This window comes from Phycicoccus mangrovi (assembly GCF_018729305.1).
Taxonomy (GTDB): Bacteria; Actinomycetota; Actinomycetes; order Actinomycetales; family Dermatophilaceae; genus Phycicoccus; species Phycicoccus jejuensis.
On sequence record NZ_JAHHWP010000008.1, the window covers coordinates 337,893 to 394,720 of the forward strand.

At 73.0% G+C, this 56,828-nt stretch carries 52 protein-coding genes (1 of these 52 only partly in view); 36 read left to right on the forward strand and 16 right to left on the reverse strand.

Annotated features, from left to right (window positions below):
• Positions 1-42: 42 nt before the first annotated feature.
• Entirely contained in the window at positions 43-417 is a 375-nt protein-coding gene (locus KMZ30_RS06370) for a DUF4307 domain-containing protein (protein WP_215512489.1), read from the reverse strand.
• Between the two features lie 92 nt (positions 418-509).
• Between KMZ30_RS06370 and mca the strand changes: the two genes are divergently transcribed.
• On the forward strand, positions 510-1,448 hold the full coding sequence (gene mca, locus KMZ30_RS06375; RefSeq protein ID WP_215512490.1) for a mycothiol conjugate amidase Mca: 939 nt from the start codon (positions 510-512) through the stop codon (positions 1,446-1,448).
• The gene (locus KMZ30_RS06380) at positions 1,445-1,702 is read left to right on the forward strand and encodes a hypothetical protein (RefSeq protein ID WP_215512491.1); all 258 of its coding nucleotides are present in this window, start codon (positions 1,445-1,447) and stop codon (positions 1,700-1,702) included. The genes mca and KMZ30_RS06380 overlap by 4 nt, the downstream gene beginning before the upstream one ends.
• Before the next feature lie 55 nt (positions 1,703-1,757).
• Here KMZ30_RS06380 and trhA read toward each other — a convergent pair whose 3' ends face one another.
• Positions 1,758-2,474, reverse strand: coding sequence for a PAQR family membrane homeostasis protein TrhA (gene trhA / locus KMZ30_RS06385; RefSeq protein ID WP_215512492.1), 717 nt, complete (start codon positions 2,472-2,474; stop codon positions 1,758-1,760).
• Between the two features lie 146 nt (positions 2,475-2,620).
• Between trhA and KMZ30_RS06390 the strand changes: the two genes are divergently transcribed.
• The 3 genes from KMZ30_RS06390 to KMZ30_RS06400 all read left to right on the forward strand — a co-directional run bounded on the left by KMZ30_RS06390 (position 2,621) and on the right by KMZ30_RS06400 (position 5,827).
• Positions 2,621-3,385 carry an isoprenyl transferase gene (locus KMZ30_RS06390; RefSeq protein ID WP_215512493.1) on the forward strand — a complete coding sequence of 255 codons (765 nt, stop codon included), beginning with the start codon at positions 2,621-2,623 and terminating at the stop codon, positions 3,383-3,385.
• A gap of 218 nt (positions 3,386-3,603) precedes the next feature.
• Complete coding sequence (phoH2, locus tag KMZ30_RS06395) at positions 3,604-4,941, forward strand: RNA 5'-3' helicase PhoH2 (protein ID WP_036830209.1); 1,338 nt, start codon at positions 3,604-3,606, stop codon at positions 4,939-4,941.
• A gap of 235 nt (positions 4,942-5,176) precedes the next feature.
• A complete protein-coding gene (locus tag KMZ30_RS06400; RefSeq protein WP_215512494.1) occupies positions 5,177-5,827 on the forward strand; it encodes an aggregation-promoting factor C-terminal-like domain-containing protein in 651 nt (216 codons plus the stop codon).
• A gap of 81 nt (positions 5,828-5,908) precedes the next feature.
• Here KMZ30_RS06400 and coaA read toward each other — a convergent pair whose 3' ends face one another.
• Positions 5,909-6,910: a type I pantothenate kinase gene (coaA, locus tag KMZ30_RS06405; protein WP_215512495.1), complete on the reverse strand. Its 1,002-nt coding sequence runs from the start codon at positions 6,908-6,910 to the stop codon at positions 5,909-5,911.
• Between the two features lie 129 nt (positions 6,911-7,039).
• Here coaA and glmS point away from each other — a divergent pair, with 129 nt between their 5' ends.
• The 9 genes from glmS (at position 7,040) to tsaD (ending at position 16,167) form a co-directional block, all read left to right on the forward strand.
• Complete coding sequence (gene glmS / locus KMZ30_RS06410) at positions 7,040-8,899, forward strand: glutamine--fructose-6-phosphate transaminase (isomerizing) (protein ID WP_215512496.1); 1,860 nt, start codon at positions 7,040-7,042, stop codon at positions 8,897-8,899.
• A 33-nt stretch (positions 8,900-8,932) separates the two neighbouring features.
• Positions 8,933-9,295 carry a holo-ACP synthase gene (locus KMZ30_RS06415; RefSeq protein ID WP_215512497.1) on the forward strand — a complete coding sequence of 121 codons (363 nt, stop codon included), beginning with the start codon at positions 8,933-8,935 and terminating at the stop codon, positions 9,293-9,295.
• Complete coding sequence (locus KMZ30_RS06420) at positions 9,292-10,746, forward strand: bifunctional ADP-dependent NAD(P)H-hydrate dehydratase/NAD(P)H-hydrate epimerase (protein WP_215512498.1); 1,455 nt, start codon at positions 9,292-9,294, stop codon at positions 10,744-10,746. The genes KMZ30_RS06415 and KMZ30_RS06420 overlap by 4 nt, the downstream gene beginning before the upstream one ends.
• A 408-nt stretch (positions 10,747-11,154) precedes the next feature.
• The gene (alr, locus tag KMZ30_RS06425; protein WP_215512499.1) at positions 11,155-12,336 is read left to right on the forward strand and encodes an alanine racemase; all 1,182 of its coding nucleotides are present in this window, start codon (positions 11,155-11,157) and stop codon (positions 12,334-12,336) included.
• A complete protein-coding gene (locus KMZ30_RS06430) occupies positions 12,336-13,487 on the forward strand; it encodes an alpha/beta fold hydrolase (RefSeq protein ID WP_215512500.1) in 1,152 nt (383 codons plus the stop codon). The genes alr and KMZ30_RS06430 overlap by 1 nt, the downstream gene beginning before the upstream one ends.
• Complete coding sequence (gene tsaE / locus KMZ30_RS06435) at positions 13,484-14,002, forward strand: tRNA (adenosine(37)-N6)-threonylcarbamoyltransferase complex ATPase subunit type 1 TsaE (protein ID WP_215512501.1); 519 nt, start codon at positions 13,484-13,486, stop codon at positions 14,000-14,002. The genes KMZ30_RS06430 and tsaE overlap by 4 nt, the downstream gene beginning before the upstream one ends.
• Positions 13,996-14,661, forward strand: coding sequence for a tRNA (adenosine(37)-N6)-threonylcarbamoyltransferase complex dimerization subunit type 1 TsaB (gene tsaB, locus KMZ30_RS06440; protein ID WP_215512502.1), 666 nt, complete (start codon positions 13,996-13,998; stop codon positions 14,659-14,661). The genes tsaE and tsaB overlap by 7 nt, the downstream gene beginning before the upstream one ends.
• A complete protein-coding gene (gene rimI / locus KMZ30_RS06445) occupies positions 14,658-15,131 on the forward strand; it encodes a ribosomal protein S18-alanine N-acetyltransferase (protein ID WP_215512503.1) in 474 nt (157 codons plus the stop codon). The genes tsaB and rimI overlap by 4 nt, the downstream gene beginning before the upstream one ends.
• Positions 15,124-16,167: a tRNA (adenosine(37)-N6)-threonylcarbamoyltransferase complex transferase subunit TsaD gene (gene tsaD / locus KMZ30_RS06450; protein ID WP_207024732.1), complete on the forward strand. Its 1,044-nt coding sequence runs from the start codon at positions 15,124-15,126 to the stop codon at positions 16,165-16,167. Before rimI ends, tsaD begins: the two co-directional genes overlap by 8 nt.
• A gap of 40 nt (positions 16,168-16,207) precedes the next feature.
• On the opposite strand, the gene KMZ30_RS06455 is transcribed toward tsaD, so the two are convergent.
• The 5 genes from KMZ30_RS06455 to KMZ30_RS06475 all read right to left on the reverse strand — a co-directional run bounded on the left by KMZ30_RS06455 (position 16,208) and on the right by KMZ30_RS06475 (position 22,499).
• Positions 16,208-17,908: an NAD(P)/FAD-dependent oxidoreductase gene (locus KMZ30_RS06455; RefSeq protein ID WP_308279674.1), complete on the reverse strand. Its 1,701-nt coding sequence runs from the start codon at positions 17,906-17,908 to the stop codon at positions 16,208-16,210.
• Between the two features lie 49 nt (positions 17,909-17,957).
• On the reverse strand, positions 17,958-19,205 hold the full coding sequence (locus tag KMZ30_RS06460) for a glycoside hydrolase family 3 N-terminal domain-containing protein (protein ID WP_308279675.1): 1,248 nt from the start codon (positions 19,203-19,205) through the stop codon (positions 17,958-17,960).
• Positions 19,206-19,296: 91 nt separating this feature from the next.
• Positions 19,297-20,664 (reverse strand): NAD(+)--rifampin ADP-ribosyltransferase, encoded by a 1,368-nt coding sequence (gene arr / locus KMZ30_RS22620; protein ID WP_372447508.1) that lies wholly within the window; start codon positions 20,662-20,664, stop codon positions 19,297-19,299.
• Between the two features lie 495 nt (positions 20,665-21,159).
• On the reverse strand, positions 21,160-21,597 hold the full coding sequence (locus KMZ30_RS06470; RefSeq protein ID WP_215512505.1) for a VOC family protein: 438 nt from the start codon (positions 21,595-21,597) through the stop codon (positions 21,160-21,162).
• Positions 21,598-21,821: 224 nt separating this feature from the next.
• Positions 21,822-22,499: a hypothetical protein gene (locus tag KMZ30_RS06475; protein ID WP_215512506.1), complete on the reverse strand. Its 678-nt coding sequence runs from the start codon at positions 22,497-22,499 to the stop codon at positions 21,822-21,824.
• Positions 22,500-23,701: 1,202 nt separating this feature from the next.
• Between KMZ30_RS06475 and KMZ30_RS06480 the strand changes: the two genes are divergently transcribed.
• From KMZ30_RS06480 to KMZ30_RS06505, 6 genes are all read left to right on the forward strand, one after another.
• Positions 23,702-24,220 carry a type I restriction enzyme endonuclease domain-containing protein gene (locus tag KMZ30_RS06480; protein ID WP_215512507.1) on the forward strand — a complete coding sequence of 173 codons (519 nt, stop codon included), beginning with the start codon at positions 23,702-23,704 and terminating at the stop codon, positions 24,218-24,220.
• Positions 24,217-25,434 (forward strand): SIR2 family protein, encoded by a 1,218-nt coding sequence (locus tag KMZ30_RS06485; RefSeq protein ID WP_215512508.1) that lies wholly within the window; start codon positions 24,217-24,219, stop codon positions 25,432-25,434. Before KMZ30_RS06480 ends, KMZ30_RS06485 begins: the two co-directional genes overlap by 4 nt.
• On the forward strand, positions 25,427-27,448 hold the full coding sequence (locus tag KMZ30_RS06490; protein ID WP_215512509.1) for an ATP-binding protein: 2,022 nt from the start codon (positions 25,427-25,429) through the stop codon (positions 27,446-27,448). The genes KMZ30_RS06485 and KMZ30_RS06490 overlap by 8 nt, the downstream gene beginning before the upstream one ends.
• A gap of 327 nt (positions 27,449-27,775) precedes the next feature.
• Positions 27,776-28,750: a nucleoside hydrolase gene (locus tag KMZ30_RS06495; protein WP_308279676.1), complete on the forward strand. Its 975-nt coding sequence runs from the start codon at positions 27,776-27,778 to the stop codon at positions 28,748-28,750.
• Positions 28,747-29,577, forward strand: coding sequence for a PfkB family carbohydrate kinase (locus KMZ30_RS06500; protein ID WP_215512511.1), 831 nt, complete (start codon positions 28,747-28,749; stop codon positions 29,575-29,577). Before KMZ30_RS06495 ends, KMZ30_RS06500 begins: the two co-directional genes overlap by 4 nt.
• A gap of 58 nt (positions 29,578-29,635) precedes the next feature.
• A complete protein-coding gene (locus tag KMZ30_RS06505) occupies positions 29,636-31,621 on the forward strand; it encodes an acyl-CoA dehydrogenase family protein (protein ID WP_215512512.1) in 1,986 nt (661 codons plus the stop codon).
• A gap of 6 nt (positions 31,622-31,627) precedes the next feature.
• On the opposite strand, the gene KMZ30_RS06510 is transcribed toward KMZ30_RS06505, so the two are convergent.
• Positions 31,628-32,890: a class I SAM-dependent methyltransferase gene (locus tag KMZ30_RS06510; protein ID WP_215512513.1), complete on the reverse strand. Its 1,263-nt coding sequence runs from the start codon at positions 32,888-32,890 to the stop codon at positions 31,628-31,630.
• Positions 32,891-33,135: 245 nt separating this feature from the next.
• Here KMZ30_RS06510 and groES point away from each other — a divergent pair, with 245 nt between their 5' ends.
• From groES to KMZ30_RS06525, 3 genes are all read left to right on the forward strand, one after another.
• On the forward strand, positions 33,136-33,429 hold the full coding sequence (gene groES, locus KMZ30_RS06515) for a co-chaperone GroES (protein WP_030528819.1): 294 nt from the start codon (positions 33,136-33,138) through the stop codon (positions 33,427-33,429).
• 126 nt (positions 33,430-33,555) lie between these two features.
• Positions 33,556-35,172: a chaperonin GroEL gene (gene groL / locus KMZ30_RS06520; protein WP_030528818.1), complete on the forward strand. Its 1,617-nt coding sequence runs from the start codon at positions 33,556-33,558 to the stop codon at positions 35,170-35,172.
• Between the two features lie 102 nt (positions 35,173-35,274).
• On the forward strand, positions 35,275-35,970 hold the full coding sequence (locus KMZ30_RS06525; RefSeq protein WP_215512514.1) for an aspartate/glutamate racemase family protein: 696 nt from the start codon (positions 35,275-35,277) through the stop codon (positions 35,968-35,970).
• 104 nt (positions 35,971-36,074) lie between these two features.
• On the opposite strand, the gene KMZ30_RS06530 is transcribed toward KMZ30_RS06525, so the two are convergent.
• Complete coding sequence (locus KMZ30_RS06530) at positions 36,075-36,302, reverse strand: RNA-binding S4 domain-containing protein (protein WP_215512515.1); 228 nt, start codon at positions 36,300-36,302, stop codon at positions 36,075-36,077.
• A 233-nt stretch (positions 36,303-36,535) separates the two neighbouring features.
• The gene (locus KMZ30_RS06535; protein ID WP_030528815.1) at positions 36,536-36,826 is read right to left on the reverse strand and encodes a WhiB family transcriptional regulator; all 291 of its coding nucleotides are present in this window, start codon (positions 36,824-36,826) and stop codon (positions 36,536-36,538) included.
• Between the two features lie 216 nt (positions 36,827-37,042).
• On the opposite strand from KMZ30_RS06535, the gene guaB reads away from it, so the two are divergent.
• Together guaB and KMZ30_RS06545 are read left to right on the forward strand one after the other, a co-directional pair.
• Positions 37,043-38,632, forward strand: a complete 1,590-nt coding sequence (gene guaB / locus KMZ30_RS06540) for an IMP dehydrogenase (RefSeq protein WP_226902063.1) — start codon at positions 37,043-37,045, stop codon at positions 38,630-38,632.
• A 48-nt stretch (positions 38,633-38,680) separates the two neighbouring features.
• A complete protein-coding gene (locus KMZ30_RS06545) occupies positions 38,681-39,604 on the forward strand; it encodes a serine hydrolase (protein ID WP_215512516.1) in 924 nt (307 codons plus the stop codon).
• A gap of 231 nt (positions 39,605-39,835) precedes the next feature.
• Here the strand turns inward: KMZ30_RS06545 and KMZ30_RS06550 are convergent, their stop codons facing one another.
• Together KMZ30_RS06550 and KMZ30_RS06555 are read right to left on the reverse strand one after the other, a co-directional pair.
• Positions 39,836-40,894 carry a P1 family peptidase gene (locus KMZ30_RS06550; RefSeq protein ID WP_215512517.1) on the reverse strand — a complete coding sequence of 353 codons (1,059 nt, stop codon included), beginning with the start codon at positions 40,892-40,894 and terminating at the stop codon, positions 39,836-39,838.
• Positions 40,895-40,964: 70 nt separating this feature from the next.
• Positions 40,965-42,614 (reverse strand): DHA2 family efflux MFS transporter permease subunit, encoded by a 1,650-nt coding sequence (locus tag KMZ30_RS06555; protein WP_308279677.1) that lies wholly within the window; start codon positions 42,612-42,614, stop codon positions 40,965-40,967.
• A gap of 203 nt (positions 42,615-42,817) precedes the next feature.
• On the opposite strand from KMZ30_RS06555, the gene KMZ30_RS06560 reads away from it, so the two are divergent.
• The 8 genes from KMZ30_RS06560 (at position 42,818) to KMZ30_RS06595 (ending at position 50,175) form a co-directional block, all read left to right on the forward strand.
• On the forward strand, positions 42,818-43,939 hold the full coding sequence (locus KMZ30_RS06560) for a GuaB3 family IMP dehydrogenase-related protein (protein WP_215512519.1): 1,122 nt from the start codon (positions 42,818-42,820) through the stop codon (positions 43,937-43,939).
• Between the two features lie 188 nt (positions 43,940-44,127).
• Entirely contained in the window at positions 44,128-44,604 is a 477-nt protein-coding gene (locus KMZ30_RS06565; protein ID WP_215512520.1) for a hypothetical protein, read from the forward strand.
• A 52-nt stretch (positions 44,605-44,656) separates the two neighbouring features.
• Positions 44,657-45,277: a DUF305 domain-containing protein gene (locus KMZ30_RS06570; protein WP_215512521.1), complete on the forward strand. Its 621-nt coding sequence runs from the start codon at positions 44,657-44,659 to the stop codon at positions 45,275-45,277.
• 120 nt (positions 45,278-45,397) lie between these two features.
• Positions 45,398-46,978: a succinic semialdehyde dehydrogenase gene (locus KMZ30_RS06575; protein ID WP_215512522.1), complete on the forward strand. Its 1,581-nt coding sequence runs from the start codon at positions 45,398-45,400 to the stop codon at positions 46,976-46,978.
• Positions 46,975-48,714, forward strand: coding sequence for a GMC family oxidoreductase (locus KMZ30_RS06580; RefSeq protein ID WP_215512523.1), 1,740 nt, complete (start codon positions 46,975-46,977; stop codon positions 48,712-48,714). Before KMZ30_RS06575 ends, KMZ30_RS06580 begins: the two co-directional genes overlap by 4 nt.
• 114 nt (positions 48,715-48,828) lie before the next feature.
• The gene (locus tag KMZ30_RS06585; protein WP_215512524.1) at positions 48,829-49,026 is read left to right on the forward strand and encodes a hypothetical protein; all 198 of its coding nucleotides are present in this window, start codon (positions 48,829-48,831) and stop codon (positions 49,024-49,026) included.
• 63 nt (positions 49,027-49,089) lie between these two features.
• Complete coding sequence (locus KMZ30_RS06590) at positions 49,090-49,392, forward strand: DUF1905 domain-containing protein (RefSeq protein ID WP_308279678.1); 303 nt, start codon at positions 49,090-49,092, stop codon at positions 49,390-49,392.
• Between the two features lie 78 nt (positions 49,393-49,470).
• Positions 49,471-50,175 carry a DedA family protein gene (locus KMZ30_RS06595; protein WP_215512525.1) on the forward strand — a complete coding sequence of 235 codons (705 nt, stop codon included), beginning with the start codon at positions 49,471-49,473 and terminating at the stop codon, positions 50,173-50,175.
• 10 nt (positions 50,176-50,185) lie between these two features.
• Here the strand turns inward: KMZ30_RS06595 and KMZ30_RS06600 are convergent, their stop codons facing one another.
• From KMZ30_RS06600 to KMZ30_RS06610, 3 genes are read right to left on the reverse strand one after another with little or no spacing between them, the layout of a single operon-like run.
• On the reverse strand, positions 50,186-51,961 hold the full coding sequence (locus KMZ30_RS06600; protein WP_215512526.1) for an ABC transporter ATP-binding protein: 1,776 nt from the start codon (positions 51,959-51,961) through the stop codon (positions 50,186-50,188).
• Positions 51,961-53,685 (reverse strand): ABC transporter transmembrane domain-containing protein, encoded by a 1,725-nt coding sequence (locus KMZ30_RS06605; RefSeq protein ID WP_215512527.1) that lies wholly within the window; start codon positions 53,683-53,685, stop codon positions 51,961-51,963. The genes KMZ30_RS06600 and KMZ30_RS06605 overlap by 1 nt, the downstream gene beginning before the upstream one ends.
• Positions 53,686-53,736: 51 nt before the next feature.
• On the reverse strand, positions 53,737-54,267 hold the full coding sequence (locus KMZ30_RS06610) for an MOSC domain-containing protein (protein WP_308279680.1): 531 nt from the start codon (positions 54,265-54,267) through the stop codon (positions 53,737-53,739).
• A 264-nt stretch (positions 54,268-54,531) separates the two neighbouring features.
• On the opposite strand from KMZ30_RS06610, the gene KMZ30_RS06615 reads away from it, so the two are divergent.
• The 3 genes from KMZ30_RS06615 to guaA form a co-directional block, all read left to right on the forward strand.
• Positions 54,532-55,293, forward strand: coding sequence for an SURF1 family protein (locus tag KMZ30_RS06615; protein WP_215512528.1), 762 nt, complete (start codon positions 54,532-54,534; stop codon positions 55,291-55,293).
• Positions 55,280-55,660 (forward strand): DUF3817 domain-containing protein, encoded by a 381-nt coding sequence (locus KMZ30_RS06620; protein WP_372449519.1) that lies wholly within the window; start codon positions 55,280-55,282, stop codon positions 55,658-55,660. Before KMZ30_RS06615 ends, KMZ30_RS06620 begins: the two co-directional genes overlap by 14 nt.
• Positions 55,661-55,727: 67 nt before the next feature.
• Positions 55,728-56,828: the 5' portion of a glutamine-hydrolyzing GMP synthase gene (guaA, locus tag KMZ30_RS06625; RefSeq protein ID WP_308279689.1), read on the forward strand. 489 nt of this gene lie beyond the right edge of the window; 1,101 of the gene's 1,590 nt are visible here — the first part of the coding sequence; it begins with the start codon at positions 55,728-55,730; its stop codon lies beyond the right edge, outside the window.

Consider the following 56,828-nt stretch of genomic DNA (forward strand, 5'->3'; position numbering starts at 1 on the left):
TGCGGTGCTCGCGCCACAATCGTCGCGCGCCGTCGTGCGAGGTCAGCCCGCCGCGACGCGCACGCAGGACTCGACGACACCGGTCACCGCACGGGCGCTCGTGCGCACCTCGACGACCCGGTGGACGATCGCCGGGCCGTCCGCGGGGATGGCGTCCTCGACCGTCCCGACCCGGCCCTTCGAGCCGTCGAGGCCGCTGACCCGGCACGTGACGGCCGTGCCCTCGGGCCGGACGAGGTCGTAGCCGACGCGCACGAGGGCGTCGGACTCCACGCGGTACCCGGTCACCGTGGGGCGCACCTGGCCGGCCGTCGCGGTCCACCCGTACCAGGCGATGCCGGCGACGGCGAGCACGACCGCGGCGAGCGCGATCAGCGTGCGACGGCCGGCGGGGTCGCGCGGGTCGGGCAGGCGCACGGCTGCTCCCTCGGTGGTCGGCGGGCAGTGAGAGGATGGTCCTCGGTCCATTCTCGGGTACCGCCCGAGCCCACCTGCACGAAGGGTCTCTCATGTCCGAACGGCTCCGGCTCATGTGCGTCCACGCGCACCCTGACGACGAGTCGAGCAAGGGCGCGGCGACGATGGCGAAGTACGTCGACGCCGGCCACGAGGTGCTCGTCGTCTCCTGCACCGGCGGCGAGCGCGGCGACATCCTCAACCCCCGGCTCAAGGACGACGTCCACATCCTGCGCGACCTCGCCCAGGTCCGCCGCGACGAGATGGCGCGCGCCCAGCAGATCCTCGGCGTGCAGCACACGTGGCTCGGCTTCGTCGACTCCGGCCTGCCGGAGGGCGACCCGCTGCCCCCGCTGCCCGAAGGCTGCTTCGCGCTCGAGCCGCTCGAGGTGACGACGGAGGCGCTCGTCCGCGAGATCCGCCGCTTCCGGCCGCACGTCGTCACGACGTACGACGAGAACGGCGGCTACCCCCACCCCGACCACATCATGACCCACGACGTCTCGGTCAACGCCTTCGCGGCGGCCGGCGACCCCGACGCCTTCCCCGAGGCCGGGCCGGCGTGGCAGCCGCTCAAGCTCTACTACAACCAGACCTTCAGCCGCGCCCGCATCGAGGCCTTCCACGAGGCGCTGACCGGCCTCGGCCAGGAGAGCCCGTACGCCGAGTGGCTCGAGAACTGGACGCGCACCGAGCGCGTCGTCACCACCCGCGTGCAGTGCGCCGACTGGTACGACCGCCGCGACGCCGCGCTGCTCGCCCACGCCACCCAGGTCGACCCCGACGGCACGTGGTTCCAGGTGCCGCGCGACCTCCAGGCGCAGGTGTGGCCGGTCGAGGAGTACGAGCTCGCGCTCTCCTTCGTCCCGTTCGTCGACGGCGAGGACGACCTGTTCGCCGGCCTGCCGACCGACGTCGCGCAGGCCGACGCCCTCGCGACGAGCCCCGACCTCACCCTCGTCCACGACACCGTCACGGAGCGCGCCGCATGAACGACTCCCCGCCCGACGTCTCGACCGGCTTCCTCGCGTTCATCGCGTTCACGGTCCTCGCGCTCGCGCTCTGGTTCCTCATGCGCAACATGAACGCGAGGATGCGTCGGATGTCCTACCGCCAGCAGCGGGCCCACCGCGGCCGCGACGAGCAGCAGGCCGGCCCGGACGACGTCGATCACGACGTGGACGGCGCCCTCGACGCGGACCAGCGCGACCCGCGGCGCGACGACGGGTCGCCGGGCGCGGTCTGACCCCGGGCCCCGGGCGCCGCACGACGGATGTCGGGCGTCGCGCGCCCGTGGCGGCTCAGGCCTGCGGGCCGGTGAGCGCGAGCGACGCGGCGACGAAGTGCGCCGTGAAGGCGAGCACGGTCAGGGCGTGGAAGACCTCGTGGAAGCCGAACCAGCGCGGCGAGATGTTCGGCCGCTTGGTGCCGTAGACGAGCGCGCCGAGGCTGTAGAGCACCCCGCCGACGACGACCCACGCCATGACGCCGCCGCCCGCGTGCTGGACGAGCGGGCCGAAGTAGAAGACGGCGACCCAGCCGAGCATGACGTAGGCCGGCACGTAGAGCCAGCGCGGGGCGCCGGTCCAGAAGACGCGGAAGGCGACCCCGAGCAGGGCCCCGCTCCAGACGATGACGAGCATCCGACGGGCCTGGTCGCTCGGCAGCATCAGAGCGAAGGGCGTGTAGCTGCCGGCGATGATGAGGAAGATGTTCGAGTGGTCCCAGCGGCGCAGGAACGCGCCGACGCGGGGGGACCACGTGCCCCGGTGGTAGACCGCCGACGTGCCGAAGAGGAGCACGGCGGTGCCGGCGAACACGGCGGCCGACACCTTGCCCTCGGTGGTCGTCGCGAGGAGCACGAGGACGATGCCGGCGACGAGCGCGACGGGGGTCATCCCGGCGTGCAGCCAGCCGCGCAGCTTGGGCTTGACGGTGGTGAGGGCGGCCTCGACGCGCTGCTCGAGCGCCTCGAGACGACCGGTCTCGGTGGCGGGGTCGGGCTGCTGACGGGTCATGCGTCCACGGTAACCTACGCGAGCGTAGGTTAGGAACCGGACGAACGGCCCGCTCCGTGAGGTCGGGCACGGGGTCCCGGAGTACCGTGGGCCGCGGCCACCCCGCCGGGCGGCCGGATCCGGAGCGCACGGGAAGGGCGGCTGGCATGCGGCGGCTCAGCGACGTCCTCTACGCCGCGTACGCCAAGCGGGTGGCTCGTCAGCTCGGGGGAGCGCCGGTGCCGCGCCACGTCGGCGTCCTCGTCGACGGCAACCGCCGCTGGGCCAAGCAGCGGGGCGCCGGGACCGAGGAGGGGCACCGCGCCGGCGCCGACAACATCCTCAACCTGCTCGCGTGGTGCGACGAGGTGGGCGTCGAGCTCGTCACCCTGTGGCTGCTCTCGACCGACAACCTCAACCGCCCGGAGCGCGAGCTGCGCCCGCTGCTCGGCATCATCGAGGACTCCGTCGACTCCATCGCGGCGACGATGCAGTGGCGCGTCAACCCCGTCGGTGCCCTCGACCTGCTGCCCGCCGCGACGGCCGAGCGCCTCAAGGCGGCCGCCGAGCGCACCCACGGGGTCGACGGGATGCTCGTCAACGTGGCGGTCGGCTACGGCGGGCGGCGGGAGATCGCCGACGCGGTCCGCAGCCTCCTCCAGGAGCACGCGACGCGCGGGACGAGCATCGAGGAGCTCGCCGAGGTCATCGACGTCGAGCACATCGCGGAGCACCTCTACACGAAGGGGCAGCCGGACCCCGACCTCGTCATCCGCACCTCCGGCGAGCAGCGGCTCTCGGGGTTCCTCCTGTGGCAGAGCGCCCACAGCGAGTTCTACTTCTGCGAGGCCTACTGGCCCGACTTCCGCAAGGTCGACTTCCTGCGGGCGCTGCGGGCCTACGGGGAGCGCCACCGCCGCTTCGGCTCCTGAGCGGACGCGGCCGGCCCCGGACCTCGCCGCCGTCGGTCGTCGGCCTCGGGTGAACGGCCGGTGACGGCCGGGGACGAACGGATGACATCTCGTCCCAGACGTCACACCGGTCACTGGCGTCACGCCGGTACCGACACGCCGGTCCCCGCCTCCCGCCGGCGCCCCGGGCCGGTCGTAGCGTCGAGCCACGATCCTCCTCCGACCACCGGGAGCGGCACATGACCTCGACCACGCCGACGGCAGCCAGCACGCGAGCGGGAGAGGAGCCGCGCCGGACCTTCGTCCTCGACACCTCGGTCCTCCTGTCCGACCCCCGGGCGATCCTCCGGTTCGCCGAGCACGAGGTCGTCCTCCCCGTCGTCGTCGTCACCGAGCTCGAGGCCAAGCGTCACCACCCCGAGCTCGGCTACTTCGCGCGCCAGGCGCTGCGGATGCTCGACGACCTGCGCATCAAGGCCGGGCGCCTCGACGCCCCCGTCGAGGTCGGCGAGGTCGGCGGCACGCTGCGCGTCGAGCTCAACCACACCGACCCGATGTCCCTGCCCGCCGGCTTCCGGCTCGGCGACAACGACACGCGCATCCTCGCGGTCGCCCGCAACCTCGCGAACGAGGGGCACCTGGTCACGGTCGTCAGCAAGGACCTGCCGATGCGGGTCAAGGCGTCGGCCTGCGGCCTCGACGCGGAGGAGTACCGCGCCGAGCTCGCCGTCGAGTCCGGCTGGACCGGGATGGCCGAGCTCGACGTCAGCGTCGAGGAGATGGACCACCTCTACGAGTACGGGCGCCTCGAGCACGCCGGCGCCGCCGAGATGCCGTGCCACACCGGTCTCAAGCTCATCTCGCCGCGGGGTTCCGGCCTCGGGCGCGTCGGCCCGGACAAGCAGGTGCGGATGGTGCGCGGCGACCGCGACGCCTTCGGCCTGCACGGCCGGAGCGCGGAGCAGCGGATCGCGCTCGACCTGCTGCTCGACCCCGACGTGGGGATCGTCAGCCTCGGCGGCCGCGCCGGCACCGGCAAGTCGGCGCTCGCGCTGTGCGCCGGCCTCGAGGCCGTCATGGAGCGGCGCCAGCAGCGCAAGGTCGTCGTCTTCCGGCCCCTGTACGCCGTCGGCGGGCAGGAGCTCGGCTACCTGCCCGGATCCGAGGCCGAGAAGATGAACCCGTGGGGCCAGGCGGTCTTCGACACCCTCTCCGCGCTCGTGTCGCGCGAGGTCGTCGAGGAGATCCTCGACCGGGGGATGCTCGAGGTCCTGCCGCTGACGCACATCCGGGGGCGCAGCCTCCACGACGCGTACGTCATCGTCGACGAGGCGCAGAGCCTCGAGCGCAACGTCCTCCTCACCGTCCTGTCGCGGATCGGCCAGAACTCCAAGGTCGTCCTCACCCACGACGTCGCCCAGCGCGACAACCTGCGGGTCGGGCGGCACGACGGGGTCGTGGCGGTCGTCGAGGCGCTCAAGGGGCACCCGCTGTTCGCCCACGTGACGCTGACCCGCTCCGAGCGCAGCCCGATCGCGGCCCTCGTGACCGACCTGCTCGAGGGGCTCGAGGTCTGACCGAACGGCCCCCTGACCTGCTCGTCTGAGCGGATGCTCAGGGGGCGATTTCGGCCGTCGACGTCCTTACACCTAGGCTAAGGTCTCGATTCCGTAACGCCGCTCGTGGCTGCACCACGCCCCGGAGCGCCCCCACCCCTGGAAGGTCCACCGGTCCCCCATGGCCCGATACACCCCGCGTCACGCCCCGCGTCACGCCGCTCCCAAGCGGTCGCTCGGGCGGACCGCCGTGTCCGTGGTCGGTCGGCCCCTGGTCTCGACCAGCCTCGTCGCCGCCGTCGTCACGAGCGGCGTCGCCCTGAGCAGCGCCTTCGAGGACTCGGCCAACGCCGACGCCGTCGGCCTCGCGTTCGACGACTCGGCCACCGCCAGCTCGACGCAGGAGAGCCAGGTCGCGCTCGCCGACGCCGCGCGCGTCGCATCCGACCGGTCGGCCACGAACGTCCAGAAGGCCGTCGTCGCCGCCAAGGCCGACGCGAAGCAGAAGGCCGAGGCCGCGGCGCTGGCCAAGAAGCGCCAGGTCGCTCAGGAGCGCGCCGCCCGCGCCGCCGAGCGCAAGAAGGTCCTCGAGAACGCCCAGGAGGACCCCAAGTCCGTCGCGAAGCTGCTCCTGCCCGAGCACGGCTTCGGCTCCGACCAGTGGGGCTGCCTCGAGCAGCTGTGGATCGGCGAGAGCGACTGGCGCTGGTGGGCCGAGAACTCCTCCTCGGGCGCCTACGGCATCCCGCAGTCGCTGCCCGCCAACAAGATGGCGAGCGTCGCGAGCGACTGGCGCACCAACCCGGTCACCCAGATCACGTGGGGCCTGGACTACATCAAGCGCTCGTACGGCACGCCGTGCAACGCCCTGTCGCAGTGGCAGGCGCGCTCGCCGCACTGGTACTGAGCGACACCCCGCACCTCGACGAAGGGCCCCGGCACCGCCGGGGCCCTTCGTGCGTCCGGGCCGACCGGATGCCGCTCCCGGTCAGATCTTGCGCAGCCGGATCTTCGTGACGGCGTGGTCGGGGCCCTTGCTGAGGACGAGGGTCGCGCGCTCGCGGGTGGGCTGGACGTTCTCGACGAGGTTGGGCTCGTTGATCGCCGACCAGATGCCGGCCGCCGTCTCCCGGGCCTGGGCGTCGCTGAGGTCGGCGTACCGGTGGAAGTAGGACTGCGGGTCCGCGAACGCCGTCTGACGCAGGCGCAGGAAGCGCTCGACGTACCAGCGCCGCACCTCGTCGACCGGGGCGTCGACGTAGACGGAGAAGTCGAAAAAGTCGGAGACGGCGATGGTGCTCTCGCCGTCGGGGCGCACACCCGGGGGCTGGAGCACGTTGAGCCCCTCGACGATGAGGACGTCCGGCTTGCGCACCTCGAGCGGCTCGGGCAGCACGTCGTAGGTGAGGTGCGAGTACTGCGGCGCCTCGACGACCGGCATGCCGGACTTGACGTCGGCGACGAAGCGCAGCAGCGCGCGGCGGTCGTAGGACTCGGGGAAACCCTTGCGCTGCAGCAGCCCTCGCCGCTCGAGCTCGGCGTTGGGGTAGAGGAAGCCATCGGTCGTCACGAGCTCGACGCGCGGGGTGTGGGGCCAGCGCGACATCAGCTCACGCAGGATGCGGGCCGTCGTCGACTTGCCGACGGCGACCGACCCGGCGACGCCGACGACGAACGGGACGCGGCTCGGGCGCTCGCCGAGGAACTCGCTCGTCGCGAGCCGGAGCCCGTGGACGGCCTCGACGTAGAAGTGGAGGAGGCGCGAGAGGGGCAGGTAGACGTCCTCGACCTCGCGCAGGTCGAGGCGGTCGCCGAGGCCGCGCAGGCGCGAGATGTCGTCCTGCGTGAGGCTCATGGGGTGCTCCTCGCGCAGCCGCGACCAGGTCCCCCGGTCCAGCTCCACGTACGGGGTCGGCACCCCGGCGGCCCCGGTCACGCCGAGGCGCGCCAGTGCCTGCTCCGTTGCGGTCACCCCTGCATCATTCCGCATCGGCCCCGTGGGGCATCGGAAGGCCCGTCCCCACGGGCCGTCCGGGCCCTTGCGCGAGGGCCCCGGGCGGGCTCGGGCGGGCCCGCGCCGGTGCGGGGGAGGGGGCCGTCAGCGGCTAGGCTGCCCGCCATGTGTGGAATCGTCGGCTACGTCGGCCGGAGCATGGACGGGACGGCGCTCGACGTCGTGATGGAGGGCCTGAGCCGCCTCGAGTACCGCGGGTACGACTCGGCGGGCGTCGCCCTCGTCACCGACGACGGCGTGAGCACCGAGAAGCGCGCCGGCAAGCTCGAGAACCTCCGTTCCGCCCTCGAGGCGCACCCCCTGGCCCCCTCGCGCACCGGCATCGGGCACACCCGCTGGGCGACGCACGGCGGCCCGACCGACGGCAACGCGCACCCCCACCGTGGGGGCGACGGCGACCGGCTGGCCCTCATCCACAACGGCATCATCGAGAACTTCCACGCGCTGAAGAAGGAGCTCCTCGCCGAGGGCGTCGAGTTCCTCTCCGAGACCGACACCGAGGTCGCCGCCAAGCTCGTCGGGCGCGAGTACGACCGCCTCGGCGACCTCACCGAGGCGATGCGGGCCGTCGTCGGCCGGCTCGAGGGTGCGTTCACGCTCCTCGCGGTCCACGCCGACAGTCCCGGCGTCGTCGTCGGTGCGCGCCGCAACAGCCCGCTCGTCGTCGGCCTCGGCGACGGCGAGAACTTCCTCGGCAGCGACGTCGCCGCGTTCATCGGCTACACCCGCCACGCGCTCGAGCTCGGCCAGGACCAGATCGTCACGATCACCCCGGACGGCCACTCGGTCATCGGCTTCGACGGCGCGCCGGCCGAGGGCAAGTCCTACGAGGTCACCTGGGACGCCGCCGCCGCCGAGAAGGGCGGCTACGCGACGTTCATGGAGAAGGAGATCCACGAGCAGCCGCACGCCGTCGCCGACACGCTGCTCGGGCGCACCGACGAGTCGGGTGCGCTCGTGCTCGACGAGGTCCGCATCCCGGAGGAGCGGCTGCGCCAGGTCCGCCGCATCACGATCGTCGCGTGCGGCACCGCGTCGTACGCCGGCATGGTCGCCAAGTACGCGATCGAGCACTGGACGCGCATCCCGGTCGAGGTCGCCCTCGCCCACGAGTTCCGCTACTGCGACCCGATCGTCGACGAGGACACGCTCGTCGTCTCGATCAGCCAGTCCGGCGAGACGATGGACACGCTGATGGCGGTCAAGCACGCCACCGAGCTCGGCGCGATGACCCTCTCGATCTGCAACACGCACGGCTCGACGATCCCGCGCGAGTCCGACGCGGTGCTCTACACGCACGCCGGCCCCGAGATCGCCGTCGCCTCGACCAAGGCCTTCCTCGCGCAGATCACCGCCTGCTACGTCCTCGGCCTCTACCTCGCGCAGCTCCGCGGCGAGACCTACGCCGACGACGCGAAGGCCGTCATGGCCGAGCTCGCGGAGATCCCCGCGAAGATCGAGGACCTGCTCGGCCGGATGGGCCGCGTGCAGGAGATGGCCGAGTTCATGGCCGACACCCGCACGGTGCTCTTCCTCGGTCGCAACGTCGGCTACCCGGTGGCGATGGAGGGCGCGCTCAAGCTCAAGGAGCTTGCCTACATCCACGCCGAGGGCTTCGCGGCCGGCGAGCTCAAGCACGGCCCGATCGCGCTCATCGAGCCCGGCCAGCCGGTGTTCGTCGTGGTGCCCGGTCCGGACACCCCGCACGAGCTGCACAAGAAGGTCGTCTCCAACATCCAGGAGATCCGCGCCCGGGGCGCGCGCACCCTCGTCATCGCCCACGACGGCGACGAGGACGTCGAGCCGTTCGCGAGCGAGGTCGTGCGCATCCCGCAGTGCTCGCCGATGCTGGCAGCGCTGCTCGCGGTCGTGCCGCTGCAGGTCTTCGCACTGCACCTGGCGACGGCCAAGGGCCTCGACGTCGACCAGCCGCGCAACCTCGCGAAGTCGGTCACGGTCGAGTGACGTCGGGGGCGGCCGCGTGACGCCGGTGGCGCGATGATCGTCGGGGTCGGCATCGACGTCGTCGACGTCGAGCGCTTCGGCGCGACGCTGGAGCGCACGCCGCGCCTCGGGGAGCGCTTGTTCACCGAGGGGGAGCGGGGGCTGCCCCTGAACTCGCGGGCGGCGCGGTTCGCCGCCAAGGAGGCCCTGGCCAAGGCGCTCGGGGCGCCGGTCGGCCTGCAGTGGCACGACGCCGAGGTCGTCCGGGGCGCCGACCGCCGGCCGGCCTTCCGGCTGCGCGGCACCGTCGAGGCGGCCGTCGCCGAGCTCGGCATCACGTCCATCCACGTGTCGCTCTCGCACGACGCCGGGATCGCCTCGGCGGTCGTCGTCGCGGAGCGGGAGGAGCAGCGATGATCGAGGGTCACGGGACCGCCGCGGTGTACGCCGCCGAGGAGGCGCTCATGGCGTCGCTCGCCGACGGCGAGCTGATGGCGCGGGCCGTCGAGGGGCTGGCGGCGGTGGCCGCGGCGCGGCTCGAGGAGCGCGGGGGCCGCTCGGTCGTGGCACTCGTCGGGCCGGGCAACAACGGCGCCGACGCGCTGTACGCGGCGGCCTCCCTGGCCGAGGCCGGGTACGCGGCCGTCGCGCTCGTCGGCGAGACGGTGCACGAGGGGGCGCGTTCAGCGGCGGAGGCCGCCGGGGTCGTGCTGACGGGCGACGTGGCGCTGGTCGCCGAGGCCGACCTCGTCCTCGACGGCATCCTCGGCATCGGGGCGCGGCCGGGGCTGCCGGAGTGGGCGACTGCGTGGGTGTCGGCGGTACCGGAGTCGGCGTACGTGCTGGCTGTCGACCTGCCGTCGGGGCAGGATCCCGCCGGCGAGGTCTTCGACGCGGACGGGGTGCTCGCCGACGAGACCGTGACGTTCTCGGTCGCGAAGCCGGTGCACCTGCTGGCGCCGACCGAGCAGGCGTGCGGCGCGCTGACCGTCGTCGACATCGGGCTGGAGGTCGAGGCCGTCCCGGTGGTGCGCCGCATCGACCACGACGACGTTGCCGGGATGTGGCCGGTGCCGGGCCCGCGGGACGACAAGTACTCGCGCGGGGTGCTGGGGGTCGTGGCCGGCGGGGAGTCGTACACCGGTGCCGCGCTGCTGTGCACGACGGCGGCAGTCGAGGCGGGGGCGGGGATGGTCCGTTACGTCGGGACCCCCACGCCCGAGGGACTGGTGCGCGCCCACGTACCCGAGGTGACGCACGGTGTCGGGCGGGTGCAGGCGTGGGTCGTCGGGCCCGGGCTCGACACGACGTCCCGGGCGGCGGGGTCGAAGGCTCAGCTCGACGCCGCGCGGGACGCGCTCGCGGGGGACGAGCCGGTGCTCGTGGACGCCGGCGGGCTGGACCTGCTCAACGCGGCGGTCCTGCGCAAGCGGGCCGAGCGGGTGACGCTGCTGACGCCGCACGCGGGGGAGTGCGCGCGGCTGCTGTCGCGGCTGACCGGCGAGGACGTGGAGCGCGCGGCGGTGGAAGCCGCGCCGCTGCGGCACGCCCGGCGGCTGGCGGAGGTGACCGGGGCGACGGTGCTGCTCAAGGGGTCGACGACGCTCGTCGTGCCGCCGGGTGAGGGCGCGCCGGTGTGGTCGCAGGCGGACGCGCCGGCGTGGCTCGGGACGGCCGGGGCGGGAGACGTGCTGGCCGGGGTGGTCGGGACGCTGCTGGCGTCGGGCCTGCGGGCGGACGTCGCGGGAGCCCTCGGCGCGCTGGTGCACGGCGTCGCCGCCGACCGGGCCAACCCCGGTGGACCGGTGCGCGCCCTCGACGTGGCACGGGCCGTCCCGGCGACCGTGGCGGCACTCCTCCGCCGCTGAGCCCGCGGGAAGGGGCGGGCCCGCCCGCTTTCCTGAGAGCGGGGGGCGAATATGTACCCTCCCAGCCTCCATGCGGAGCGGAAGGTTTACGTTCCACCCGCAACCACCGCCACTACGCCGCAAGGTTTCCCTTCCGCCCGCAACCACTTCCTTGCGCCGTGAAAGGGAAACGTTGCCGGGTGAAAGCGAAACCTTGCCGGGCGAAAGGGACTCCTTCCGCGGTGGCAGGGATTCCTTGCGGGATGGAAGGGATTCCTTCCGCGGTGGCAGGAGGCTGGGAGAGCACCCTTTGTCTCCTCGCTCTCAGGAACCGGTCGGTCGCGGGTCGGCCGATCGGACCGCATCGGGCTCGCGTCTGGTGACCTCCGCGGACCCGGCCCGACCTGCGGTCCTAGACTGGACAGGCTCATGACCGACCACCCCGCCCCCACCGCACCCGCCCGAGCGACCGCGCCGACGGGTGCGTCCGCGCGGGTGACGGTGGATGCCGCAGCCATCCGCGACAACGTCGCCGCGCTCGTGCGTCGCTGCGCCCCGGCCCAGGTCATGGCCGTCGTCAAGGCCGACGCCTACGGCCACGGCCTCGTCACCGCCGCGCGCGCCGCCCTCGCGGGCGGCGCGGCCTGGCTCGGCGTCGCCCAGCTCGACGAGGCGCTGGCACTCCGTGCCGCCGGCGTCGACGCACCCCTCCTCACGTGGATCTACCCGCCGCAGGCCGACCTCGGCGCGGCGATCGACGCGGACATCGACCTCACCGTCGGCAGCCGCTGGAACCTCGACGCCGTCGTCGCCGCCGCCCGGCAGCGCGGCACCACCGCCCGCGTCCAGGCCAAGGTCGACACCGGTCTCGGCCGCGGCGGCGTCCTCATCGACTGGAGCGAGTTCACGCACGCGCTCGCGGCCGCCGTCGCCGAGGGCGCCGTCCGCGTCACGGGCACGTGGTCGCACTTCGCGTGGGCCGACGCCCCGCAGCACCCGACGGTCCGCGCCCAGCAGGAGCGCTTCGTCGAGGCCGTCGCCGAGCTCGAGGCCGCCGGCGTCGACCCCGGCCTGCGCCACCTCGCCAACTCCGCCGCGACGCTCACCAACCCGTCCGCGCACTTCGACCTCGTCCGCCCCGGCCTCGCGGTCTACGGGCTCTCGCCCGTGCCCGACCTCGGCAGCCCGGCCGACTTCGGCCTGCGCGAGGCGATGCGCGTCACGGCACGCCTCACCCAGGTCAAGCGGGCCCGGGCCGGCCAGGGCGTCAGCTACGGCCATGAGTACACGACCGACCGCGACACCGTGCTCGGCCTGGTCCCGATGGGGTACGCCGACGGCATCCCGCGGCACGCCGGCAACGCCGGTCCGGTGCAGGTCGGGGGCCGCCGGTACGCCATCGCGGGGCGGGTCTGCATGGACCAGTTCGTCCTCGACCTCGGCGCGGACTTCGACGGCGCCCCGGGCGACGAGGTGACGGTCCTCGGCCGCGGCGCCGACGGCGAGCCCACGGCCCAGGACTGGGCGGAGGCCGCCGGCACCATCAACTACGAGGTCGTCACCCGGATGGCCCCCCGCCTGCCGCGCGTCGTGGTCGGGGAGGACGCCTGATGCCCACCCGCCCCACCGGAGGGCCGCTCGGGCTGCTCGGAGCCGTCGGCGACCGCGTCCGCCGCGGGCCGGCGATGCGCCCCGACCTCGGGGACCCCGTCGAGGGCTGGGGTCACGTCCCGAGCGAGTCGCTGACGGTGCGCACCGACGACGGCGTCGACCTCCACGTCGAGATCGACGCCCCGCGCACCGCGAGCCGTGGCCGCCGCCACCTCGCCGGGCGCACCCCGACGGTCGTCATGGCCCACGGCTTCGCCCTGACCATGCAGTCGTGGGTGCTCCAGCGGCGCGCGCTGCTCGACGAGGGGCTGCGCGTCGTCACCTACGACCAGCGCGGCCACGGCCGCTCCTCCACCCCGGACCTCTCCACGTGCACCGTCGCCCGGCTCGGCCTCGACCTCGCCGCCGTCATCGAGGCCACGTGCCCGTCCGGCCCGGTCGTGCTCATCGGCCACTCGATGGGCGGGATGAGCGTCATGTCCTTCGCCGGCCAGCATCCCGGCGTGGTGCGCGACCGCGTCCTCGCCGTCGCGCTCGTCTCGACCTCGCCGGGCGGCCACGAGGTGACCGAGTTCGGCCTCGGACCGCTCGTCGGTCGCGTCGTCGGCTCCCTCGGGCCGGGCGTGCTGACCCGCCTGTCCCGCCACGCCGGCCCGATCGGCGTCCTGCGCAAGATGGGCAAGGGCGTCCAGGACCTCGCCGTCGCCCGCTGGGCCTTCGACTCCCCGGTCAGCCCGGCCCTCGTCGACCTCGTCGCCGAGATGATCTTCGAGACCTCGTTCGACGTGATGGCGGCCTTCCTGCCCGACATCGACGGCCTCGACCTCGTGCCGTCGCTCCAGGCGCTGACCGGTGTCGAGCTCCTCGTCATCAACGGCGCGGGCGACCTCATCACGCCGCCCTCGCACTCGGAGGACATCGTCCGCCACGTCCCCGGCGCCGAGCACGTCGTCGTGGAGGACGCCGGGCACATCCTCATGCTCGAGCACCCCGACCTCGTCACGGAGCAGCTGCTCGCGCTCATCCAGCGCGCCCGGCGAGCAGTGGCCGAGGGCGTGCCGGTCAGCAGCAAGCCGCGCGTGCGGCGCACCGTCCAGGACATCTCGAAGAAGCGGCGGGCCGGCCGGGCCCGCAGGGAGGCGGCCTCGTGAGCGCCCGTCGATTCGTGCTGCCCGAGGTCGACGACACCCGGGCCCTCGGCACCGCCCTCGGCGGCGTGCTGCGGGCGGGCGACCTCGTCGTCCTCACCGGCGGCCTCGGCGCCGGGAAGACCACCCTCACCCAGGGCCTCGGCGAGGCCCTCGGGGTGCGGGGTGCGGTGACCTCCCCGACGTTCGTCATCGCGCGCGTGCACCCCTCGACCGTCGGCGGGCCGGCGCTCGTCCACGTCGACGCCTACCGCCTCGGCGGCGCCCTCGAGCTCGACGACCTCGACCTCGACGCCAGCGTCGAGGAGTCGGTCACCGTCGTCGAGTGGGGCCACGGCCTCGCCGAGGGCCTCGCCGATGACCGCCTCGAGGTCGTCCTCGACGTCGACCCCGAGACCGAGCGCCGCACCGCCACGGTCACCGGCGTCGGCGGCCGCTGGGCCGTCGACGCCACCGCCGACGCGGCCGATGCCGACGCACCCGACCCCCTCGCACCCCTCGGAGGAGAGCCGTGCTGACCCTCGCCCTCGACACCTCCACCTCGGCCATCGGCGTCGCCGTCCTGCGCGACGGCGAGGAGCCGGTCGTCGGCGTCGAGGTCAACGCCCGCGCCCACACCGAGCTGCTCGCCCCGCTCGTCGAGCGCACCCTCGCGAAGGCCGGCGCGGGCGTCCGCGACGTCACCGACCTCGCCGTCGGCACCGGCCCGGGGCCGTTCACCGGCCTGCGCGTCGGGATGGTCACGGCCGTGACGATGGGTTACGCGCTCGACGTGCCGGTGCACGGCGTCTGCTCGCTCGACGTCCTCGCCGAACAGGCGCTGGCCGCCACCGACGCCGACGAGGTCCTCGTCGCGATTGACGCCCGCCGGCGCGAGGTCTACTGGGCCCGCTACCGCCGCGGATCCGACGGCGCCGCCGAGGCCGTCACCGAGCCGGCCGTCGAGGCGCCGGCCGGCCTGCCCGCGGACGTCCGCGCCCTGCCCACCGCCGGCCGCGGCCCGCTGCTCTACGCCGATTTGTTCGAGGCACCGCTGGCCGACGTCCTCGACGTCGACCCCGGGGTGCTCGCGCAGGTCGCCGCGCGTCGCCTCGCCGCGGGCACGCCGATGCCCGTCGAGCCCCTCTACCTGCGTCGCCCGGACGCCCTGACCACCGCGGAGCGCGCCGCGCGATGAGCGCCGCGACCCTCCGCGACGCGCGCTGGCCGGACGTCACCGGCCTCGCGGCGCTCGAGGCGTCGCTGTTCCCCGACGACGCCTGGAGCGAGGCGTCGTGGTGGTCCGAGCTCGCGGCCCGACCCCGGCGCGACTACGTCGTCGCGGCCGACGACGTGGGCACGCTCCTCGGCTACGGCGGCCTCGACCACGGTGGCGACGTCTCGGACGTCATGACCGTCGCGGTCTCGCCGGAGGCGCGCGGGCAGGGCCTCGGCCGCGTGCTGCTGGCGGACCTCGAGCGACGGGCGCTCGCCCGCGGCGCCGCGCACGTCCTCCTCGAGGTGCGGGCCGACAACGCGCCGGCCATCGGCCTCTACGAGTCCTCCGGCTACGCGGTCATCAGCCGCCGGCGTGCGTACTACCCCGGGGGCGTCGACGCCCTCGTCATGCGAAAGTCCCTCCAGCAGAACGGAGCCGCAGATGGCTGACGAGCCCCTCGTCCTCGGCATCGAGACCTCCTGCGACGAGACCGGTGTCGGCCTCGTCCGCGGCGAGACCCTCCTGTTCGACGCCATCGCGAGCAGCGTCGACGAGCACGCGCGCTTCGGCGGGGTCGTGCCCGAGGTCGCCAGCCGCGCCCACCTCGAGGCGATGGTCCCGACGATCGAGCGGGCCTGCGCGGAAGCCGGCGTCACGCTCCGCGACGTCGACGCCGTGGCGGTCACCTCCGGCCCGGGTCTCGCCGGCGCCCTGATGGTGGGGGTCGCGTCGGCCAAGGCGCTGGCCCTCTCGCTCGGCGTGCCCCTGCACGGCGTCAACCACCTCGCGAGCCACGTCGCCGTCGACATCGTCGAGCACGGCCCGTTGCCCGAGCCGACCCTCGCGATGCTCGTCAGCGGCGGGCACTCCTCGTTGTTGCTCGTCCCCGACGTCACGCACGACGTGCGCAGCCTCGGGTCGACGATCGACGACGCGGCGGGGGAGGCGTTCGACAAGGTCGCGCGCGTCCTCGGGCTGCCGTTCCCCGGTGGCCCGCACATCGACCGCGTCGCGCGCGAGGGGCAGGTCGTCATCGACTTCCCGCGCGGGCTGACCGGTGGGCGCGACATGGAGCGGCACCGCTTCGACTTCTCGTTCTCCGGGCTCAAGACCGCCGTCTCGCGCTGGGTCGCCGCGAAGGAGGCTGCGGGAGAGTCGGTCCCGGTCGCCGACGTCGCCGCCAGCTTCCAGGAGGCCGTGACCGACGTGCTGACCCGCAAGGCGATCGACGCGTGCCGCGAGCACGGCGTCGGTCACCTGCAGATCGGCGGCGGCGTGGCGGCCAACTCGCGGCTGCGCGCGATGGCGCAGGAGCGCTGCGACGCCGCGGGCATCGAGCTGCGCGTGCCCCGGCCCAAGCTGTGCACCGACAACGGGGCGATGGTCGCCGCGCTCGGCGCACAGATGGTGCTCAAGGGCCGGCCGCCGTCGGACCTCGGCATCCCCGCCGACTCCTCGATGCCGGTGACGGTCGTCTCGGCCTGATGCGCGCTGCCCGGAGGGCCGGCACCCGCGCGGCGCCCGCTCAGGCGTCGCCGGGGCTCAGCCAGGCGTGCACGAGCGGCACGACGGACGCGCCCTCGCCGGTGGCCGCGGCGACCCGCTTCATCGAGCCGGCGCGCACGTCTCCGGCGGCGAAGATGCCGGGCACGCTCGTCGCGAGGTTCTCGGGCGGCAGGCCGTCGACCCACCGGTCCTTCGGCACGTCGCGCCCGGTGAGGACGAAGCCGCGCTCGTCGAGCGCGACCTCGTCGGGCAGCCAGCCGCAGTGCGGCTCGGCGCCGAGCAGCAGGAAGAGGCCGTACGCCGGGCGCTGCCGCGTCTCGCCGGTCGTGGTGTCACGCAACGCGACCCACTCGAGGCGCCCATCTCCGCCGGCGTCGACGACCTGCGTGCACGGCTCGACGGTGATGCGCGGGTTGAACTCGATCTCGCCGACGAGGTAGGCCGACATCGTCTCCGACAGCGACGGCCGGCGGACGACCACGGTCACCGACCGCGCGAAGCGCGCCAGGTGCACCGCGGCCTGCCCGGCGGAGTTGCCGCCCCCGACAACGACGACGTCCTGGTCCTCCATCTCGCGCGAGAGCGACATCGCCGCGCCGTAGTTGACGCCGCGCCCGACCAGTGCCTCCACCGACGGCACGCCGAGGTGCCGGTAGTCGACCCCGGACGCGACGACCACCGACCGCGCGCTGATCTCGAAGTCGCTGCCGCGCAACAGGTGTGGCTCGCCCTCGGCACCCGCGACCAGCTGCTCGACCTCCCACCCGGTGTGGAAGCGCGTGCCGAAGCGCAGCGCCTGGTTACGCGCCCGCTGGGCCAGCCGCATCCCGGAGACGCCGCGCGGGAAGCCGAGGTAGTTGCGGATCATCGAGCTCGTGCCGGCCTGCCCGCCGATGGCGCTGCCGTCGAGGACGATCGTCGAGAGCCCCTCGGACGCCGCGTAGACCGCTGTCGCGAGCCCCGCCGGTCCACCACCGACGACCGCGACGTCGACGACGGAGGCACCCGCGGCGGCGTCCATCTCGCGCTCGGCCTGCGTGTCGAAGAACGAGCGGGCGACGTCGCGCACCGACGTCGCGACGATCGGGTCGCGGTTGGCGGCCCAGACCCGCGGGTAGCCGGCGTCCTCGGGGAAGTGCTCGGCCACGTGCCGGCCGATCTCGCTGTCGGGCTCGACCGAGCGGCAGGGGATGCCCATGCGGTCGAAGAAGTCGCGGACCTGCTGGGCCACGACGTCACCGGGCGGCGCGACGATCTTCGCGACGACGACGTCGGGGTCGGTCGCGGTCCAGCCCCACTCGCTGAGCAGCTCGGTGACGGAGTGGTGGAACTCCTCGTCCCGCGTGCCGCGCGGCATGAGGAGGTAGGCGTCGTACTTGCCCTTGGCCATGCCGGAGCGCAGCCGCGGGGCGTCGGAGAGGAACCGGTCGTAGGGCGCGACGACGAGCCGGCGCGCGGTCGGCACGAGGTGGCGCCACTCCGCGAACGCGGCGAGCACGTTCTCCTCGTCGGGCAGGCGCGAGTCGGTGACGAACATCGCCACCTGGTGGCCCTGCGCGAGGGCGTCCTCGGTGACGTCGCACGCCTCGCGGCACGAGCCGGCGGTGCGCAGGTCGTACTCGCGCGAGTAGCGCCAGAAGACGTCGAGGAGGGTGTCGGTGTGCTCGCCGGACGCCAGGACGATGACCGGAGCCGGTGCGGTGGAGGGGGAGGCCGTCACCCCGTCGAGCCTAGGCCGCTCCGGGCCGCGGCGGGAGGGGTGCCCGCCGTCAGTCCCCGGACGTCGACGACGACGAGCAGGGGAGCAGGCCCATCCGGTCCTTGAGGTCGAGCACGCGGTGCACCGAGGCATCGACCTGCTGCGCGAAGTCGTCGTCCTTGTCCGCCTTCGCGGCCAGCGCCTCGAGCATCGCGGGGGCGACGGACGCGTCGCCGGTCAGCGTGATGTCACCGCCCGCCTCGACGAACTTGACGGCGCGCTGCCCGGGGGAGGTGGAGCGGACGGACTGCGCGTTGACGTCGTCGGTGATGACGACGCCGTCGAAGCCGAGCTCGCCGCGCAGCATGTCGGTGACGACCGTGCGCGAGAACATCGCCGGCACGCCGGGGTCGATCTTCGCGTAGTTGGCGGAGCCAACCATGACGAGGCCCGCGCCGGCGTCGACGCCCGCGGCGAACGGCTCGAGGTAGGGGTCGTCCTTCGTCGTCGTCGGGTCCGTGATGCCGGTGCTGTGGAAGTCGGTGTTGTTGCGGATGCGGCCGAGCCCCGGGAAGTGCTTGACCGTCGCCTCGACGCCGCCGTCGAGCATCCCCTCGATGAACGCGGTCGACGCCTTCTCGACGGTCTTGGGGTCCGACCCGTACTCGCGCTCGTACTTGCCGATCGGCTCGTTGCCGCGGCCGAGGTCGGCCGGCACGGTGTCGGTGACCGGCGCGAGGTTGACGTTGACCCCGGCGTCCTTGAGCTCCTCGGCCCAGCCGGCGGCGGCCTTGCGCAGCGCGGACGAGGACATCTGCGCCTGCTCGCTCGCGGTCGGCGGGCGGGTGAAGCCCTCGCCGCGCAGCTGGTGCACCTCGCCGCCCTCCTGGTCGGCGGCGATCATCAGGTCGATGCCGGCGGTGGCCTTGCGGGAGACGAGCCCCTGGAGGTGCTCGGAGGTGGTCGACACCTTCTCGGCGCCCTCCCAGCCGCCGAGGTAGATGACGTTGCCGACGTGGTCCTTCGTGATCGTCGAGTCGAGCGCGTCGAGGGAGGCGTTGGTGTCGAAGCCGACCATGAGCAGCTGGCCGAGCCGCTGGTTGGCGGTCATAGCCTCGTACGTCGTGTCGGCGCAGGTCGGGGTCTCGCTCGGCGACGGGGTCGCCGAGGCCGACGGCGACGCGGACGTGCTCGACGCGGACGCGCTGGTCGGGGCCGCCTCGGGCGTGCCGGTCGAGCAGCCGGCGAGGGTGACGGCGAGCGCCCCGGTGAGGGCGAGCGCGGCGCGGCGGGGGTGGGGTCGCGTGGGGGTGGTCACCCGAAAACGCTACGTGACCACCCTGCGGGCCGAGGAATCGCGCTGGTCGCGGCGCCGGCAGCCACCGTTGAGGACGCCGCGCGCCGGCGGCTCAGTCCATCGCCTCGATGCCGAGCTCGGCCAGCTCGCCGGAGGATGCGCGGAGGCGCTGCACAAGCGCGGCGTCGGGTGGCTCCCAGTCGAGCACCTCCTCGACCACGCGCACGCCCTCGGTCGTGCGGTAGGAGCGCGTCGGGTTGCCGGGGAAGCGCTTGTCGGTGACGTTCGGGTCGTCCTCGAGCGGGCCGAGCGGCTCGACCTGGTAGACGCGCGGCGGCCCGTCGCCGCGCGCGAGCTCGGCGGCCAGGGGAGCGCCGTTCGACGAGGCCGTGACGTAGATGTGCCTCATGGGTCTGCCCGTGCCGTAGTTCGAGCGCCACCCCGGCGTCAGCACGTCACCGGGACGGACGTCGGCCCGGGTGCCGTGGAAGAACGGGCCGGGGTCGTCGACGACGCGCTTCGGCGGGGGCGGGTCGCGCAGCAGCACGTCGAGCCGGTGCAGGAGCGCCGCCACGCGACTGCCGCCCTCCGGCGCCCGGGGGTAGCGGGACAGGACGTCGAGGACGACCGGGCTCGCCCGCCGGGCCGCGGCGTCGAGGACGTACTCGGCGACCACCGGGTCGTCGCCCCGGTACAGCTCGGCGGCCCGGGCCGCGTGCACCGCGGCGCCGAGGAGGTGCCGCAGCTGCGTGGCGTTCGCGAGCGGGTGCAGGTAGGCGGCGGCCGCGGCGTCACCGGCGGCCGTCGCGGCGTGCTTCGCGGCCTCGGTGGATGCCTCCCGCCCGGCGCGGTGGGCGTCGGTCGCGGTGTGCCGCTGGAGGTTCGAGCGCGGCGCGCCCTGCGCGTACTCGCGGGCCGCGGCTATGGCAGCGCGCGGCCGGTCGTCGTCGGGGTGAGCGCGGTCCCACACGACGAGCGCCGGCTCGGCGCCGTCGGCGGCGTACCAGGCGACCGCGCGCAGCTCGGCCGTCGTCAGCTCGAAGTCGGCCACCCGCTCGAGTCTGGCACGGAGCTGGTCGCGACCGCCGACCTTGGGCGGACAGGCCACCTCAGACGCCTGCGACGTACGCGGTGAGGAAGTGCACGCCGTGCCGGTCGAGGTTGCCGCGTGCGCGGTCGTAGTGCTCGGTAGTGCCTCGAGGGCCCGCAGCACCGGGACGGTCACCGGCATCGTGCCCGGCTTGTAGCCCTTGCCGACCAACCGCAGCACGCGGTGCCCGCGCAAGGTCTCGGCGTAGTCCTCGATCCGGACCGCCGCGGCCTCCGACGCACGCAGCGCGTTGATCCCCAACAGGAAGGCCAGGGCGCCGTGGTGGACGGTGATGGTCTGGGAGACATGCAGGAACCGGATGAGCTCGAGCCGGTCGAACCCTTGGGTGCGCGTCTCGTCCCGGTGCACCGTCGGCAGCCGGGCGTACACGGCCGGGTCCGCCGGGACCAGGCCGTCGATGTGCGCGAAGCGGAAGTACCCCGCACCCCGTGCATCATGGTCACCGCGCTGGAGTCCATCAGTCCGCGTTCGCTCAGCCCGCGGATGTACAGCTCGACATGGGCGCGCTGGATGCCTGCGAGCGGGTCCAGCCCGTGTCCTTCGCACCAGGAGAACTACTCCCGCAGCTGGAACGAGTACAGCCGGTGCGTTCGCCCCGAGTAGCGAGCCAGGTACGACACCGCGGCCAGCTGCGCGGTCGACATGGTGGTCGGTCGGAAGGGGAGAAGGGCAGTCTGTGCTGACATGGGTCGCCTCACGCGGCGACAGTTGGTGGCCCGCACCCGCCCGCCGCGAGCGCGGCCGGGCATCCGGACCCGTGAACGGTAGACCCGAGCCGCCGCCACGACCAGTCCGTTGCCAGGCGGTGTGGCGCGCGTCGCGACCGAGGCGCGATGGTCCTCGTGCAGCGCCGACGTCGGAACGTCAGCTCCGCTGCAGCTCCTCGGCGAGCATGACGATGATGCCGCTCGGACCGCGGACATAGGTGAGCTTGTAGGCGTCCTCGTAGGTCGCCACGCCGCGCAGCGGGTAGCAGTCGTGTCTCGCCGCGATCTCGAGGGCCTCGTCGAGGTCGTCGACCGAGAAGGCGACTCGATGCATGCCGATCTCGTTGGGGCGGGTGGGCTCGGTCTCGATCGCGTCGGGGTGGATGTACTCGAACAGCTCGAGCCGACCGAGACCGTCAGGCGTCTGGAGCATCGCGATCTTGGCGTGGTTGCCGTCGAGGCCGACAGCCGTGTCGGTCCATTCGCCACTGACCGTGTCACGGCCGAGGACGCTCAGCCCCAGGTCCGTGAAGAAGGCGATGGTCGCGTCCAGGTCTCGGACGGCGATGGCGACGTTCTCGAGCTTGATGGGCATGCGGCGAAGGCTATAGAGCCGTTCATCGGTCCGGACGGTAAGCCGCCGCACACTGGGCGTCGGCTCGCGGCGGAGAGACGCAGGCATCAAGCCGTGCCGACTCAGTCGTCTCGCATCGCGTGCGTGTCTTCAGCGATCCGCTGACGGCGCCGGACACGTTGTGATGCGCAGATGAGCTTTGAGCCACCACGCAGTCGACTCCGAGCGGGGCATCGGGGACCCGGTTACCAGTCCAGCCCCGTCGTGGTACCCGCGTCGGCCGAAGGTTTGGTTCGCTCATGTTGCCAAGTTGGTGGCAGGTGGCGGGTCAGCTGCCTCGGATCTGCATGATCGGGCGCCAATGCCATCAACGCCCCGAAGAAGGTGGCGTAGCTAAGTCCTGACTCCGCCAGACGAGCCATCGCCCACCGCGCCGTCCGGTCGCCCGGAGGGCTGCCGTAGCTGTTGTAGCCGGAGTCAGCCATGTGCCTCAATGTCTCTTCTTGCTCCGAGCTGAAAGTCGAAGGGGTTCGTTCACCAGTCGTCAGGTCCACTGCCCGAAGAATCATCGCCCAACCAATAAGCGGATACGCGGGATGCTCCGTTGCGCACAAACTAAACGTGTGCGCCCGACGCATGGCCGACGCCAGCTCGCGGGGGTAGGCCATGGGCACGAGGTAGACGCCGTTGCCACCTGAGCGTCCACGATTGGTGATCACCTCGTGGGCTCTGGCGAAGGTAGCGAGCTGGCCGTCGCCCTGCTTATAGGAGGTCGCGTGGGAGGGCACTCGCAGGTAACCGGGCAGGCCGGTCTCTCGGCATTGGTGTTCGGTCCAGGCGACGGCCTCGTCGGTCCGGCGCAGGTTTTCCGGCGACGCAATGTACGGCGTCCATGCGACCGCTCTGTAGGTCAGGTCGTTCACGAAACGTGAGCGTAGGTCGCGCCACTGACACCCGGTAGGTCCTGGACGCGGCCGGCCCCGAGGGGCTGCTGCACCGATAGGTGACAACCGAACCGTGGCGATACGACGCATCCTGATGGCGGCGCTAAGGGTCACTTCCGTGCGATCGGATACTGGAAGGCACTGACTTCGACCGACGACTCATTGAGACACCTGGATGGCTGCGGGTTAGCGTCTTGCCTGTGCCAGAGGAGCGACGGAACGAAAGACTTGCGCGTCGGGTGGTTGCCCATGCGCTCTCATGCGTTGTCGAGCGCTACGAAGACGGAAGCCGTGACTCGCAGGTGGATGCCGAGATCGTCCTCCCGGATGGCCGTGCGGGACTCGAGGTCGTTGCGGACATCGATCCAGCGGTACCAAGCATGTGGAAGGCATTGGAGAACGTCCAGCACGAGGTTCGCGTTGATGGCTTAGCTCGTCGATGGATTGTGACACTACGGAGAACGGCCAGCGTCAAGCGGGCGGTTGCTGAGCTGCCAGGCTTCATGCTGCAACTTGAGCGGGGTGAACTTCAAACACACCGGTCGGCCGTTCCCTCCGAATTGGAGAAGCTCGGAGTCGTGAGCGCGGACCCGATCCTCAATGATGACCGCCCCGGAGGACGAATCCACCTCTCCATGGAAGGCTGGAGCGGCTCAGCGGGAATGCGGCCCGAGGTGGCTCCTTGGGTAGCCGACATGCTTGAGAGACACCCGGATGTGCCGCGGAAACTTCAGGCACACCCATCCTCGGAGGGACATGCCTTCCTCTGGGTGACCACATCCAGTGACTTCGAGACACAGTCGGCCCTTGAGAACCGGGGTCAAGCCCTGCCGGCAGTCGAACCGGTGCTGCCAAACGGCGTCACTCATGTGTGGGTCGCTGGCTTGTCGTCGTCCCAAGGGGTGCTCGCTTGGTTCCCGCATCGGGGGTGGTGGCGCACGCCATGGTCGTGGCCAGCCTCGGCGGCCGACCTAGCCGTGCTGCTTGAGGACTGAGCTCAGGTCGGTCCGGCGTCATTAGTCCCACGCGGCGATAGGACGCACCACGCGCGGCACCGAAGCCTGATCGCGCGATCACGCCCGATTTGTGGGCCGCCCTCGATAAGGTCCTCCTAACGGGGAGGCAGGCGTTCTTTCGTCCTTCTCGGGCTTTTCTTTGTCACATCGCGAGGGGACGCAGGCATGACCACGCAGACGAGCGCGCGGGACGGCGGGAGTGTGGCTGTAATGGCACGCGCAGCCAAGAAGGCGCCCCAGGCTAATACCCTCGTGCAGCGCCTTTGGGAAGCCGCCGACGCGTTCCAGGGCAACAAGGAGCCCAGCCTGACAACTGCCGGAATCATCGCCGAGCTGGTTCAGCCGGTGAAGGAGATGGGCAAGCAGAACCAGCGACACGAGGCGCTCGCGTTGTCGGTGGCCGAGGCCGCGTTCTACGACGCCATCGTGCTGAACGACGTCGCGATCCTCCAGATGGGCGATGACAGCCTGCAGAGGATGGCTGCGGAGCTGGTGCCCTCGAGCAGCCAGAGCGCCACGCTCGACTGGGACGTTAAGGATTCGGTCCGCGACGCGATGCGCACTAAGGTCCGCAGGCTGCTCGCCAACTACGACTGCCCGCCTGACCTGGAGAAGAGGGCGATCGAGCCGGTCTTTGAGCAGGCGAAGCTCTACGCCTGCGTCGCAGGGGGAGCACCCGCGTGACCCTTGTCGCGAAGGAATTGACGGCCGAGCGGCTGCGCGATCTGGTGCAGGATGCCCACCTATCGTTCCTCTTTGGGGCAGGGGCTTCTGCTCCCATGTTCCGATTGCTCGGTGACATCGAGAACCTGCTGACGTCCCTTGACGCCTCTGGCGCCACCCAGGACGCGAAGGCCTACGCGCGAGCATCCATCTACTCGGGCTTCTTCCGCAGCGTGGTGCTCAAGAACAACGACCTGCTCGACCGGAGCGGAGGTGAGGCACTCCAGCTCCTTGAGCGGTACGAAGCGTTCCTTCAGACAATCAACCGGCTGCTCCTGGAGCGCCGTAGTTCGCTGCTCAACAAACAGGTCAATCTCTACACAACGAACGTCGACTTGGCGACGGAGATCGCCGCCGAGAGCCTCCAGGTCCACCTCAACGATGGCTTCGCAGGACGGCTGCAGCCGCGCTTTAGCACTTCCAATTTCGGCTCGGTAGTCTCACGGCGCAGCCTCCAGTACGACAACCTGTCCGAGGTACCGACCTTCAACCTGCTCAAGCTCCATGGTTCGGTCGGCTGGTCAGCCGCGGGGGAGGCGAGCCGTCCCGAGATAGGTCTCGACACCCGCCTGCGACAGGTAGCCGAAGTCGCGGAGGAGCTTGACAAGGTCGACGCGATCTTGGCCGAGGTTGGCGCAGATACGACCTTGGAGTCTTTGCTCGGTAGCCCAGTCCCACCGGGGGCGGCGGCTCTGTTGTCGCCCTTCCTGGACGCCTACAGCCAGCTGGCCATCGTCAATCCGACGAAGGCGAAGTTCCAGCAGACTGTGCTGAACCAGAACTACTACGACCTGCTTCGGCTCTTCTCGAACGAGCTAGAGAAGGAGAACGCCGCCCTCTTCGTCGTTGGCTTCTCCTGCCGCGACGAGCACATCCGGGAGCTGATGGTGCGCGCCGCTCGCACCAACCCAACGCTCCAGCTCGTCATCTTCGCCTATAGCCCGCACGCCGCCACGGAGATCGAGCACGCCTTCGACGGCTACCCGATCACCAACAGCAACATCTGGCTGATCGCACCGCCCGCCGATGAGGTGGATGAGGAGCCGCTGCGCTACGACCTACCGACCGTCACATCCGAGTTCTTCGCGAAGGTCGCGCCCTCGTCGTCGGCTCCCAAGCAGTCGGTCGAAGTTAAGGTCTCGGTGCAAGAGCCGCTGGTCGACCTCGATGATTGACCACGAGTTGCTCAACCGTGATGCTGTCTTTCGCGTCGGCGAGGTTGTCGGGGTCCAGGGCCGGACGGTTCGCATTCGCGTTGATAAGGCCAAGAACGGTGCGCACCTGATCTACCAAGGTCGGCTGCTGCGCAACGTGGGTGTCGGCGGCTTCCTCAAGATCAGCAAGGGCTTCGCCGATCTGGTCGGCAAGGTCGATGGCGAAGAGATTGCTGAGGTGCGCGGCCACGAAAGCTACCGCAGCTCCCGCGACCGGGTCGAACGGATCCTGACTGTCAGTCTGATCGGCTTCATGTCGGGCGGCCAGTTCCGTCGCGGTGTACGCGAGCTGCCGCTCGTAGGCAACGAATGCTTCTTGCTCGATGAGGACGAGTTCGATCGCATCCATAGCTTCGTCGACCCGAAGGACCGCGCGCTCACAATCGGCCGCCTGGCGATGGAGAAGGGACAGGACGTTCGTGTTGGCGTCAACAGCCTCTTCGCCAGCCATATCGGCATCTTCGGCAACACCGGCAGCGGCAAGTCCTACACCTTGACCAAGCTCTACCACGAGCTGTTCGCTGCCTACGGCGACTCGGACGCGTTCAAGAAGCGGGCGCGGGTGCTCGTCATTGACTTCAATGGCGAGTACGTCAATCGCGTTGGAACCGTGGCCGGCGAGCAGAGCAGTTCCGTTCTCACCGATAACGACGCGAAGACCGAGTTTGTGCTCTCGACTCGGAACGACGAGGGTGACCGCCTTCCTCTGAGCAAGGAGGCAATGGAAGACCCGGTTATTTGGACGGTGTTGCTCGACGCGACTGAGAAAACCCAAGCGCCGTTTGTGCAGCGCACGCTCCAGAGCGACTACTGGGAGTCTCGGTTGGAGACGGGCGAGGACCTTGGAGCCGCTGTCGCCCGCATTGTCTATGCCGCCATCCGCAGTTCCGACCCAGCGCTCGACAAGGGCTTGATCGTCAAGTTCCTTGAGGAAGTCCAAGGGTGCATGGGCGAGGAGGCACCTGATGCCCTCGGCGACTACATCCGCGACATCCAGTCGAACCTTGGCTACCACGGTCAGAACAAGTGCTTCTACTACCGGCAAACCAACGGCATCAACGTCTACGCCAACGACCCGTCGTCCGACACCTACTTCCAGAATTTGACCTACACGCGCATCGGCGGACTTGGCATCGATCCCAGCGCCCTGCAGAGCGTCGACCGCATCCGGTTCAAGCTCGTGCTGCAGTACTACTCCGACATATTTCACGGCTACGCGAACCGCGAACACCTCGGCCCGCTAATCAAGCGGCTGGAGTCGCGCATGCCGCGCGTGAAGCGCCTAATCGAGGTCTCGGACGGCACTCTGCTGGACAAGCCATTGACTGTGATCTCACTGCGCGACGTCAACGTCGAGATGCGCAAGGTCATCCCGCTCCTCATCTGCCGCCAGCTCTACGACGAGAAAAAGCGCGACGGCGATCCGTCGCGGTACCTCAACATCGTTGTCGACGAGGCGCACAACATCTTGTCGAACGCGTCGTCCCGCGAGAGCGAGGCGTGGAAGGACTACCGGTTAGAGACGTTCGAGGAGATTATCAAGGAGGGTCGGAAGTTCGGTGTCTTTCTGACGATTGCGAGTCAGCGACCGCACGACATCTCCGAGACGATCATTTCCCAATTACACAACTACTTCCTGCACCGCTTGGTCAACAACCTCGACATCATGGCCATCGAGCGAGCTGTCGCGTACCTGGACCGTGTTTCGTTTGAATCCCTGCCGATCCTTCCGACAGGCTCGTGCGTCCTCTCCGGGCTGTCCACGCAGGTGCCGGTCGTCGTGGACATCGAGAAGTTGCCGACTGCATACGAACCGAACAACAAGACGATGACCTTGGCCGATGGCTGGATCCCCGGCACCGACCCCGATGGCGGTGGCTCCGGTGCGGCGGCGGACGACACAACCGACCCTTCCGACCCTTGGGACGACTTCGCCGGCAGCGGCCAGTGGACCGGCGAGGAGCCTCCGTTCTGATGAGCACCGAGCGCATGTCGTTTACCTTGGCCCGTCGAGCATTCGACCTGACGGCTGACGACATACGACGCCGGCTGCAACAGCACCACCCTCGTGCTGTTGAGGGCCTGTCGGATTCTTCGTGAAGGTGTCATCGGCTAGTTGGACCTGAGTTTGCGGCAAAGGGGACGTCGTGCGGCACGAGAAGGAGCCGAGATCGCATAGCCCCTTCTGGGCGGAATGACGCGGGCACTGCGCCATCATTGAAACGCGCGGAGCCCCTACCGCCATCCATAACGCCGGTGGGGCTCTGACGGGCGGGGCGCCCGATCGTGGATGATCGGTCCCGTGCAGCGGATCCCGGTGGTGCTCGACGTCGACACGGGCGTCGATGACGCGTGTGCCCTCCTCCTCGCGGCGCTCCATCCGGGGCTCGACCTGCGGGCCGTCACGTGCGTCGGCGGCAACGCCCCGCTCGCCGACGTCGTGCGCAACACGCTCGTCGTCCTCGAGACCGCCGGCCGGACCGACGTGCCCGTCGGCGTGGGTGCTCTCCGTCCCCTCCTCGAGCAGCCGGTCGACGCCCGGCACGTCCACGGCTCCGACGGGATGGCCGACCTCGGGATGCCCGCCCCCACCCTGCAGCCCGACGCCCGCATCGCGATCGACCTCCTGCGCGACACCGTGCTCGGCGCAGCCGAGTCGGGAGATCCGGTCACCCTCGTCCCCCTCGCCCCGATGACGAACATCGCCCTCCTGGCGCGCGTCCACCCCGAGGCCTTCGCGCGCATCGGCCGCATCGTCTTCATGGGCGGCGGAGCGAACGTCAGCAACGCGACGGCCGCCGCCGAGTTCAACGTCTTCCACGACCCCGAGGCCGCCGCCGTCGTGCTCGACGCCTGCGCCGCCCACGAGGTGCCGGTCGCGATGTACGGCCTCGACGTCTTCTACGCCCCCAAGGTCACCGACGCCGACGTCGAGACGCTCCGCGCCGTCGACACCCCGGTGGCCCGGCTCGCCGCCGACCTCATCTCGTTCCACCACCGGCGCTTCGCCAACGACGGCGCGACCATCGGCGACGCAGGCGCGGTGGCGATGCTCCTCGCGCCCGACGCGGTGCGCACCGAGCGGCGCCCCGTCCGGGTCGAGCTCTCGGGCACGTGGACGCGCGGGCGCACCATCGTCGACACCCGCGACTGGAGCGGCGACATGGCGCACGACCCCCACGGCGTCTCGCCGGCGATGGTCGAGGTCGCCCTCGAGATCGACGGCCCCCGCATCGCACGGCTCTGGCTCGACACCGTCGGAGGGGAGGCCCGATGACCGGCCGCGTGCTCGTCCTCGGCTCGCTCAACGTCGACCTCGTGACGCGGGTCGAGTCGCACCCGCGCCCGGGGGAGACCGTGCTCGGCGAGGGCCTGCGCCGGCTCGCCGGCGGCAAGGGCGCCAACCAGGCCGTCGCCGCGGCGGCGGCCGGCGCCGACGTCGCGATGGCCGGCTGCGTCGGCGACGACGACGGCGGCCGCGCCTACCGCGAGCGGCTCGCGCGCCTCGGCATCGACGTCGAGGCCGTCCGCGTGATCGAGGGCGAGACCTCCGGCCACGCCATCGTCCAGGTGTCCGACGACGGCGAGAACACGATCGTCGTCGTGCCCGGCGCCAACCACCACCTCGGGGCGCCGGAGGTCGGCGCCGTCCGCACCCTCGGCCCGGACGACGTCCTCGTCCTCCAGCTCGAGGTCCCCCTGACCGTCGTCTGCGAGGCCGCGCGGGTCGCCGCCGGCCGTGGCGCCCGGGTCGTGCTCAACGTCGCCCCGTGGTCGGGGCTGCCCGCCGACGTCGTGGCCCTCGGCGACCCCGTCGTCGCCAACGAGCTCGAGATGCAGGCGCTCGCCGAGGCAGGCGCCGAGCCCGCCTCGCTGCTCGTCACCTTCGGGGCCAACGGCGCCGCGTGGGACGGCGTGACGATGCCGGCCCACCCGGTCGAGGGCGGCGTCGTCGACACGACCGGGGCCGGCGACGCGTTCGTCGGCGCGCTCGCGGCGGCCCTCGCGCGCGGCGCCACCCGGGAGGAGGCGCTCGACGCGGCCCTGGCCTCCGGCGCCGCTGCCGTCGCCCGCGAGGGCGCCCAGCCCGACCCCTACCTGTGAGTAACTTCGCGCGTCACGGAGCCGCCGGAGGCCGGTAGAGCCGTGTCAGGGTGGCGACATGGCCGCCACCGACGCCGTCCGCACCACCGACCCGACCCGTCGCGCCCAGCCCGCCCTGGACGCCGACCCCGCCGCCCTGCGCGCCGTCCTCGACGGCCCGCACGCCGCCGTCCGCGACGAGGTCCGCGCCGCGCTGGCCGAGCACACCGACCTGCTCGACGAGCAGCGCGACCTGCCCCGGGCCGAGCTGCGCCGCCGGGTGCGCGACCTCGTCGTCGAGATCGGCGAGCGCGGCCAGGCCGCCCACGGCTTCCCCCGCTCGGTCGGAGGCGGCGGCGACATCGGCGCGTCCATCGCCTCGTTCGAGACCCTCGCCTACGGCGACCTGTCCGTCGTCGTGAAGTCCGGCGTCCAGTTCGGGCTCTTCGGCGGCGCGGTGCTCCAGCTCGGGACGCGCGCCCACCACGAGCGCTACCTGCCCGACATCCTCTCCGGGCGGCTGCTCGGCTGCTTCGCGATGACCGAGACCGGGCACGGCAGCAACGTCCAGGCGCTCGGCACGACCGCCACCTACGACCCCGCCACCGACGAGATCGTCGTCCGCACCCCCGACGACGCCTCGCGCAAGGACTACATCGGCAACGCCGCGGAGGACGGCGAGCTCGCGGTCGTCTTCGCCCAGCTCGAGGTCGGCGGCGAGGACCACGGCGTCCACGCGGTGCTCGTCCCGATCCGCCGTGACGGCGAGGTGCTGCCCGGCGTGCGGGTCGAGGACTGCGGCACCAAGCTCGGACTCGAGGGCGTCGACAACGGCCGCCTCTGGTTCGACGACGTGCGCGTCCCGCGCGCCAACCTCCTCGACCGCTTCGCGCAGATCGACGACGACGGCACGTACCGCTCGAGCATCGAGAACCCCAACCGGCGCTTCTTCACGATGCTCGGCACGCTCGTCCAGGGCCGGGTCAGCGTCGGCGGGGGAGCGCTCGCAGCGTCCAAGGTGGCGATCGAGATCGCCGTCCGGTACGGCCTGCGCCGCCGCCAGTTCGAGGCGCCCGGCACCGACGACGAGACCCTGCTCCTGGACTACGGGATGCACCAGCGGCGGCTGCTGCCGCTCGTCGCCCGCGCCTACGCCCTGAGCGCCGCCCAGCAGGAGGTCGCCCGGCAGCTGCACGAGGTCTTCTCGCCGGAGACCCCCGAGGCGCCCGAGCGCGACGTGCGCGCCCTCGAGTCGCGCGCCGCCGGCCAGAAGGCGCTCGCCACCTGGCACGCGACGCACGCCATCCAGGAGTGCCGCGAGGCCTGCGGCGGCGCCGGCTACCTCTCGGCCAACCGGTTCGCGGCGCTCAAGGCCGACACCGACGTCTTCACGACGTTCGAGGGCGACAACCACGTCCTGCTCCAGCTCGTCGCCAAGGGGCTGCTCACCGACTACTCCTCGTCCTTCGAGGACCTCGACCAGCGCGGGATGGTCCGCTTCGTCGCCGGGCTGGCCGTCGACACCGTCGTCGAGCGCACCGCGGCCCACCAGCTGCTCGAGCGCATCCGCGACGTGCTGCCGACGGGGCGCGACGGCGCGGACACCGACGCCGGGCTGCTCGACCCCGACTACCACCTGGCGATGCTGCGCTTCCGCGAGGAGCACCAGGTCTCCGGGGTCGCGCGGCGGCTCAAGGCGGGGGTCGACGCCGGCCGGCCGCCGGGCGAGGTGTTCAACGACGTGCAGGACCACGTCATCGCCGCGGCCCGCTCGCACGTCGAGCGTTTTGTCGTCGAGGCGTTCGTCGCGCAGGTGCGGGCCCAGCCGGAGGGGCCGACGCGCGAGGTGCTCGGGGCGCTGTGCGACCTGCACGCGCTCGTGACCATCGAGGCCGACCGCGGCTGGTTCCTCGAGCACGGCCGGCTGTCGGCGCCGCGCTCGAAGGCCATCACGCGCGAGGTGACGGCGCTGCTGCGGCGCCTGCGGCCCGTCGCACTCGAGCTCGTCGAGGCGTTCGGCATCCCGCCGGAGGTCCTCGGCGCGCGCGACCTCGTCGGCCCCTGACCCGCCTCAGCCGGCGGGCGGCGCGGACGGCACCACGGGCTCGACGACGATCGCCGTCTGCTGGCCCGCGACCCGCGTGAGCACGACCGTCGCCTGCGCCCCGTCGCCGGCGCCGCGCCCGATCTTCAGCTGCCGCCGCAGCTCGTCGTCGTCGAGCCGGACCCCGCGCTTCTTGACGGTCAGCCCGGTCACGCCGTGTTGCGCCAGCCACGCCCGCAGCGTCTTGACGGTGAACGGCATCGACTCGAGCACCGCGTACCGCCGCGCGTACGGCAGGTCGACCTCGGCATCCGAGAGGACGTACCCGAGCCCGGTGTCGACCTCGACCCCGAGCGTCGCCCCGGTCACGGCCCCGAGCAGGCCGGCCTGCGTGACTGCGCGGTCCGGCTCGTAGAGCCAGGCGCCGATCGAGCCGGTGCCCTCGGCGGTCGGCGGGTCCGGCTCGGCCATCGTCTCGTCGACCTCGACCGGCGGGCGCCCCGCCGCGAGGATGCGCGCGCTGCGGCCGGGGCGCTGCGCGAGCGGCCCCCACCAGACGGCGCACTCGAGCACCTCGCCGCCGTACGAGGTCCACTGCGCCTCGGTGCCGAGCGGGATGGCGTCGTGCGGCATCGACGGCGAGAGCTTCGCCCCGGTGGCCGGCACCGCCGTCGCCACCTGGAGGACGAACTGCCACGACGGCCGGATCTCGTCGAGCCGGAACACCCGCTTGATGCGCCCGTGCCGACCGGTCTTGCCCGGGATGCGGCGCGCCGGGTCGAGCCACACGCCGACGCGCGAGCGCAGCGGGTCGCGCGGGGGCTCGAACTCCTCGGCGTAGCCCTCGTGGGCGCGCGAGTCGGGCCAGGGCCGCAGGTTGGTGTCGGCGATCGCCGCCGTCACGGGGTCGATGTCGACGGCCTGCACGGTGACGCCGAGCGCCGACATCGCGACGGCGTCGCTGCCGATGCCGCAGCCGAGGTCGTGCACCGTCGCCAGCGAGGCGTTGTAGAAGCGGCCCGCGTGGGTGGCCGCGACCTCGAGCCGCGAGGCCTGCTCGAGCCCGTCGGGCGTGTAGAGGAGATCGCCGGCGAACTCGCCGAACTTCGCGACGGCCCGCGCGCGCAGCCGCTGCTGGGTGAGGACGGCGGCCACGAAGTCGGGCGCGTGGCCCTCGCGGCGCAGCCGGTCCTGGAGCGCGAACACCGCGGCCGGGTCGTACGGCGGGAGGGAGCGCAGGAGCTCCTTCCCGTCCGGCGACCCCAGGGCTCGCACGATGCCGACGTCCACGGCCGGTCATCCTGCCATCCGCCTCCTCGGGGCCCGGTGCGAACCCTCCGGACGCCCGCGCCGCGCCCGGCTGGCACTCGAGTTGACCGAGTGCTAAGCGCGGCCTAGATTTGCCTCATTGGCACTCGCCCCGTGCGAGTGCCAGCGCACCCCGGGCCGCGGTCGACCCCCGCGACGGCGAGCACGGCCCGGACGCGCACGTCCCCGTCCACTTCGACTCATCCCAGCAAGGGGAGGAGCACACCGTGTCGGTTTCCATCAAGCCGCTCGAGGACCGCATCGTCATCAAGAGCCTCGAGGCCGAGCAGACCACCGCGTCCGGTCTCGTCATCCCGGACACCGCGAAGGAGAAGCCCCAGGAGGGCGAGGTCCTCGCGGTCGGCCCCGGTCGCATCGACGACAAGGGCAACCGGGTCCCGCTCGACGTCCAGGTCGGCGACCGGGTCATCTTCAGCAAGTACGGCGGCACCGAGATCAAGCACGGCGGCGAGGAGTACCTCATCCTCTCCGCCCGTGACGTGCTCGCCGTCGTCGGCTGAGCAGTCCGCTGACGCCGTGACCGCGTCCCGGCGGCCCCGTGCCGCCGGGACGCGTCCGGCATCCCCCTGACCCACGCGACGGGCCGGGCGCACCGCGCCGCCCGTCACCCCCAGCAAAGGACACCCATGGCCAAGGAACTGGAGTTCAACGACTCCGCCCGCAAGGCGCTCGAGCGGGGCGTCGACGCCCTCGCGAACGCCGTCAAGGTGACGCTCGGCCCGAAGGGCCGCAACGTCGTCATCGACAAGAAGTGGGGCGCCCCCACGATCACGAACGACGGCGTCACGATCGCCCGCGAGGTCGAGCTCGAGGACGCCTACGAGAACCTCGGCGCGCAGCTCGCCAAGGAGGTCGCCACCAAGACCAACGACATCGCCGGTGACGGGACGACGACCGCGACGGTCCTCGCCCAGGCGATGGTCAAGGAGGGCCTGCGCAACGTCGCGGCCGGCGCCGCCCCCTCGGGCCTCAAGCGCGGGATGGACAAGGCCGTCGACGCCGTCTCCGAGCGCCTGCTCGAGAACGCCCGCGAGATCGAGTCCAAGGACGAGATCGCCCAGGTCGCCTCGCTCTCCGCGCAGGACACCGAGATCGGCGCCACCATCGCCGACGCGTTCGACAAGGTCGGCAAGGACGGCGTCATCACCGTCGAGGAGTCCTCGACCGCCTCCACCGAGCTCGAGTTCACCGAGGGCATGCAGTTCGACAAGGGCTACATCTCCCCGTACTTCGTCTCCGACCCGGAGCGCATGGAGGCCGTCGTCGAGGACGCCTACGTGCTCATCAACCAGGGCAAGATCTCGGCGATCGCCGACGTCCTGCCGGTGCTCGAGAAGGTCGTCCAGTCGGGCAAGCCGCTCGTCATCATCGCCGAGGACGTCGACGGCGAGGCCCTCTCGACGCTCGTCGTCAACAAGATGCGCGGCACCTTCAACGTCGTCGCCGTCAAGGCCCCCGGCTTCGGCGACCGCCGCAAGGCGATGCTCCAGGACATGGCGGTCCTCACCGGCGGCCAGGTCGTCGCCGAGGAGGTCGGCCTCAAGCTCGACCAGGTCGGTCTCGAGACCCTCGGCCAGGCGCGCCGCGTCGTCGTCACCAAGGACTCGACGGTCATCATCGACGGCGCGGGCGAGGCCTCCGACGTCGAGGGCCGCGTCGCCCAGATCAAGCAGGAGATCGAGCGCACCGACTCCGACTGGGACCGCGAGAAGCTCCAGGAGCGCCTCGCGAAGCTCGCCGGCGGCGTCTGCGTCATCAAGGTCGGCGCGCACACCGAGGTCGAGCTCAAGGAGAAGAAGCACCGCATCGAGGACGCGATCTCCGCGACGCGCGCCGCGATCGAGGAGGGCATCGTCTCCGGCGGTGGCTCCGCGCTCATCCAGGCCGTCGCCGTGCTCGACACCATCGGGCTCGAGGGCGACGAGGCCGTGGGCGCGAACATCGTCCGCAAGGCCGCGGCCGAGCCGCTGCGCTGGATCGCCGAGAACGCGGGCCTGCAGGGCTACGTCGCGGTGGCGAAGGTCTCCGAGCTCCCCGCGGGCCAGGGCCTCAACGCCGCCACCGGCGAGTACGAGGACCTCGTCAAGGCCGGCGTCATCGACCCGGTCAAGGTGACCCGCTCGGCGCTGCGCAACGCGGCCTCGATCGCGTCGATGGTCCTCACCACCGACACCCTCGTCGTCGAGAAGAAGGAGGAGGAGCCGGCTGCCGCCGGTGGCCACGGCCACGGGCACGGCCACTGAGCCCCACCTCCCGCGACACCGCACGCCGCCCGGTCCCCGTCAGGGGGCCGGGCGGCGTCGTCGTGCCGGTCGGCGTCGCCGCCGCGGCGTAGGGTCGGGCGCATGCGGCTGCTCGGGGTGCTCGGCGGGATGAGCTGGACCTCGACCGAGGCCTACTACCGGGGGCTCAACGCCGGCGTCGCGGCGCGGCTCGGCGGGCTGCACTCGGCCCGCCTCCTGCTGCACTCGGTCGACTTCGCACCGGTCGCCGCCGCGCAGCACGCCGACGACTGGCCCGCCACGGCCGCGCTCCTCGCCGATGCCGCCCGCGGGCTGGCGGCCGGGGGAGCGCAGGCGCTGCTCCTCGCGACGAACACGATGCACCGGGTCGCCGAGGACATCGAGGCCGCGGCGGGCGTGCCGCTGCTGCACATCGCCGACCCGACGGCCGACGCGCTGCTGGCCGGCGGCCACCGACGGGTCGGCCTGCTCGCGACCCGCTTCACGATGGAGCAGGCCTTCTACGCCGACCGGCTCCGTGCCCGCGGCCTCGACGTGATCGTGCCCGGGGAGGCCGACCGCGAGCTCGTGCACCGGGTCATCTACGACGAGCTCGTCCGCGACGTCGTCCGCGAGGAGTCGCGCGCCGCCTACCTCGGGGTCGTCGAGCAGCTGGTTGCCGACGGGGCGGAGGCGGTCGTCCTCGGCTGCACCGAGATCGGACTGCTCCTGCGCGACGGCGACGCCGGGGTCCCGCTCGTCGACACGACGGCGCTCCACGTCGCGGCCGGCGTCGACTGGCTCTGCACGACCCCCTGACCGGGAGCCCTGCCCGAGCCGCGACTTCTTGCCCATCCGCCACTTCCAGGCCCCGATCCGGGACCCTCGGAGGTGGCGGATGGGCAATCAGTGGGGTGAGGGGGTCAGGCGGAGGTGACGCGCAGGCTCCCGCAGCCGTCGAGGGTGACGACGTCACCGACCCGCACCTGGCGGCCGCGGCGGGTGTCGACCTCGCCGTTGACGAAGACGAGCCCCCGCTCGACGACTTCCCGGGCGGTCGCGCCGTCGTCGACGAGGCCGCTCAGCTTGAGCAGCTGGCCGAGCCGGATGGACTCGTCACGGATGGGGACCTCGAGGGCGTCGTCGGGCACCGGGTCAGGCTACGCGTGGCCGCGCCCGGACGGCGAGCACGAGTGCCGTCCGGGCGCGGTCCCACGGTCGCGGTCGCCGGCCGTGGGCTCTCGCCCCCACGAACGGTTCCGCGCTGGTGAGGAGCGGCGGACCGTGGGCTCTCGCCCCCACGGTCCACCGCTTCCTCGGCCGACCCCCGGAGGGCCGACCGGACTCCCGCGTGGGGCGGGAGCCGGCTATCGGGTGGCGTCGGTCAGGACGCCAGGTGACGCTGGCGGGCGTAGACGCTCTCGCGCTCGTCCTCGGTGAGACCGCCCCAGACCCCGTAGGGCTCGCGGACGGCCAGGGCGTGCTCGCGGCACTGCTGGATGACGGGGCAGGCGAGGCAGATCTCCTTGGCCGCGGTGGCGCGGCGGGAGCGCTTGCTGCCGCGCTCGCCCTCCGGGTGGAAGAACACCTCGGGACCGACCCGACGACAGGAGCCCTCGAGCTGCCAGTCCCACAGGTCCGCGACAGGGCCCGGGAGCCGGGTGATCTCGGCCATGCTCCACCTCCACGATGATCGTGTGCCGACCCCCTCGGGCGGCACGGGTTTCACCGTATGGGCGGTTTGTCGATGGCAGGGCAAGCGTCGGGTAAGGCTTTGGTCAAGGGTTGCGCGGGGGCCTCAGGTCCGCAACCGGAGCGGCCCGCGCGCGCCCGCCCGGGAGGGCCGAGCGGCCCGTCCGGGGGCAGCGCGCGGGGGACGTAGAATCGGGTGATGAGCCTCGGACTCGACGAGACGCGCGACACCACCACCCCTGCGGCGCCCGACGCCCCGGCCGTCACCGCGGCCTCGGCGGAGCCCGCACCGGCCGGCCCGTTCGCGGCCCTCGGCCTCACCTACGACGACGTCCTGCTGCAGCCCGGCGAGACCGACGTCATCCCGAGCGAGGTCGACACCACCTCGCGCCTGACCCGCGGCATCTCGCTGCGCGTGCCGCTCGTGTCCGCCGCGATGGACACCGTCACCGAGGCCCGGATGGCCATCGCCATGGCCCGCAACGGCGGCCTCGGCATCCTCCACCGCAACCTCTCGATCGAGGACCAGGCCTACCAGGTCGACCTCGTCAAGCGGACCCAGACCGGGATGATCTCCAACCCCGTGACGATCGGGCCGGACGCCACCCTCGAGGAGCTCGACGAGATCTGCGGCCGCTACCGCGTCTCCGGGCTGCCGGTCGTCGACCCGGGCGAGCACCTGCTCGGCATCGTCACCAACCGCGACCTGCGCTTCACGCCCGTCGCCGAGTGGGCCGACACCCTCGTGCGCGACGTGATGACGCCGATGCCGCTCATCACCGGCCACGTCGGCATCAGCCACGAGGAGGCGACGAGCCTGCTGCGCCAGCACAAGCGCGAGCGCCTGCCGATCATCGACACCGAGGGGCGCCTGCGCGGGCTCATCACCGTCAAGGACTTCGTCAAGTCCGAGCAGTTCCCCAACGCGAGCAAGGACGCCGACGGGCGCCTGCTCGTCGGTGCGGCGGTCGGCTACTTCGGCGAGGCCTGGGAGCGCGCGACGACGCTCGTCGAGGCGGGGGTCGACGTGCTCGTCGTCGACACCGCGCACGGCCACGCCCGGCTCCTCCTCGAGATGATCGAGCGGGTCAAGAAGGACCCGGCGCTGCGGCACGTCCAGGTCATCGGCGGCAACGTCGCCACGCGCGCCGGGGCGCAGGCCCTCGTCGACGCGGGTGTCGACGCCGTCAAGGTCGGTGTCGGGCCGGGCTCCATCTGCACGACGCGTGTCGTCGCCGGGGTCGGGGTCCCGCAGGTCACCGCGATCTACGAGGCGTCCCTCGCGTGCCGCCCGGCGGGCGTCCCGCTCATCGGCGACGGCGGCCTCCAGTACTCCGGCGACATCGCCAAGGCCCTCGTCGCGGGCGCCGACACCGTCATGGTCGGCTCGCTGCTCGCCGGTTGCGAGGAGAGCCCCGGCGAGCTCGTCTTCATCAACGGCAAGCAGTTCAAGGCCTACCGCGGGATGGGCTCGCTCGGCGCGATGTCCTCGCGCGGCAAGAAGTCCTACTCCAAGGACCGCTACTTCCAGGCCGACGTCACCTCCGACGACAAGATCGTCCCGGAGGGCATCGAGGGCCAGGTCGCCTACCGCGGGCCGGTCGGCGCCGTCGTCCACCAGCTCGTCGGGGGCCTGCACCAGTCGATGTTCTACGTCGGCGCCCGCACCACCCCCGAGCTCAAGGAGCGCGGCCGCTTCATCCGCATCACGACGGCGGGCCTGCGCGAGTCGCACCCGCACGACGTGACCGGCATCGTCGAGGCGCCGAACTACAGCTCGAAGGGCTGAGCGGCGACCGGCTCGTGCCGTGCGCCCGGACGACGTAGGGTGCGGCGGATGCGCCGTGTCCTCGTCCTCCTGCCGCTGCTCGTCGCGGCGCTGGCCGGCGGCTGCGGCAGCGCGGACGGCTCGGCCGAGCCGTCGCGCGCGGCCACCCGGTCAGGGCCGGCGCTGCCCGAGCGGGCCCCGACCCCCTCACCGGTGCCGGTCGAGGGCGGCCTCGTGAGCGCCGTCCCCCGCCCGACGCCGGTCACACCCACGGGCTCGTCGCCCGCCGCCGGCGCCTCCGGGACGTCGGGGAAGGCGGGGTCGGCGAGCCTCGTCGGCGACACCCGCAACCAGGTCGTCTGGGCGCCGCTGTCGGACCCCTCGGCCGTGCGGTCGGAGGGCTCGGTGGGCTCGACGAAGGCGTGGTCGACGTCCAAGGTGCTCGTCGTCGCGGCCTACCTTGACACCGTCGTCGACGGCGACCCGTCGCGCATCCCGTCGACCGAGCGGGGCTGGATCCGGGCCGCGCTCACCGCGAGCGACGGTGACGCGGTCGTCGCCGTCCGCGAGCGCATCCCGGGCAGCCCCGGTGCGGCCATCACCGCTGTCCTGCGCTCGATCGGGGACACGAGCACGGTCGCGCCGGACCGCAGCCAGGGCGCGATGTCGTGGAGCCCGCGGGAGCAGGTGCGCTTCATGGCGGCACTCGCGGCGGGCCGGGTCGTCAGCCCCGAGGCGAGCGCGTTCCTCCTCGAGCAGATGCGCCCGATCCCGCAGCACCGCTGGGGCCTCGGGACGATCGGCGCGTCGACGTTCAAGGGCGGCTGGCTCACGCCGTCGTCGGAGACCCGGCAGATGGGCATCGTCGACGGGTACGCCGTCGCGATCATCACCGTCGGCCAGGGGCCGGCCGTCGTGCAGACCGACGGCGACGCGGCGCACGTCGAGCAGATGAACCGGCTCGCGGCGATCCTCGCGACCCGCCTGCGCTGACGCCGCCCGCCCGGCCGGGGTCAGGCGGGTGTGCAGGAATCGACACATTCGTCAGTTGCTGCACGGGCTTCCGGTCAGGTGGGTGTGCAGGAATTGACACATTCGTCAGTTGCTGCACGGGCTTCCGGTCAGGTGGGTGTGCAGAAATGACACATTCGTCAGTTGCTGCACGGTCTACCGGTGAGCGGGTGTGCAGAAATCGACACATTCGTCAGTTGCTGCACGGGGGAGTCAGGGGGTGGTGAGGGCGTCGCGCCAGGAGAGGGCGGCCATCCCGCCGTCCCCGCACCGGTCGACGGAGTCGGCGGCGAGCAGGGCGTGGACGATCGCCCGGGTGACGCAGCCCGCGGCGGCGTCGTGGAGCTCGACGAGGTCGAACGGGTCCGGGGCCGGGCGGGCTCCGGTCGCGAGGGTGAAGACGGTGTCGCCGTCGAAGGCCGTGTGCACGGGCGAGAGCGCGCGGGCCATCCCGTCGTGCGCGACGGTGGCGAGCCGGCGGCACCCGGCCTTGCCGAGGGCCGCGTCGGTGGCGACGACCGCGAGCGTCGTGGCGCGCCCGGGACGCGGCGCCTCGGCCCGGCCGGCGCGGATGGCCTCGACCTCGGCGCGCCGGGCGGCGAGGTGACGCTCCAGCGCCGCGGGTGACGGCGCGGGTACCGCCCCGAGCTCGTCGCCGAGCGCCCACGCCGCCCCGAGCAGCGACCCGTCGGCGGCCAGCGGCGACCCGACGGCGTTGACGACGACGAGCGCCCCGACCGTCACCCCCGACGCCAGCACCGCGGACGCCGTCCCCACCCCGCCGCGCAGGCCGCCGGCCCGCGCCCCGGTGCCCGCACCGACCGACCCCTGCACCACGGGGCCCGACGCCGCGGCGGCGTGCGCGGTCGCACCGTCGGCCGGCCCCGGGTGGTGCCGCCAGACCCCGGCCCGTCCGAGGTCGAAGACGATGGCCGACGGGACGATCGGCACCCGCTCGTCCGGGCCCGGCCCGACCGGCCAGCCGCGACCCGCCGCCCAGACGGCGTCGGCCACCCCGTCGGCGGCGGCCAGCCCGAAGGCGCTGCCGCCGGCCAGGACGACAGCGTCGACGGCGTCGACCGCGTTCGCGGGGTCGAGGAGGTCGGTCTCGCGGGTGCCCGGCCCGCCGCCGCGCACGTCGACGCCGCCGACCGTCCCCGGCGGCGGCAGGACGACGCTGACGCCGGTCAGCCAGCCCGGCTCGTCGCGGGTGGCGTGGCCGACGAGGACGCCGTCGACGTCGGTGATCGCGTTGTGGGTCCCGGGTCGCACGCCCCCAGCATGGCCGATGCCGGCCCCGCGGGCTGCGGGGCCGGCATCGGCACGGGTGGGGCGGGGTGCGTCAGTGGATGACGACCGGGGGCGCCACCTCGTCGGCGTCCGCGCCCTCGAGGAGGTGCGACTCCTCGTGCTTGCGCGGCAGGAACGCGGCCGAGACGAGCGTCAGGGTGACGAAGCCCGCGGCGAACCAGAAGGTGTGCGCGTAGGCGTCGGCCGCGACCTCCGCGACCCGCGCCCCGAGGGCCGCGACGGCCGCCTGCGGGTCGCCGGCCTGCTGCTGGAGGAACTGCCCGACGAGCGGGACCTGCGCGAGGACGCCCTGCGCGGCCTCCGGACCCTTGGTCTGGAGGGTCTCGAGGTAGAGCCCGCCCTGGCCGACGAGCGGCCGGTCCTTGAAGGCGTTGGTGAGGATGACCGAGAAGATCGCGACGCCGATCGAGCTGGCGACCTGCTGCGTGATGTTGAGCAGCGTCGTGCCGCGGGCGACCTCGTGGTGGTTGAGCGTCTTGAGCGCCGAGGTCATGATCGGCATCATCGTGCCACCCATCCCGAGGCCCATGACGAAGAGGATCGGGATGATGAAGCCCCAGTGCGAGGAGTCGGCCTCGATCTGGGTCAGCGCGAACATGCCGCCGGTGATGAGCAGCAGCCCGAACGGCACGATCCGGCCGACCGGGAAGCGGTCGACGAGGGCGCCGGCGACGGGCATCGTCAGCATCGCGCCGAGGCCCTGCGGGGCGAGGATCCAGCCCGCCGAGAGCGGCGTCTCGCCCTGCACCTGCTGGAGGAACTGGGGGATGAGGAGCAGCCCGCCGAAGAACGCCGCCGCGAAGATGAACATCGTGATGATCGCGACCGTGAGGTTGCGGTTGCGGAACAGCCGCAGGTCGAGCAGCGGGTGCTGCGGACGGAAGCTGTAGAGCACGAACGCGACGATGAGGACGACACCGACGATGCCGGGGACGAGGACCTTGGCGTGGCCGACGCCGCCCTGCTCCGGGATCGAGGAGACGCCGTAGAGGAAGAGCGCGAGGCCGGGCGACATCATGAGCACGCCGCGCCAGTCGAGCGACTCGGACGGGTGCGGGCGGTCGGCCGGGAGTGCGAAGAAGGCGTACCCGAGGGCGAGCAGGCCGATCGGCAGGTTGATGAGGAAGATCCAGTGCCAGCTGAAGTGGTCGATCAGCCAGCCGCCGAGGATCGGGCCGAAGATCGGGCCGAGCAGCATCGGGATGCCGAGGACGGCCATGAGCCGGCCCATCCGCTTCGGGCCGGCGGCCCGGGTCATGATCGTCATGCCGAGCGGCATGAGCATGCCGCCGCCGAGGCCCTGGAGCACACGGAAGGCGACGAGCATCTCGATGCTCGTCGCGGCGGCGCACAGGACCGAGCCGGCGGTGAACAGCGCGACGGCCGTCATGTAGAGGCGCTTGGTGCCGAAGCGGTCGGCGGCCCACCCCGAGAGGGGGATGACCGTGGCGAGCGCGAGGGTGTAGCCGGTGACGGTCCACGCGACGGTGGAGTAGTCGAGCGGCACGCCGTCGACCGCGAAGTCCTGCTGCAGCGTGCGCAGCGCGACGTTGACGACGGTGATGTCGAGGATGGACATGATCGCCCCGAGGACGACGACGCCCGCGATCTTGAGGACCGCGGCGTCGATCTTCTCGGGATACTCCGGGGGCGCCGCGGGGGCGGGTGCTGCTGTTGACACGTGGGCTCCATGTCGGGTCGAGAGGCGGGTGGCCGCGCCGGGCGGCGAGAGGTCGCCGGACCCGCACGGGCGGGTGGCGACGGTGCCGTGGACCAGTGTGACGCAGCCCACCGACAGGCAGGTAACCATTTCCGGTGCCCCGGTCTTCCCGGTCACGGGGGAGCGGGCCGAACGGCCGATGCGGACGTCGGTAGGCTGCGCGGGTGACCGAGATCGAGATCGGCCGTGGCAAGCGCGGTCGCCGGGCGTACTCCTTCGACGACATCGCCATCGTGCCCTCGCGGCGCACGCGCGACCCCCAGGAGGTGTCCACCGGCTGGCAGATCGACGCGTACCACTTCGACCTGCCGGTCATCGCCGCCCCGATGGACTCGGTGATGTCGCCGCAGTCGGCCATCGCGTTCGGTCAGCACGGCGGCCTGCCGGTGCTCGACCTCGAGGGCCTGTGGACCCGCTACGAGGACCCGGCGCCGCTGCTGGCGGAGATCGCGACCCTCGACCCCGCGCTCGCGACGCAGCGGATGCAGGAGATCTACCGCGCCGAGATCCAGCCCGAGCTCGTCACCGAGCGGCTGCGCGAGATCCGCGCCGCGGGCGTCACGGTCGCCGGCGCCCTGACCCCGCAGCGCACCCAGCAGCTGTGGAAGACCGTCGTCGACGCCGGGGTCGACCTCTTCGTCATCCGTGGCACGACGGTCTCGGCCGAGCACGTCTCCGGGCGCGCCGAGCCGCTCAACCTCAAGCGCTTCATCTACGAGCTCGACGTGCCGGTCATCGTCGGCGGCGCGGCCTCGTACTCCGCGGCCCTGCACCTCATGCGCACCGGCGCGGCCGGCGTCCTCGTCGGCTTCGGCGGCGGCGCGGCGCACACGACCCGCGTGACGCTCGGCATCCACGCCCCGATGGCCTCCGCGATCGCCGACGTCGCCGCCGCCCGCCGCGACTACCTCGACGAGTCCGGAGGCCGCTACGTGCACGTCATCGCCGACGGCGGGGTCGGCACGAGCGGCGACATCGTCAAGGCCGTCGCCTGCGGCGCCGACGCCGTGATGCTCGGGGCCGCCCTGGCGCGTGCCACCGACGCCCCCGGCCGTGGGTTCCACTGGGGCGCCGAGGCGCACCACCCCGAGCTGCCGCGCGGCCACCGCGTGCACGTCGGCGCCGTCGCGCCGCTCGAGGAGGTCCTCTTCGGCCCCAGCCGCGTCGCGGACGGCACGACCAACCTCGTCGGCGCACTGCGCCGCGCGATGGCGACGTCGGGCTACCTCGAGCTCAAGGAGTTCCAGCGCGTCGAGGTCGTCGTCGCGCCCTACCAGCGCAGCTGACGCGCACCCGCTCGGCGACGGCCCGGCCTGGGCACGGTCCGTCCCATCCGTCACGCGCGTATCGGGTGACCCGATACGGCCGCGCTGCACCCGGGAACCGTTCCCCGGGAAGGCGCAGGGTTCCCGGGTAGAGCGTGCTGCCCGAGCGTGAGCGGGTACCCTCGGGGGGTATGAGGACCGTTCCGCCCGTGGCCGGTCCTCGGCGTGCCCTCCGCGCCGCGCTGCTCCTGCCGCTGCTGGCCGGGGTCCTCGCGATGCACGTGCTCCTGCTCTGCTCCGACGGCGGGGCCGACCACGCCGGGCACGACGGCGCACCGATGGCCGCCATGCCCTCGATGTCGGCGACGTCGGCGATGGCAGTGATGCCGGCGATGCCGATGGCCGACGCGGTGGCCGAGCACGTCCAGGGCGCGGCGACGACCGACGTCGTCGCGACGGCCGCGGCGGTGCTCGCGCGCGACGTGGCGGGCACCGACCCCAGCTCCCTCCTCGGGATGTGCCTCGCCGTCGTCACCGCCGGGCTCGTGCTGGCCCTCCTCGGCCTCCGCTCGACCCCCGTGACCGGCCCACGGGCCCCTCACCGCCTCCGCCACCCGGGGCACCGGGCAACCCGCGCCCCTCCCCCCGCCCCGCTCCGACACCTCCTCTGCGTCTCGCGGACCTAGGCCGACCCCGGCTCCCGTCCCGCACGTCCCCGCAGAGAAGAGGTAGTCCCCCATGTCCACCACCACGCGCCGTCGCGCCCTGTCCGCCGCGGGCGCCGTGCTCGCGCTCGCCCTCGCCGGCTGCTCCGGCGACCACGACGTCACCGCCGGCAGCCCGATGCGCCAGGGGTCGATGCACCCCACGAGCGGCGCCGCCACCTCGGCCGACCCCTCCGCCGGCCACGACCAGGCCGACGTCATGTTCTCGATGATGATGGTTCCGCACCACGAGCAGGCCCTCGAGATGGCCGAGCTCGTCCCCTCCCGCTCCGACGACCCCGCCCTGCGCGACCTCGCGCAGCGCATCGAGCAGGAGCAGCAGCCCGAGATCGACCGGATGCGCGGCTGGCTCGACTCCTGGGGTGCCGGCTCCACCTCCGGCACGGGCTCGATGGGTCACTCGATGACCGGGATGATGTCCGAGGGCGACATGGCCGAGCTCGCGTCGCTGAAGGGCGCGGCGTTCGACCGGCGCTGGCTGACGATGATGGTCGAGCACCATGAGGGCGCCATCGAGATGGCCCAGGACGTCCTGCGCGCCGGACGCCACGAGGGCACCCGCGAGCTCGCCGCCGCCGTCATCGAGACCCAGCAGCGCGAGATCGACGAGATGACGGCCATGCTCGCGTCCTGACCACCGTCCAGCACGTCTCCCCGGGGTCGCAGCCCCGGGGAGACGGCGCCCGCGACGCCGCTGACCGGGGGCTTCGCCGGAGCAGGTGACGACGGCGCGGCCGGTGGTTACCCTGCGGTAATGCCCGACGTCATCGTGGACCCGGAGACCGACCCCCGCGCCACCTACGCGGTCGACCCGGCGCGGGTGCGCGCCCTCACCGCGCGCGTCGTCGCCTCGGGGGAGCCGCTGACGACGCACACCCCGATGACCGGCGCGCCGCTCGCGACGCTGCCGACGTCGACCGCCGCCGACGTCACCGTCGCGGTGGCCCGGGCACGTGCCGCGCAGCGCCGTTGGGCGGGTGTCCCGCTCGCGCAGCGTTCCCGGCTGCTCCTCGCCCTGCACGACCTCGTGCTCGAGCGGCGCACCGAGCTGCTCGACCTCGTGCAGCTCGAGTCCGGCAAGGCGCGCAGCCACGCCTTCGAGGAGGTCGCCGACGTCGCGATCGTCTGCCGGCACTACGCGCGTCGCGGCCCCGGCCACCTCGCACCGCAGCGCCACCTCGGCGTCTTCCCGCTGCTGACCCGCAGCACCGAGCACCACCGCGCCAAGGGCGTCGTCGGCATCGTCTCGCCGTGGAACTACCCGCTGAGCCTCGCGGTGACCGACGCCCTCCCGGCGCTGCTCGCGGGCAACGCCGTCGTCCTGCGGCCCGACCCGCAGGGCACGCTCACGGCGCTCGCCGCCGTCGCCCTCATGGTCGAGGCCGGCTTCCCGGACGACCTCGTCCAGGTCGTCCTCGGCCCCGGCGAGACCGGCCGGGCCGTCGTCGCCCAGACCGACTACGTGTGCTTCACCGGCTCCACCGCGACCGGCCGCGAGGTCGCCGCCGCGGCCGGGCGCCGCCTCGTCGGCGCGAGCCTCGAGCTCGGCGGCAAGAACGCCGTCTTGGTCGCCGACGACGCCGACCTGCGCCGCGCCGTGCCCGGCGTGCTGCGCGCCTGCTTCGCCTCCGCCGGCCAGCTGTGCGTCAGCGCCGAGCGGCTCCTCGTCCACGAGGCCGTCGCGGACGAGTTCGTCGGCCGCTTCCTCGACGCCGTCGCGGGCCTGCGGCTCTCGACCGCCCTCGACTGGGACGCAGACATGGGCAGCCTCGTCGGGCCGGCGCAGCTCGAGCGCGTGCTCGGGCACGTCGACGACGCCGTCGCCAAGGGCGCCACGGTGCTCGCCGGCGGTCGGGCGCGCCCCGAGATCGGGCCGTACGTCGTCGAGCCGACGGTCCTCGCCGGCGTGACCTCCGCGATGGCCTGCCGCGACGAGGAGACCTTCGGGCCGGTCGTCTCGCTCTACCGGGTGGCCGACGACGACGCCGCCGTCGCCCTCGCCAACGACACCGAGTACGGCCTCAACGCCTCGGTCTGGACGCGTGACGTCCGCCGCGGCCGCGCGCTCGCCGCCCGCATCCAGGCCGGCACGGTCAACGTCAACGAGGGCTACGCCGCGGCGTGGGGGAGCATCGGCTCCCCGATGGGCGGGATGAAGGCCTCCGGGCTCGGCCGCCGGCACGGGCGCGAGGGCATCCTCAAGTACACCGAGGCCCAGAACGTCACCGTCCAGGGGCTCGTCAACGTCGCGGACCTCCCGGGGCTGCGCGGCGCCCGCTACGCCTCCGCCCTGACCGGGGCGCTCCGGGCGATGCGGGCGGCGAGGCTGCCGTGAGCACGTCCCCGGGCGCGGAGCCGGACGTCGACGTCGTCGTCATCGGGTCGGGGTTCGGCGGCTCGGTCGCCGCGCTGCGGGCAGCCGAGAAGGGCCATCGGGTCCTGGTGCTCGAGGCCGGCCGGCGCTTCGAGGACGAGGACTTCGCCCGCACCTCCTGGGACCTGCGCCGCTTCCTCTGGGCGCCGCGCCTGGGCTGCTACGGGGTCCAGCGCATCCACCGGCTGCCCGACGTCGTCGTCCTCGCCGGGGCCGGGGTCGGCGGCGGGTCGCTCAACTACGCGAACACCCTCTACCGCCCGCCGTCGGCGTTCTACCGCGACCCGCAGTGGCGCGACCTCGCCGACTGGGAGGCCGAGCTCGCGCCGCACTACGACACCGCGAGCCGGATGCTCGGGGTCGTCACCAACCGCTGCGACGGCCCCGTCGAGCGGGCGATGCGCGGCGCGGCCGAGGACCTCGGTGTCGCGGACACGTTCCGGCACACCCCGGTCGGCGTCTACTTCGGCAAGCCCGGCGAGACGGTCGACGACCCCTTCTTCGGCGGCGCCGGCCCGCGGCGCACCGGCTGCATCGAGTGCGGCAACTGCATGGTCGGCTGCCGCGTCGGCGCGAAGAACACGCTGATGAAGAACTACCTCGCCCTCGCCGAGCGGCTCGGGGTCGAGATCCGGCCGATGCGCACCGTCACGCGCCTCGGGCCGGTACCGGGCTCCGACGGCGGCGACGGCGAGCCCCTGTACCGCGTCCTCCACGAGCGCACCGGCCCACGGGGCGGCCGCGACCGGCGGGTCGTGACGGCCCGGCGCGTGGTCGTCGCCGCGGGGACGTGGGGCACGCAGACGCTGCTGCACGCGATGCGCGACGAGGGCGAGCTGCCCTCCCTCTCACCGCGACTCGGCCACCTGACGCGCACCAACTCCGAGGCGCTCGTCGGCGCGATGACCCAGCACGCGCCCCGCGACGTCGACCTGACCCGCGGCGTCGCCATCACGACGAGCTTCCACGTCGACGCCGACACGCACGTCGAGAACTGCCGCTACGGCGTCGGCTCCAACGCGATGGGGCTGCTCGCGACCCTCGCCGTCCCCGGCGGCACGGGCCACCCGCGCTGGCGCGAGTTCGTGCGGATGGTCGCGCGCGACCCGCGCCCGCTGCTGCGGATGCAGCCGACGGCGCGCCGGTGGAGCGAGCGCATGGTCGTCGGCCTCGTCATGCAGAGCCGCGACAACTCGATTCGCGTCTCGCTGCGCCGGCGGCTCGGGCGCCGGGTCCTCACCTCGCAGCAGGGGCACGGCGAGCCGAACCCCACGTACATCCCGCAGGGGCACCGGGCGATGGAGGCGCTGGCCGGCCGGATCGCCTCCACGACAGGGGAGTACACGGTGGCCGGAGGCTCGTGGCCCGAGGTCCTCGACGTCCCGATGACCGCGCACTTCCTCGGCGGCGTCCCCATCGGCGCGTCGCCGGAGACCGGGGTGCTCGACCGGCACCAGCGCGTCTGGGGTCACCCCGGGGTCTCGGTGCTCGACGGCTCGGCGGTCTCGGCCAACCTCGGGGTCAACCCGTCGCTGACCATCACGGCGCAGGCCGAGCTCGCGATGTCCGCGTGGCCGGCGGCGGGGGAGCCGGACCGTCGTCCGACCCAGTCCGAGCTCCTCGCGGGCGCGGACGTCAAGGCGGCGCGCCGCGGCCGTTCCGCCACCACCGGGGCACCCGTTCGGGTGGCGGGCTGACCGAACGGCCGGTCGTCCCGGCTGATCGTCCGTCCCGTGGGGACACGGCGCGCGCCCGCAGGCGTCCTGGTCCTACCGTGGCGGGACCCCAGTCGTCCGTCGCCGGAGGTCGTCGTGTTCCAGCCCCCGCACCACCGGGCCACCCCCGGTGCGTACGGCGATCGCCGTTGCCTCGGCCCGCTCGGAGCGCGCCTCGTCGCCGCCATCGCCGCGACGAGCGCCGTCTCGGTCCTGCTCCTCGCCACGCCCGCGGGCGCCGGCGACCTGCCCATCGCCGGCCCGTCGGCGGTGCACGAGGTCCCCTCGCCCTGACCCGCGGACGCCGGACGCCGGTGCGCGGGCCGCTCGTCGGTGGGCCGCGCCATGATGGCCGTCGTGGCGGACGAGCGGACCTGGTCCTTCGAGGCGACGCTGTGGCGGTGGCGTGACGGCTCGTGGCACTTCGTCACGGTGCCGGCGCAGGTGAGCGACGAGGTCGACGAGGCGGTCGGGGACGCGGCCGGCGGCTTCGGGTCGGTCCGGGTGCGCGTGCGGGTCGGTGGCACCATCTGGCTGACGAGCCTCTTCCCGTCGGCCGAGCAGGCCGCGTACGTCCTGCCCGTCAAGAAGGCCGTCCGGGCCGCCGAGGGGCTGGCCGAGGGTGGTCCCGTCCGGGTCGTGCTGACCCTCGCCGGGTGACGGCCGCCGACGTCCGTCACCGACCGGTGGGCGTCGCGACGTCCGGCGGGGTCGTCGACCTCCCGTAGCGTTGTCCCCGTGGAGAGCATCACCGGTCCGGTCGTCGACATCATCGGGTCCGTCGGCGAGGTCGGGGTCGGCGGGCTCATCGCCCTCGAGACGATCCTGCCGCCGATCCCGTCGGAGGTGATCCTGCCGTTCGCCGGGTTCGCCGCGGCCGACGGCCGGCTCAACGCCCCCCTCGCCTGGGTGTGCGCGACGATCGGCTCGCTCCTCGGCGCCGCGGTCCTCTACTGGGTCGGCTACGCCCTCAGCTACGAGCGGCTCTACCAGCTGGCCGGCAAGCGCTGGTTCCTCCTCTTCGGGCAGAAGGACCTCGACCGGGGCTTCCGGTTCTTCGACCGGCACGGCTCGGTGGTCGTCCTCGTCGGCCGGTTCATCCCCTTCATCCGGTCCGTCGTGTCGGTCCCGGCCGGGATGGACCAGATGCCCCTGCCGCGCTTCCTCACCCTGACGGCCGTGGGCAGCGGCATCTGGAACGCTGCCTTCATCGCGCTCGGCTTTCGCCTCCAGGAGAACTACGACGTCGTCGAGCAGTACGTCTCGCCGGTGAGCCGCGGCGTCGTCGCCGTCCTCCTGCTCGTGCTCGTCTGGCTCGTCGTGCGCCGGGTGCGCCAGCGGCGGGCCGTCGAGGCGGGCGAGGAGCCCGCGCACTTCCACCCTCGCTACCAGCCGCCGACCGACGACGACGAGGCGCCGGAGACCGCGTCCGCCCGCGACTGACCGGGCTCGCTCAGCCCTCGTCGCGCCAGGAGCGCCACAGGGCGGCGTAGTCGCCGTCGGCCGCCACGAGCTCGTCGTGCGTGCCGAGCTCGCGGACCCGTCCGTCGTCGACGACCGCCACCCGGTCGGCGTCGTGCGCCGTGTGCAGCCGGTGGGCGATGGCGACGACGGTCCGGCCGGTCAGCACCGCGCCGAGCGAACGCTCGAGGTGGCGCGCCGCGCGCGGGTCGAGCAGCGAGGTCGCCTCGTCGAGGACGAGCGTGTGGGGGTCGGCGAGGACCAGCCGGGCGAGCGCCACCTGCTGGGCCTGCGCCTCGGTCAGCGGGTGCCCACCGGAGCCGACGCGGGTCGCGAGCCCCTCGGGGAGGGCCTGCGCCCAGTCGAGGGCGTCGACGGCGTCGAGCGCCGCGCGCAGCTCGTCGTCGTCCGCCGCGGGGCGGGGCAGCCGCAGGTTCTCGGCGAGGGTGCCGACGAACACGTGGTGCTCCTGCGTGACGAGGGCGACCTCGCCGCGCAGGGCGTCGAGCTCGAGGTCGACGAGCGGCACGCCACCGACCGTGATGCGGCCGGTGCGGGGGCCGTCGACCCCCGCGAGGAGGCGCCCGAGCGTCGACTTGCCGGCCCCGGACGGGCCGACGACGGCCAGCCGCTCCCCGGGGCGCAGGTCGAGCGAGACGCCGTGGAGGACGTCCTGCCCCTCCCGGTAGGCGTACCGGACGTGCTCGACCGACAGGTCCTCGCCCTCCGGGCTCGCGCCGGTGGCGACCCGGTCGGCCGGGACCTCGCCGACGCCGAGGATGCGCGACATCGAGGTCGCCGCGAACTGGATCTCGTCGAGCAGCTCGATGAGCTCGCCGAGCGGGTCGAGCAGCCGCTGGACGTAGAGGACGACCGCGGTGGCGGTGGCGACCGGGACGACGCCCTCCCACGCGAGCCAGCCGCCCCAGAGCAGGGCGCCGGCGACCGGCGCGAAGAAGCCGACCTCGAGCCACGGGAACCAGCGCAGCCGCAGCCCGATCGTGTAGCGCTCGGCGTCGTGGGCCTCGGCGAGCGCCTCGTCGAAGCGCGCGCCGCGCTCGGCCTGGAGCCCGAGGGCGTCGACGGTCGCGGCGCCCTCGACGGTCTCGGCCGCGACCCCGTTGAGGCGTGCGTACGAGGCGTGCTCCCACAGGTAGCCGGGGCCGGCGAGACGCAGGTAGCGGCGGGTCGGGAGGAACCACACGAGTGGTGTCAACAGCAGGGGGAGAGCCGCCAGGGGCGACGCCACGACGGTCGCCACGCCCGTGACGAGCACCGTCGTCACGGACACGACCATCGTCGGCACGCCGAAGCGGATGACGTAGCTGATGGCGTCGACGTCGTTCGTCGTGCGGGCGAGCAGGTCTCCGGTGCCGGCCCGCTCGACGGTCGAGAGGGGCAGGCGCACGGCCGAGGCGACGAAGTCCTCGCGCAGCCGGGCGAAGACCTGCTCGGACAGCACGAACGAGCTGCGCCGCGCCACCCACGTCGTCGCGGTCTGGGCGACGAGCGCGGCGGCGAGCAGGCCGACGAGCACGTCGATGCTGTCGATGCTCGCGCGGCCGGTCGTCACCAGCCCGACGACCTGGCCGACGACCCAGGGCGCCGCGAGCCCGACGACGGCCGCCAGCAGGTGCCAGAGCAGGACGAGGCCGAGCGCCCCACGGTGCTCGCGCAGCAGGACGCGCACGTGGGCGCGCACGACCGGCCCGGGCGCGATGGGCAGGGTCCGGCGCGCGTGGTCGGTGTTCCCGCGCAGGGGCGACATCAGTCCTCCTCCCCGCGGACGACGACCGACCGGTAGGCCGGGCACTCCCGCGAGAGCTGCCGGTGGGTGCCGGTCGCGACGACCTCGCCGTCCTCGACGAGGTGGACGACGTCGGCGCGGTCGAGCAGCAGCGGGCTCGCGGTGACGACGACGGTCGTCCGGCCGGCGCGGTGCGCCGCGAGGCGCTCGGCGATGCGGGCCTCGGTGTGCGCGTCGACCGCGCTCGTCGGCTCGACGAGGACGAGCACCTCGGGGTCGCGCAGGAGGGCGCGGGCCAGGGCCAGGCGCTGGCGCTGCCCGCCGGAGAGCGAGCGGCCCCGCTCCTCGAGGTCGCCGTCAAGGCCGCCCTCGACGGCGGCGAGGGCGTCGGCCGCGTCGGCGACGTCGAGCGCGGCCCGGCGGGCGTCGTCGTCCGGGCCGCCGAGGGCCTCGCGCAGGGGACCGCTGAAGAGGCGGGGGTCGGGCTGCGAGACGAGCACGAGCCGGCGCACGTCGGCGACGGCGAGGTCGTCGAGCGCCGTGGCGCCCCACGTGACGCCGTGCCGGCCCGCGACCGCCCTGCCGAGCCGGGTCGCGACGGCGGCCGTGTCCTCGGGGCGGGCGGCGACGAGGGCGGTCAGGCGCCCCGGCTCGACGACGACGCCCGAGGTGGGGTCGACGAGCGTGCCCGCGGGAACCGTTGCGCCGGAGTCCGACTCGAGCGGGCCGACCGGGTGGTCGGGCTCGACGGCGAGGATGCGCGAGATGCGGCGCGCCGCCACGCGCGTCGTGATGAGCTTGTCGGCCATCTCGACGGCGGTCTGCAGCGGGATGGTGAGGAAGGCGGTGTAGCCGTAGTAGGCGACGAGCTGGCCGGCGCTGATCCGCCCGTCGACGGCGAGGTGCGCGCCGACCCCGGTGACGACCAGGACGAAGATCCCGGGCAGCAGGACCTGGGCGGCGTCGAGGGTCGCCTGGGTGCCGGCGACCCGGACACCGGCCCGGCGCACGGTCTGCGACTGGCTCCGGTAGCGCTCGAGGAAGGTGTCCTCGCCGCCGATGCCGCGCAGCACGCGGAGCCCCGAGACCGTGTCGGCGCCGAGCGCGGTGAGCCGGCCGGCCTCCTCGCGCTGGGCGGTCTGGCGGCGCTGGAGCGGCTTCATGACGAACGCGAGCGACGCGACGAGCAGCGGACCGCCGACGAGCATGATGAGCCCGAGCAGGACGGAGCCGCGCAGGAGGATGACCGCGACGACGACGAACGACACGACGGCCCCCATGAAGCGGGCGAAGACGTCGAAGCTGTGGCCCATCCGGCCGAAGTCGCTCGTGAAGCTGGCCAGCACCTCGCCGGCGGGCATCCGCCGGGTGAGCGCCGGCCCGGCGCGGCGGACGGCGAGGTCGGCGACGGTGCCCGCGCGGAACGCGGCGGTCAGCCAGTTGCGGACCGCGAAGAGGTGGCGCCCGTTGCCGGCCGCGGCGGAGACGAGGCCGAGGCCGACGACCGCGAGCGACCAGAGCACGAGGGCGCGGCCGTCGCGCGCGACGATGCCGTCGTCGACGGCGCGGCCGACGGCGGCCGGCACGAGCGCGACGGAGAGCATCCACGGGATGCCGAAGCAGGCGCCCGCGACGAGGGTGCGCCACTGACGGCGTGCGAGCCAGACGAGGAGGCGGTCGGCGCCGGTGGGCGGCAGGTCGTCGGGTCGCACACCGTACGACCAGGGGGAGGGGTGCGTCGGCATGGTGCTCTCCACGCTAGAGGCCGGGTCGGCGCTCGAGCCAACGGTTTTCGGTCAGGGCAGGCGGTGTGCGCGCGGAGGCGTCGCGGCGGCGCGGGAGCGGGCGGCGCGCTCGGCGGCCTCGGCCGGGTCGAAGGGCAGCTCCTCGTAGGCGTCGCCGACGGCGATGCGCCCGCCCTCGACCACCCGGAAGACGGTGCCGGCGCGGTCGTGCAGGGCGGCCGCGGCCCCGGGAGCCACCTCGTCGTCGAGGATGCGGCAGGGCGCCGCCACGCGGACGACCTCGAGCAGCGTCGCGCCGAGGCGGGCGCGGGCGCCCGGCACGGAGACGACGCGGCCGCCCGAGACGGTGACGTTGCGCCGGGTGCCCTCGGGCGGGACCGGCTCGCCGAGGCGCGCGGCCGCCTCGGCGAGCTGCTCGGCGGACTGCACGGTCACGTGGCGGTGGCGGGAGCCGTGGTACCGGTCGCCGACGAGGCCGGCGCCCGCCTCCGCGTCCACGGCGGCGAGGGCGCGCATCGGCAGCCGGCGCCCCGGGGCGACGTGCAGGGCGGTGACGACGCGGGCGTCCGGGCTGCTGCTCACACGAGCCCCAACACCCCCTCGCGCCTCCACATTTCGGGGTCACCCCGAAATGTCCACGAGACCCCGGCTCGGTTCCGGCGTCTCGTGGACGAGCTCGTGTCCCGGGCCGCCGCCTGCTGCGCGCCCAGTCACCCGCACGCCGGCCCGCATCGAGAGGAGGCGACACGCAGAGGATGCCGGCCGCCGGCCTGCGTGTCGCCTCCCCTCGGCGGCTCGCCCGGCCGCCGGACCGGGCGTCCAGCCGGCTCACGTACCCTCGGGAGCGTGCTGCGGACGGCCCTGACCCCGAGGTTCCTCGGGCTGCTCGGGCTCGTCCTCGTCGTCGGCGTCGTGTTCGTCCAGCTCGGCCGCTGGCAGCTCGGGGTGGCCGAGGGCAACGCCCAGCGCGAGGCCGTCGAGGCGGCCCGCGCCGCGAAGCCGGCCGCGCTCACCGAGGTGCTCGGCCCGCACGAGCCCTTCCCCGGCGAGCTGTCGTCACGGCCCGTCACCGTCACCGGCCACTACGTCGACGGACAGGTCCTCGTCCCCGACCGGCGCCTTGACGGCCGCGCCGGCTCGTGGGTCGTCACCCCCTTCCTCGTCGATGCGACCGGCGGCACCCTGCCGGTGCTCCGCGGCTTCGTCACCGACCCCGCGCAGGCCGGCGCCCCGCCCACCGGCACCCTGACGCTCGAGGGCGGTCTCGCCCCCTCCGAGTCCCCGACCGACGCCGTGACCCCCGGCCCCGGCGAGATCGCCTCCGTCGACACCTCGGTGCTCGTCAACACCTGGTCGGGCGACCTCTACAACGCCTTCGTCTTCCTGTCCGCCGAGCGCCCGGCCACCGGCCCGCAGCTGACCAAGGTCCCGACCCCGCTCGCGCCGACCGGCGTCACCTGGCGCAACGCCGCCTACGCCGTCCAGTGGTGGGTCTTCGCCGCGTTCGCGCTCTGGCTGTGGTGGCGGATGGTGCGCGAGGCGCACGAGCGGACCGCTGCACCCGTCGTCGCGACGGCGGGTGACAATGGAGCCCGTGAGCACTCCTGAGGCCGGCCGCGCCGGCACCGCGATCGCCCCCGAGGACGTCGACGCCGTCCGCCCCCGCCTCACCTTCTTCAAGGTGATGGCCTTCATCGTCGGCATCGGGCTGCTCGTGCTCGTCGTCGAGATGGTCCTGTCCTACGGCTTCCAGATGAAGGGCCAGGACAACCCGCTGTACTGGTGGCCGCAGCCGCACGGCTTCATCTACATGGTCTACCTCGTCGCGACCGCGCTGCTCGGCTTCAAGGTCGGCTGGCCGCTCGGGAAGATGGTCCTCGTGATGCTCGCCGGCTGCGTGCCGTTCCTCTCCTTCTGGGTGGAGCGCAGGGTCGCCGGCGAGGTCGAGGCGAGCCTCGCCGCCGCGCGCCGATAGCCTTGACGCCGTGAGCGACGCCCCGGAGCTGCCCGCCGACCCCTCGCCCGTCGACCCCTCCCACGCCGTGGTCGAGGGGGGTGAGCCCATCCACCTCGCCGACCGGCCCGTGCTCGTCGTCGACTTCGGCGCGCAGTACGCGCAGCTGATCGCCCGGCGCGTGCGCGAGGCCAGCTGCTTCAGCGAGGTCGTGCCCAGCTCGATGTCGGCCGACGAGATGCTCGCGAAGCAGCCCTCGGCGATCATCCTCTCCGGCGGGCCGTCGTCGGTGTACGAGGAGGGCGCCCCGCGCCTCGACCCGGCCGTGCTCGAGGCCGGTGTCCCGGTCTTCGGCATGTGCTACGGCTTCCAGGCGATGGCCCTCGCGCTCGGCGGCAGCGTCGCCCGCACCGGCCTCTCGGAGTTCGGCGCGACGCCCGCGACGATCACCGACACGAGCTCGACGCTCTTCAACGGCCAGCCGTCGGACCAGTCGGTGTGGATGAGCCACGGTGACTCGGTCGAGGAGCCCCCGGCCGGGATGCGCGTGACGGCCACGACGGCCGGCGCCCCCGTCGCCGGCTTCGAGGACGACGAGCGCCGGCTCTACGGCGTCCAGTGGCACCCCGAGGTCATGCACTCGACGTTCGGGCAGCGCGTGCTCGAGAACTTCCTCAGCAAGGGCGCCGGCCTCTCGGGCTCGTGGACGGCGGCGAACGTCGTCGAGGAGCTCGTCGGCGCCGTGCGCGAGCAGATCGGCGACAAGCGGGCCATCTGCGGCCTCTCCGGCGGGGTCGACTCGTCGGTGGCCGCGGCGCTCGTCCAGCGCGCCGTCGGCGACCAGCTGACCTGCGTGTTCGTCGACCACGGCCTGCTGCGCGCCGGTGAGGCCGAGCAGGTGCAGCAGGACTTCGTCGCCGCGACCGGCGTCGACCTCGTGACCGTCGACGCCTCCGAGCAGTTCCTCTCCGCGCTCGCCGGGGTCAGCGACCCCGAGGAGAAGCGCAAGATCATCGGCCGCGAGTTCATCCGCGTCTTCGAGCAGGCGGCGCGCGACATCGTCGGCTCGCACGAGGGCGAGCACCCGGTCGAGTTCCTCGTCCAGGGCACGCTCTACCCGGACGTCGTCGAGTCCGGCGGCGGCACCGGCACGGCGAACATCAAGAGCCACCACAACGTCGGGGGCCTG

What these genes read in the sequence shown, in the direction of transcription:
- mca (WP_215512490.1), top strand. Translation starts at nt 510, where the DNA reads ATGTCCGAACGGCTCCGGCTCATGTGCGTCCACGCGCACCCTGACGAC.
- KMZ30_RS06380 (WP_215512491.1), top strand. Translation starts at nt 1,445, where the DNA reads ATGAACGACTCCCCGCCCGACGTCTCGACCGGCTTCCTCGCGTTCATC.
- trhA (WP_215512492.1), bottom strand. Translation starts at nt 2,474, where the DNA reads ATGACCCGTCAGCAGCCCGACCCCGCCACCGAGACCGGTCGTCTCGAG.
- KMZ30_RS06390 (WP_215512493.1), top strand. Translation starts at nt 2,621, where the DNA reads ATGCGGCGGCTCAGCGACGTCCTCTACGCCGCGTACGCCAAGCGGGTG.
- phoH2 (WP_036830209.1), top strand. Translation starts at nt 3,604, where the DNA reads ATGACCTCGACCACGCCGACGGCAGCCAGCACGCGAGCGGGAGAGGAG.
- coaA (WP_215512495.1), bottom strand. Translation starts at nt 6,910, where the DNA reads ATGCGGAATGATGCAGGGGTGACCGCAACGGAGCAGGCACTGGCGCGC.
- glmS (WP_215512496.1), top strand. Translation starts at nt 7,040, where the DNA reads ATGTGTGGAATCGTCGGCTACGTCGGCCGGAGCATGGACGGGACGGCG.
- KMZ30_RS06415 (WP_215512497.1), top strand. Translation starts at nt 8,933, where the DNA reads ATGATCGTCGGGGTCGGCATCGACGTCGTCGACGTCGAGCGCTTCGGC.
- KMZ30_RS06420 (WP_215512498.1), top strand. Translation starts at nt 9,292, where the DNA reads ATGATCGAGGGTCACGGGACCGCCGCGGTGTACGCCGCCGAGGAGGCG.
- alr (WP_215512499.1), top strand. Translation starts at nt 11,155, where the DNA reads ATGACCGACCACCCCGCCCCCACCGCACCCGCCCGAGCGACCGCGCCG.
- KMZ30_RS06430 (WP_215512500.1), top strand. Translation starts at nt 12,336, where the DNA reads ATGCCCACCCGCCCCACCGGAGGGCCGCTCGGGCTGCTCGGAGCCGTC.
- rimI (WP_215512503.1), top strand. Translation starts at nt 14,658, where the DNA reads ATGAGCGCCGCGACCCTCCGCGACGCGCGCTGGCCGGACGTCACCGGC.
- tsaD (WP_207024732.1), top strand. Translation starts at nt 15,124, where the DNA reads ATGGCTGACGAGCCCCTCGTCCTCGGCATCGAGACCTCCTGCGACGAG.
- KMZ30_RS06470 (WP_215512505.1), bottom strand. Translation starts at nt 21,597, where the DNA reads ATGCCCATCAAGCTCGAGAACGTCGCCATCGCCGTCCGAGACCTGGAC.
- KMZ30_RS06480 (WP_215512507.1), top strand. Translation starts at nt 23,702, where the DNA reads ATGACCACGCAGACGAGCGCGCGGGACGGCGGGAGTGTGGCTGTAATG.
- KMZ30_RS06490 (WP_215512509.1), top strand. Translation starts at nt 25,427, where the DNA reads ATGATTGACCACGAGTTGCTCAACCGTGATGCTGTCTTTCGCGTCGGC.
- KMZ30_RS06500 (WP_215512511.1), top strand. Translation starts at nt 28,747, where the DNA reads ATGACCGGCCGCGTGCTCGTCCTCGGCTCGCTCAACGTCGACCTCGTG.
- KMZ30_RS06505 (WP_215512512.1), top strand. Translation starts at nt 29,636, where the DNA reads ATGGCCGCCACCGACGCCGTCCGCACCACCGACCCGACCCGTCGCGCC.
- groL (WP_030528818.1), top strand. Translation starts at nt 33,556, where the DNA reads ATGGCCAAGGAACTGGAGTTCAACGACTCCGCCCGCAAGGCGCTCGAG.
- KMZ30_RS06525 (WP_215512514.1), top strand. Translation starts at nt 35,275, where the DNA reads ATGCGGCTGCTCGGGGTGCTCGGCGGGATGAGCTGGACCTCGACCGAG.
- KMZ30_RS06535 (WP_030528815.1), bottom strand. Translation starts at nt 36,826, where the DNA reads ATGGCCGAGATCACCCGGCTCCCGGGCCCTGTCGCGGACCTGTGGGAC.
- guaB (WP_226902063.1), top strand. Translation starts at nt 37,043, where the DNA reads ATGAGCCTCGGACTCGACGAGACGCGCGACACCACCACCCCTGCGGCG.
- KMZ30_RS06545 (WP_215512516.1), top strand. Translation starts at nt 38,681, where the DNA reads ATGCGCCGTGTCCTCGTCCTCCTGCCGCTGCTCGTCGCGGCGCTGGCC.
- KMZ30_RS06570 (WP_215512521.1), top strand. Translation starts at nt 44,657, where the DNA reads ATGTCCACCACCACGCGCCGTCGCGCCCTGTCCGCCGCGGGCGCCGTG.
- KMZ30_RS06575 (WP_215512522.1), top strand. Translation starts at nt 45,398, where the DNA reads ATGCCCGACGTCATCGTGGACCCGGAGACCGACCCCCGCGCCACCTAC.
- KMZ30_RS06600 (WP_215512526.1), bottom strand. Translation starts at nt 51,961, where the DNA reads ATGTCGCCCCTGCGCGGGAACACCGACCACGCGCGCCGGACCCTGCCC.
- KMZ30_RS06605 (WP_215512527.1), bottom strand. Translation starts at nt 53,685, where the DNA reads ATGCCGACGCACCCCTCCCCCTGGTCGTACGGTGTGCGACCCGACGAC.